This is a genomic window from Photobacterium satsumensis, assembly GCF_050336935.1.
Taxonomy (GTDB): Bacteria; Pseudomonadota; Gammaproteobacteria; order Enterobacterales; family Vibrionaceae; genus Photobacterium; species Photobacterium satsumensis.
Genome location: NZ_JAKJSK010000016.1, coordinates 57,672 through 115,342, shown reverse-complemented (window position 1 = coordinate 115,342; position 57,671 = coordinate 57,672). Strand labels below are relative to the sequence as shown.

Below are 57,671 nucleotides of genomic sequence, written 5' to 3'. Positions count from 1 at the left end.
TGCAGCAACGGTACTACTCGGTGCCGGTATCGGTACTCTGGGCTCAACCATCAACCCATTTGCAACCGTTATCGCCGCCAACGCTGCCGGCATCCCATTCACCGACGGCATCATGCTTCGTGTCGCGATGTTGGTAGTTGGCTGGTTGATCTGTGTGGCTTATGTCATGCGCTACGCCAAAATGGTTCGTGCCGACAAAACCAAATCAATTGTCTACGACAAGTACGAAGAGAACAAAGCTCACTTCTTGGGTAACCAGTCTGGCGAAATGCTGGAGTTCACCGCAACGCGTAAAGTTATCTTGGCTATCTTCGCCGCTTCATTCGGCATCATGATTTACGGCGTCGCCGTTGCAGGGTGGTGGATGGCTGAGATTTCAGGCATGTTCCTAGCTTCAACCATCATCATCGGCTTGATTGCCCGCATGAGCGAAGAAGAATTCACGTCAAGCTTTATCGACGGTGCTCGTGATCTACTGGGTGTTGCCCTTATCATCGGTATCGCCCGCGGTATCGTGGTGATTATGGACCGCGGTATGATCACAGATACTATCCTGAATGCTGCAGAGCACACAGTGACAGGCCTGTCTTCTATCGTATTCATCAACGTTATGTACTGGCTAGAGATCCTACTATCGTTCTTGGTGCCTTCATCTTCAGGCCTAGCGGTACTGACCATGCCTATCATGGCACCGTTGGCTGACTTTGCCGGTGTAAGCCGTGATCTAGTCGTAACAGCCTACCAATCAGCATCAGGTATTGTGAACCTAATGACACCAACCTCAGCAGTGGTTATGGGTGGCCTGGCCATCGCCCGCGTCCCTTATGTACGCTGGGTGAAGTGGGTAGCTCCGCTACTGGGTATTCTAACCGTTCTGATCATGGCGATGCTAAGTGTCGGCGCCATGCTGTAAATAACAATCCCCCTTTCGATCTTGCTTGTTTCGCCGCCCCCTAGGGGCGGCTTTTTTATCCCCCCCCCCCGCTAACCGAAACAGCGCGATAACCGGTAGTGCGTATAACAGCCAAGTGAACTCGAAATAGGCCGACAATGCTATTCGGTTACCCTCCTTAGACGGAACACATTGCTTATATTTCGCCCCTGCGACTTAAGATCATCTGGTAATACCAGCACTTAACATAGAACGTCACCGCACTCATATTCCAACCACCCTGAAATTTTATAAACCCAAATATAAACAAAGCACCAAAAAAACGTCATGCTTTATATTTACCTCTACTAACATCTTTAATTTGCCGATAAAAAAGCACGGATAAACCTGTGTATATAAATTACAAAAAAGCACTTACATCAAATAAAAGGAAAAATATTTGTTACCAACACAGTAACATTCCAATTGTTTTTATATAGACAAACACTTTTAATGCATAAGATTATACTTTTTACATTACCATAACGTGAATTTTTCTGAATAAGATTCCAGCCAACCTTACCACCAATTTAAAAAACAATTACTTAGCCAAAACGGAACCACTTAAAACCTAGTGAAAATACATAAATACCCATGCATGTAAGCCAGTGACAACTGCATTAAAAATGTTAACAAATCAAATATATAGCGTTACCACTTTAATAATAAAAGTGTGATAAACCTCTAAGACTGCAACCCCCTTAGGAGTAAAATGGACCCCAGATACGAAAGCAAAGAAATAAATAACTTCTTACTTTGCAATAAAATAAATACAGCCAAACAATTGGCAACAAATAAAGAGAGATACGATCATGAGTAAGTTCTACGTAGGTTCTGAAATAGGTCAATTACGCCGCGTTCTTATCCACCGCCCAGAGCGTGCGCTAACTCACCTAACTCCATCAAACTGTCACGATCTACTATTTGATGATGTATTAGCTGTTGAGCGCGCTGGCCAAGAACACGACGTATTTGCTAACACACTACGTGAGCAAGGTGTTGAAGTAATGCTTCTTGGTGATTTGCTAGCAGATACGCTAGAAGTGCCAGAAGCAAAAGATTGGCTTCTTCAAACGCAAATCTCTGACTACCGCCTAGGTATGGCATTCGCTAACGATGTACGTTGCTTCCTTGCAGACCTACCAAGCAAAGAATTATCTTCAATTCTTCTTGGCGGCCTTAGCTACGCTGAGCTACCAATTCAATCTTCATCAATGATGCAAGGTATGCACGAGCCAACTGACTTCATCATTGAACCACTACCAAACCACCTATTTACCCGTGATACATCTTGCTGGGTATACGGCGGAGTGTCTATCAACCCAATGGCGAAAGCGGCACGTCAGCGTGAAACAAACCACGTTCGTGCAATCTACCGTTGGCACCCAACTTTCGCTGGCCAAGACTTCATTAAGTACTTCGGCGACGAAGAGAAAATGTACGACAACTCGACTATCGAAGGCGGTGACGTACTGGTAATCGGCAAAGGCGCGGTACTTATCGGTATGTCTGAGCGCACAACGCCACAAGGTGTTGAGCAACTGGCATCAAGCCTATTCAAGCACGGTGAAGCGAAGCAAGTTATCGCAATGCAACTACCTAAGCACCGTTCTTGCATGCACCTAGATACTGTCATGACGCACATGCGTGAAGATACTTTCTCTGTTTACCCAGAAGTTGTACGTAAAGACGTTCAGTGCTGGAGCCTAACTGGCGACGAATCTGGCGCAGTCAACGTGAAAGAAGAAGGTTACTTCGTTACAGCTATCGAGAAAGCACTAGGCGTAGACAAGCTAAACCTAATCACGACTGGCGGCGACAGCTTCGAAGCAGAGCGTGAGCAGTGGAACGATGCAAACAACGTACTGACCGTGAAACCAGGTGTGGTTATTGGTTACGAGCGTAACACATACACCAACGAGAAGTACGACAAGGCCGGTATCACAGTTCTTCCTATCCCAGGTGATGAACTAGGCCGCGGCCGTGGTGGTGCTCGCTGCATGAGCTGCCCAATCGAGCGTGACGGTATCTAATACCAAGGCAATTGCCAAACCTGACGGCCGGTGCTTAGCACCGGCTACCAAACAGCAAGACCTCTCAGAATCTAGGCGAAAAGCCAAACAAAATACAATAACTGAGAGTAAACCAAGAGAGACGATCACATGACCAAGCAAACTGTTGTAGTAGCACTGGGCGGCAATGCCCTGCTTCGCCGCGGCGAGCCACTAGAAGCCGATATCCAACGTCAGAACATTGCCAAAGCGGCACAAACCATCGCGGAAATTGGTAAGGATTACAACGTTGTTCTCGTGCACGGCAATGGCCCTCAAGTTGGCCTGCTAGCGCTACAAGGGTTGGAATACAAAAAAGTTAGCCCATACCCATTGGACGTACTGGGTTCAGAAACCCAGGGCATGATTGGCTACATGCTGATGCAAGAGCTGAAAAATCTACTGCCGGAGCAAGATGTCTCCTGCATGCTAACCCAGATGACTGTAGACCCGAACGATCCGGCCTTTGCGGATCCAACCAAGCCTATCGGTCCGGTCTACGAAGAAGCTGAAGCCCGCGAAATGGCGGAGAAATACCACTGGACAGTCAAGCCTGACGGCCAGTACTTCCGTCGCGTGGTACCAAGCCCACTACCGACCGGTATTGTCGAGAGTGATGCAATCACGACCTTGATCAAACAAGAGCACCTCGTGATCTGCACAGGCGGCGGCGGTATACCGGTCAAGAAAGAAAATGGCAAATTGGTTGGTGTAGAAGCGGTGATCGACAAAGACATGTCTGCGGCATACCTTGCCCAGCAGCTTAATGCCGATGCGCTGCTTATCCTGACCGATGCCGATGCGGTTTACCTAGACTGGGGTAAACCAACCCAGAAAGCACTGCGCAGCACCACCCCACGTGAACTGGCTCAGTATGCCTTCGATGCTGGCTCTATGGGACCAAAAATCGATGCTTCCTGCGAGTTCATCAACAAAGGCGGCAAGCTTGTTGGGATCGGTGCACTTGCAGATGGCCTAGCCATCCTAAAAGGTGAAGCTGGCACAAATATTATTGCAGAATAAAAGAATATTTATTCACAAAACATAAATAATACGTTAAACAATACATAATAACTTCCGGTCGTGGGGCAGGCTCATATAATTCCTGCCTCCTCCGGCCTGAGAGATACAGATTCAGAGAGGATAACATCATGGCTTTTAACCTTCGCAACCGTAACTTCCTAAAACTACTAGACTTCACTCCTCGTGAAATTCAACACATGCTAGACCTATCTGCTGAGTTGAAAAAAGCGAAGTACAACGGTTACGAGCAACCTCGCCTAACAGGTAAGAACATCGCGCTAATCTTTGAAAAATCATCAACTCGTACTCGTTGTGCATTCGAAGTAGCGGCATTCGACCAAGGCGCTAAAGTGACTTACTTAGGCCCATCGGGTTCTCAAATCGGTCACAAAGAGTCAATGAAAGATACAGCACGCGTACTAGGTCGCATGTACGATGGTATCGAGTACCGCGGCTTTGGTCAGGAAATCGTTGAAGAACTAGGCGCTCACGCTGGTGTTCCTGTATGGAACGGCCTAACAGACGAATTCCACCCAACACAAATCCTAGCTGACTTCCTGACTATGATGGAGCACGGCCGCGGTAAGCAACTGCACGAAATCACTTTCGCTTACCTAGGCGATGCTCGCAACAACATGGGTAACTCACTAATGGTTGGCGCTGCGAAAATGGGCATGGACATCCGTCTAGTGGCACCAAAAGCGTTCTGGCCTGAAGAAGAACTCGTTGCACAATGTCGCGAAATCGCTGAAGAAACTGGCGCGAAAATCACCCTGACTGAAGACGTGCAAGAAGGCGTTCAGGGTTGTGACTTCCTATACACTGACGTATGGGTATCTATGGGTGAAGCGAAAGAAGCGTGGGCTGAGCGTATCAACCTAATGCTACCTTACCAAGTAAACATGGATATGCTTAAAGCAACTGGCAACCCACATGTGAAATTCATGCACTGCCTACCAGCCTTCCACGGTGAAGATACAACCGTTGGTAAAGAGCTTGCTCAAGAATACCCAATGCTGAAAGACGGCGTTGAAGTAACAGACGAAGTGGTTGAGTCTAAGCACTCTATCGTATTCGACGAAGCGGAAAACCGTATGCACACAATCAAAGCAATCATGGTTGCCACGCTAGGTCAGTAATCGACTCTCTTGAGTGTAATTACTCTCAAACCCATACCGGCCTTCGGGCCGGTATTTTTTATGCCCCCCTATCTACTCCCCACCCTCTAGATATGAAAGCAAGCCCTTATAGATCACTGGGTTAGCCCCCCTTTCCTAGCCCGTAAAATACCCAGCAGAACTGCATAAAGTTCCACCAAATGAATACTTTAGGCAAACGCTTGCGTTCGCTAAAAATGGGGGTATAATCCTTCGCAATTTGTCTAAAGAGAGATAAAAAATGCGCCTGTCTTTTCAGCTAAACCTGATGACCCTACACCGACTTTCGGTGCAGGTGCCGTTTTTTGTTTTTTCTGTTTTTTGTAAAAAGAGCCTCCTTTGATAAGGGGGCTTTTTTTTGCCTGCTGCCCACATCAGCTGGCACCTGTCGTTCATCATCGTAATTAAAAGGGAAGAGAAGCCATGGCGAATTCGCTGTTTCAAAAGCACATCATCTCCATTCCGGAATTGAGCCGTAGTGAGCTTGAGCTAGTAGTAGAGACTGCCGGTAAATTGAAAGCCGATCCGAACCCTGAACTTCTGAAGAACAAGGTCGTTGCAAGCTGTTTCTTCGAGCCATCCACCCGTACCCGCCTATCTTTTGAAACCGCTATCCAGCGACTGGGTGGTACCGTGATTGGCTTTGACAACGGCGGTAACACGTCGCTGGCGAAGAAAGGTGAAACCCTTGCTGACTCCGTCCAGGTCATCTCCTCGTATGTTGATGCCTTTGTCATGCGCCACCCACAAGAAGGTGCCGCTCGACTGGCCTCTGAATTCTCCAACGGTGTCCCAGTGATTAACGGCGGGGACGGTGCCAACCAACACCCAACCCAGACCCTGCTAGATCTATTCACCATCTACGAAACCCAAGGCACGCTGGATAACCTCAATGTCGCTTTCGTTGGTGACCTGAAATACGGACGTACTGTTCACTCCCTAACCCAAGCACTGGCTAAGTTCAACAACGTGAAGTTCTTCTTCATCGCACCGGAAATTCTGGCAATGCCGGATTACATCTGCGAAGAGCTGGACGAAGCCGGCATCAGCTACAGCGTACACAGCGCCATGGAAGAAGTGATTCCTGAACTGGATATCCTGTACATGACCCGCGTCCAGAAAGAGCGTTTTGACGAGTCAGAATACGCCCACATGAAAGCGGCTTATATCCTGACCGCACCAATGCTGTCCGATGCCCGCAGCAACTTGAAAGTACTGCACCCACTACCACGCATTGACGAAATCACCACTGATGTCGACAAGACAAAGCATGCTTACTTCTTCCAGCAAGCAGAAAACGGTGTATACGCACGTGAAGCCCTACTGGCACTGGTCCTAAACGAAGCAATCTAAGCAGGAGAGAGAACGATGACAAAGGAAACGCAACTACAGGTTGAAGCGATCAAGAACGGTACGGTTATCGACCATATTCCTGCAAACATTGGCTTCAAGGTACTGAAACTGTTCAAAATGCACAAGACTAACCAGCGCGTCACTGTAGGCCTTAACCTGCCTTCTTCAGCGCTGGGCGGCAAAGATCTGATCAAGATCGAAAACATCTTTATCAGTGAAGAACAGGCGAGCCAGCTGGCACTGTATGCTCCACAGGCAACGGTCAACCAAATCGAAAACTACGAAGTCGTGAAGAAGCTGACCCTGACCCTACCAGAGCGAATCAATGCGGTATTCAAATGCCCAAACACCAACTGTATCTCGCATGGTGAGCCCGTCGACAGCAGCTTCAAAGTCGTCATCAAAAAAGAAGATATCCAGCTTAAGTGTAAGTACTGCGAAAAAGTGTTCTCACGCGAAATCGTTACTGAAAACAGCTAAGCTAGTAGGCTGGAAACATCGCTAACCAGCTGAAAAAGCTGTCTCACTAGCGACATTTCCTGCCCAAGTAAAAAGAAAGCCTGCTCAAATTTGAGCAGGCTTTTTTATTCTCATTTCCGACCATCCCCCGCCTCTCTCTGCTCACTACCTTTATTATTCCGGCCCAGCAGGCCGGTACAAAAAAAACTATAAAAATAAGGCTAGTAAAATGAGAAAAACTGCGCACCTAATCAAAGCAGTCTGGTGCCTGCTTTCCCGTCCCTGTCATCTCTGCATTACCGCCGTCGCCCTGTCTGGCTGTGTAGCCAGCAATGGTCCAGTCCAGCAAACCTACCAGCACTCAGCCAACGAAATGGTGGTGATCGGGGTTCCCATGCTACTGGGCGGCTTTGGCTCCGCGGTTCCGATCAACAATGACTATATGATCACCGCCAAACATGTGGCCCAACTATCCTGGGATACCGGTGTCATCTACCATCCTGCCTGTGATTTGGCTTTGGTCCCTCGCTCCTCGAATGCCCAACCGACCTGGGGGTTAATTTACCCTGACCAGCCCGTTATCCACCATGGTCACTCTCTAGTCGGTACGGCCGTTAGCGGTGAAGGAAGATACATCCAGGATGTAGTCGATACCAGTACCGACTGCCTCTACTCGCTCAGTGATGCCCCCGTGATGTCGGGGATGAGCGGCGGCCCCGTATTCAACGCCGATGGAGAGATTGCCGGGATCACCGTGGCCATCGTCGACAATCCGGAAGAGTTGCAAAACCTGCAGCCTGCCATCCGCTACAGCCAGTTTGTCCCCTCGCCATTGATCTTTGACTGGCTGGACGCCCTAGGAATCGAGGTGCAGTCGGCCAGCGTCGAGCTCGCTGGGGTCAAAGTCTCGGACTATGTCGCCCAACTCAACCGTCCGGGCACAGAAGCACTCCAGATTGCCAGCAACCCCTCAGGTACGGCCTCAAACACCACCTCTTCCCCCTATACAGATAACCCGGCAGACGGCCCACAACGCCGCACTTTCCTGCCTACAACCCAAGGCAGTACCTACTCGACAAACAACCTGTCAGGGCTGAATTTCCCCGAGGAAAACGACGGCATGGCCGCTAACCATTCCCAGCAGGAGGTCAAGTTAAATCCTCGGACTCTACTGGATAGGTCGGGATATAATTCCTCATTCTAACCATGTGGATGGCGTTTTGTTTTGGTGATAGGGGTCAATAAAATAGGGTTGCATTGTTGATATGATGCCATTGCAAGATTATGCAACCAAGGCATTATATCTTGCCAACAAGCAGCCCATTGTTCGCATCGTAAAGAAGCACAGACTTCCCGAACAATAAGCCGATGCGAGGGCTGTCCACGAGATACGATCAAAGACCCAACAGAATAACAAGGAGTTGCCCGTGAGTGGATACAGTATGCACGGAGCGATAGACGCTTTCTGTCAAGAAGAAAGCATGACTTCCGCCTGTAAACGATTATTGCAGCAACAGAGCTTTTCAACCCAAGATGATATCCGCACGCAACTCATCGACATGGGTTTCGAAGATGTCAGCCAATCCACTGTGTCCCGTCTGCTATCAAGACTGGGCGTAGCGAAAGTGCCTAATGCCTACGGTAAGAAGGTCTACTGCCTGACGGTGGAAAGCGAGCCGGTACAAGTCAGCTCATCGATTGCTTCCCAGATTGAATTTATCACCCACAACCAGCTCGTCGTGGTGGTGAAAACCCACCCCGGCGGCGCCCAGCTCGTTGCTCGGCTGATCGACATCCAACCGCATGCCGAGATCCTCGGTACTGTGGGGGGGAATGACACCGTCATGGTCGCGCCGAAGGATATCTCCCGTATTGACGAGTGCGAGAAAGTGGTCAAGGCAAGGCTTGGGATCCCAGCCTAGAACCGGTTATCCCAGAGCCGGCATGTCACCTACCGCAAGGCATAAAAGCAGCCAGAGTTCAATCATGCTGCCTTTTTGCCCTGCTTACCTGAAACCCTTTGACGTCTTCGACGATGGGTTGCAAACTAGACCTCTAACGATGACCTAACATAATTTAAGTAAGGACAAGTAATGACTCAAGTACTTCACACAGAGCAGGCTCCAGCTGCTATCGGCCCTTATGTACAGGGTGTTGACCTAGGTAACATGGTTCTGACTTCAGGCCAGATCCCTGTGAACCCTCAAACCGGTGAAGTGTCTGACGATATCTCTGAGCAGGCTCGCCAGTCACTAGAAAACGTTAAGGCTGTTGTTGAGTCATCTGGCCTAAAAGTGGCTGATATTGTCAAGATGACGGTATTTGTGAAAGATCTTAACGACTTCGGTACCGTTAACGAGGTATACGGCAAGTTCTTCGACGAGCATAACGCCCCTTACCCTGCACGTTCTTGCGTTGAAGTCGCGCGTCTGCCAAAAGACGTAAAAATTGAAATTGAAGCGATTGCTGTTCGTAAATAATCGTTTCTTTGATTTGCTGTAATACATAAAAAAAGCTGCCTGAAGGCAGCTTTTTCGTTTCTATCACAACGTCTTGCCCTACGGCACTAGGCATTTGCCAAGGCCAATGCCAGCACCTGCGGGAACCATGCTGTAAACCGTTGAGGCTCTTGGTCTAGTGCTGCCTGCAGTTCGCTCTGCGTCCACCAGCGATAAGCCAACACTTCCTCTGGGTTCGGGTTGATCACGATGTCAGAGGCCGATGCCACCAAAACATGGTCCAGCTCGTGTTCAACCAAGCCATTATCCAGCTCGGCGCGGTAGACAAAGCTTGCCACATCAAACAACGTCCGAATGCCGACAATACCCATTTCTTCCCCCAGCCGGCGGATCCCTGCTTGTGCCATCGACTCGCCCTGGCGCGGGTGCGAACAGCAGGTATTGGTCCACAACCCGCCACTGTGGTATTTGTCCAATGCTCGTTGATGCATTAGGAACTCGCGTTCGTTGTCACCGTCCCGGTACAACAAGACCGAAAACGCCAGATGAAGGGCACCGTCCCGGTGAGCCTGCATTTTTTCCTGAACGCCAAGCTCCCTGCCTTGCGGATCGACCAATATTACCTGTTCTTCAATCATGGTGTTTTCATCTACATACAATACCAACCTAAATAAAGACTAGATCAGAGACTTATCTTGGTTGGTAAAAACAAAAAGGACACGCACAGGCATGTCCTTCATTCGTCACATTTTGGCTAACCGCCCAGTCGATTACTTTGTCGAACGGCGTGTCGCCTCAGCATTAAGCTCATCCAGTTTAGCCGCCATCATATCGCGGCATTGGTTCGATAGTGATCGGACATCTTCTTTGGTCATGCCGTCTACCGGTACGGGTGGTAGCATCTCGACGATCACCACACCGTTGTCCCACTTGTTCAGCTTAACATTTTCCGTGCTACTACACACAATCGGCACAACCGGCACACCGGCGGAGATAGCGGCATGGAAAGCACCTGTTTTGAACGGCAGCAAACCACGACCGCGGGAGCGGGTGCCTTCTGGGAACATCCAAATAGAGACATTGCGCTGTTTAATTTGCTCAACCACCTGGCCGATAGTACCAACCGCCTTACTGCGGTTAGCTCGGTCGATAAGAATATTACCGGTTAACCAATACAGCTGACCAAAAAAAGGCATCCACGAGATACTTTTCTTGCCCACAGTCACTGTTCTTGGTTGGATAGCACCAGACACGGTAAACAAATCGTAGTTATTCTGGTGATTCGCTAAATATACGCTTGGAACGGGCTGCTCGCCATCAGGGTAACGAAGTTCCAGCTTAATGCCGAAAATACGGGCCATCTTGCAGAAATGACGACCGACAATATAAACATTCTTAGGGTTACGAGGGCTTAGCAGACAATAGCCACAGCCGAATACAAACATGACAACAGTAAATACTGCTACAGCAATCATGCGCAATACAAATAACATCAGACTCTCCTCAGCGTACAAGCGTTCGCTAGTATACTTGGGCTGCGGGAAAAAACACCTTTTATGTGCAGAAATTAGACCACATCCTACCTCTTTCTGCTCCGAACTACCGGAAAATAGCCAACAAAAAACCCTCCGTCTGGAGGGCTTTAATCATGGTTCATTCACCTGGTTTATTCTTCTTCAGGTATATGTGGTGAGTCGATTTCAAAGCGAGTCACCCGCTGCAGGCCACGTGGCAGCATGCTACCCCGTCGGCCGCGCTCACCACGGAAGTTATCCAGATCAGCAGGCTTGAGCCCCAGCTTACGCTTACCCGCATACAATGTCAGATGACTGCCTTTGGGCAGCACAACTAATTGTGACAAAAATTCTTCGCGCGACTTCGAGCGGGCCGCTGGAATATTAATGATCTTATTCCCTTTACCCTTGCCTAGCTGAGGCAGCTCCTTGATCGGGAACAACAGCATCCGGCCTTCGTTGGTAATGGCGAGGATCTCGTCATTGTCCAAGTCTGCGATACACTGCGGCGGTACGACCTCGGCATTTTCCGGTACCGTCAGCAAGGCTTTACCGTTCTTGTTCTTCGACACCATGTCACTGCATTTACAGATGAAACCGTATCCTGCATCCGACCCCATCAACCATAGCTGATCATCATCAGACATCATGACCTGACGGATATGGCTTCCCGGTGTCAGGTTCAAGCGGCCAGTGACCGGTTCACCTTGGCTGCGAGCTGATGGTAGGCTATGGGATTCAAGCGCATAGCTGCGCCCATCCGACCCCAGTAAAACAGCAGGTTGGTTACTCTTGCCACGGGCATGGGCCAAATAGCCATCTCCCGATTTGTAGCTCAGGGATGTTGGGTCAACCTCATGCCCCTTGGCATGACGGACCCAGCCTTTCTCAGACAACACAACCGTGATAGCTTCAGACGGGATCAGCTCACGCTCGGTCAGCGCCTTAGCTTCTTCTCGCTCCACCAGTGGCGAGCGGCGGTCATCGCCATACTTCTCGGCATCAGCCAAGATTTCTTTCTTGATCAAAGTGTTCAGGCGACGCTCTGAGCCCAGTAGCTTCTCTAAGTAATCACGTTCTTTCGATAGCTCATCCTGTTCGCCGCGGATCTTAATTTCTTCCAGCTTAGCCAACTGACGAAGCTTGATTTCCAAGATCGCATCCGCTTGGATGGCTGACAGATCGAAACGAGACATCAACTCGGCTTTCGGATCATCCTCAGTACGGATGATTTCGATAACCTCATCAATGTTGAGGTAAGCCGCCAACAAACCCTCAAGGATATGCAAACGGGCAATTACCTTGTCCAAACGGTACTGTAAGCGGCGACGTACCGTGGTACGGCGGAATTCGATCCACTCAGAAACGATCTGCACCAACCCTTTAACCTGCGGACGGCCATCAAGGCCCAGCATGTTGAGGTTGACCCGGAAACTCTTTTCCAAGTCAGTAGAAGCAAACAGGTGGTTCATCAACTGCTCACTATCAACACGGTTCGAACGTGGCACAATCACAATACGGGTCGGGTTTTCATGATCCGACTCATCACGCAAGTCTTCGACCATCGGCAGCTTCTTGGCGCGCATCTGGCTGGCGATCTGCTCAAGCAGCTTCGAGCCCGATACTTGGTGTGGCAAAGCCGTGATCACGATATCACCGCTTTCCTTGTGCCATACCGCACGCATTCTGATACTGCCACGGCCAGTGCGGTAGACCTTTTTAAGATCGGTTTTCGAGGTAATGATTTCGGCTTCGGTCGGGTAATCCGGCCCTTGGACAAACTCCATAACCTCGTCAAGGTCTGCTTTCGGGTTCTCAATCAGATGCACAGCGGCATTGGCAACTTCACGGGCATTGTGCGGCGGGATATCCGTTGCCATCCCCACGGCAATGCCGGTAACGCCATTAAGCAAGATATGCGGCAGGCGGGCGGGCAGCATTTTCGGCTCTTTCATGGTGCCGTCAAAATTCAGCCCCCAGTCAACCGTGCCTTGGCCCAGCTCTGCGAGCAGGACTTCAGAAAAGCGCGACAGGCGAGATTCGGTATAACGCATCGCGGCGAAGGATTTCGGATCGTCCGGTGCACCCCAGTTACCCTGGCCGTCGACCAACGGGTAGCGGTAGGAGAAAGGCTGTGCCATCAATACCATGGCTTCATAACACGCCGAGTCGCCGTGCGGGTGGTACTTACCCAGTACATCACCGACGGTACGCGCCGACTTCTTGTATTTCGCGGTTGCCGACAGGCCCAGCTCGGACATCGCATAGATAATACGACGCTGAACGGGCTTGAGACCATCACCGATGAACGGCAAGGCACGATCCATGATCACGTACATGGAGTAATTGAGGTAGGCATCTTCGGTAAACTTCCGTAGCGGAAGCTGTTCTACGCCATCCATTGAGACATCAGTCATCGTTGGGTATTCCGTTTATGTTTCCAGACCGAGCGTATTACAACGCTCGGTCTATCAAATCATCAGGCAAGGCCTGCCGCGATACTGGATTGTACTGGCAGGCCCGGTCAATCACACTTCGGCCATATCGCCTTTGCTCTGCAGCCAGTGGCGGCGGTCTTCCGCACGCTTCTTGCCCAGCAACATATCCATCATCTCGTTGGTCTGCTCATCATCATCGATTGTCAGCTGAACCAGACGGCGGGTATTGGGATCCATGGTGGTTTCACGCAACTGCAGCGGGTTCATCTCACCCAGACCTTTGAAGCGCTGGACATTGACCTTGCCGCGCTTATTGCTAAGGCGATCAAGGATCCCGTCCTTCTCGGCATCATCCAAGGCATAGTAGACCTCTTTGCCAAGGTCGATGCGGTATAGTGGCGGCATCGCGATATACACATGGCCGGCACGGACCAGCGACTCAAAGTGGCGGACAAACAGGGCACATAGCAAGGTTGCAATGTGCAAACCATCCGAGTCGGCATCGGCAAGGACGCAGATTTTACCGTAGCGCAGGCCAGTGAGATCATCACTGTCCGGGTCGATGCCCAGTGCCACCGAAATATCATGAACTTCCTGCGAAGCCAGTACCTGATCGGCTGACACCTCCCAAGTATTCAAGATCTTACCACGCAACGGCATAATCGCCTGGAAAACGCGATCACGAGCTTGCTTAGCAGAACCACCCGCCGAGTCACCCTCGACCAAGAACAGTTCGGTGCGAGACAAGTCCTGCTGCGAACAGTCTGCCAACTTACCCGGCAAGGCTGGGCCCGAGGCGACCTTCTTACGCACCACTTTCTTGCTGGCACGCATCCGGCGATGGGCATTGGCAATACACACCTCAGCCAACTGCTCAGCAATCTGCGGCCGTTCGTTCAGCCATAGGCTAAAGGCATCTTTCACCACACCAGAGACAAATGCCGCACACTGGCGCGATGACAGGCGCTCTTTGGTCTGGCCGGCAAATTGTGGATCCTGCATTTTCACCGACAGTACATAGGCACAGCGGTCCCAGATGTCATCCGCCGTCAGCTTCACGCCGCGAGGCAACAGATTGCGGAATTCACAGAACTCACGCATCGCATCGAGCAACCCCTGACGCAAGCCGTTGACATGGGTACCACCTTGAGCCGTCGGGATCAGGTTTACGTAACTTTCGGTGATCAGTTCACCGCCTTCCGGCAGCCATAGCAACGCCCAGTCAGCCGCTTCGCTCTGGCCGCTGAATACACCGGTAAACGGCTCTTCCGGCAGCAGGGTATAACCCTTGACGCCTTCAGCCAAGTAATCCTTCAATCCGTCTTCGTAACACCAACGGATGGTTTCATCATTGGTTTTATCGGTAAAGACAATTTCCAGTCCCGGGCAAAGCACCGCTTTGGCCTTGAGGTTGCTTTTCAGGCGGGAGACAGAGAACTTCGGGCTGTCGAAATATTTAGGATTCGGCCAGAAATGGACACTGGTTCCCTTAGCACGGCGGCCGCAAGTACCAATCACTTCCAGCTCACTAACCTTGTCGCCGTTTTCAAAGGCGATCTGGTAAACCTGGCCATCACGTTTCACCGAGACTTCTACCCGGTTAGACAAGGCGTTAACCACCGAGATCCCAACCCCGTGCAGACCACCAGAGAACTGGTAGTTTTTGCCTGAGAATTTACCACCGGCGTGAAGCTTACATAGGATCAGTTCGACCCCAGACACCCCTTCCTCGGGGTGGATATCCACCGGCATCCCCCGTCCGTCATCAATCACTTCCAGCGACTGATCCGCATGAAGAATAACCTCTACCTTGCGGGCATGGCCAGCCAAGGCTTCATCGACACTGTTATCGATGACTTCCTGGCCAAGGTGGTTTGGCCGTACCGTGTCGGTATACATCCCCGGACGGCGGCGTACTGGCTCAAGGCCATTTAGAACCTCAATGGCTCCAGCGTTATAGCTTTGATCTGTCATAATTACGGAAAGTTACGGAATAATTTTTTGCCACAATAGTCAGTAACCCCAGCTCGGTTGTCAAGCTGGGGTCGAAAATGTGGCCCACAAATGTGAGTCGAATTTGATCCAAGTCGGGAGAAATTCCTCTCAAGCAACAGGTGCTAGGAAGGTATTACAGCCCCAAGAATTGAATGATTTGTTCAGGGTAACGATCGAATCCGACAAAACTGTGATCCCCTTCGGGCTCAACGGTTTGTCGGCAGGCCGAGTATTTCTCGACAGCCTGGCGATAATCCAGCACTTCGTCACCTTCTTGTTGCAGCAGCCACAGCTGCTCGGGGCGGCTAAGTTGGGCCACATCCATCTGGCGCAGTTCATCCATATGTTTGGGCTCAAGGAAATAACGTTCACCCGTATAAGGGTTTTCCTGCTCGCCTAAATAGTCCTGCAGCAGTTCATAAGGCTTAACTGCTGGGTTAACCAAGACTGCAGGCAACTGATATCGGTCATTGAGCCATGTGGAAAGGTAGCCTCCCAGCGAACTGCCGACCAAAGCTATCTGGTATTCATGACGCCATGATTGCACCAGCTCATCAATAAATGCCGCCGCCTCCAAAGGATAGCAAGGCATTTGCGGGATCTCGACCCGGATATCTGGCCGCTCACGCTGGCAGTATTCCGCCATCTGGGTTGCCTTGAGCGATTTCGGTGAGCTATTAAAACCATGGATATACAGTAGCAACGGCTTCATCTAGTAACCTGCAGATTCAAAATTAGGTGTAAAGTCATGGCCTTCCAAACGACAAACCTGGGTCTCTAGCTGCCCATCACTATGCAAAACAAGGTAGCGCCACCCCGGACTTTTCTGGTCCAAGGCAAAGTCATGGGAGTCAGGCTGGAACTGGATACAGGTCGACGGTGTCGCTAGCACCCTCACCCCTTGCTGGACGCGATCAAGCTCTTGGTGAATATGGCCACACAAAATCGTCTTCACCTGCGGGTAGCGCCCAATCACCTGCCAGAACGGTTCACTGTTATGCAGCTGGTGCTGATCCAACCAAGAGCTTCCGGCTGGTAGCGGGTGATGGTGCAGGAGAACCAGTGCATGGCGTTCCGGCTGGGCTGATAACGCCTGCTCCAGCATCTCAAGCTGAGTCTGGCTCAGCTCGCCATGGGGGACCCCCCGGACCTGGCTGTCGAGCAGGATCACCTGCCAATACTCGCCGGCCAGCACCTGATGGCAAGGCTTGATTTGCGCTGAAGGCAAAACCGCTTGCATGCTCGGCTGGTAGTCATGATTTCCCGGCAGCCAGAAACATGGCTGCGACCAGCGAGCAATACCATCGCAAAAGCGCTGGTAGGAATGTTCAGTATGATCTTGTGAAATGTCGCCCGTTGCCACGATGGCATCAAAAGGACGCGCAGCAACATCTACCGCATCTAGAACGGCATGAAAACTGTCTTTCGTCGCAACGCCCAACAAACTTCCGCCATCGTCGGCAAAAAGGTGGGTATCGGTAATTTGCAGGAGAACCACACTATCGCGGTTCGTCTGTGGCAGAGTAAAAGTCTGCAAAACGTCAAAAACCTTGTCTATCTGATTCTGTTAACAAACCGACTGTCTGCTGATCCCGTTTTTTAGGCAGTATGCCAACCAGTCTCCCAGAAAACGGTTAACCTGATGCTTTTCATCTTTCTGGTGCATCCGCATATTGGGGTAATCATACCTTGGCTTCAGACGCGAAGTCTGCTGAGCGGAACACACTTCTGCGACCCTGGCATCGTGGTATAACCTGATCGTCATTTTCGGGATCAGGTAATCCGGCAGCGATTCCTCTGCCTCAAGAAGCAGTTCAACTACCGTGGTATAGCGGGTCGACTCAATAATGGTCAGATGATATTCCTGTTCCGAAACACAATAAATGCATTGGTCGCCGACCTGATCGCTTTTTGGCAGCAATGGGAGCAGCTTCGCATAGTTGGTTTCGTAGAGTCGCATGATACCAGCAAAATCAACAGTGTATCTTCTATTCAATCGGCATCCTCAGTGGTCGTGGTCGGCTAAGGAGCAGCTTGCAACCGAGTGTAGTTCAATTGCAACCATTGCAGAGCAATGATCGAGGCTGCATTCTCAATTTTACCAGATTCTACCCAGTGGTAGGCATCTTCTCGAGAGACCACATGCACTTTGATGTCTTCACCCTCCTCTGCCAAACCGTGGATACCGCCGGCGAGGGTACTGTCAACCTCACCCACAAAGATATCCAACGTTTCGGAGCAACCACCGGAGCTTGACAGATAACGGGTAATTTTATGCAACGGTCCGACATCAAGACCGGCTTCTTCCTCGGCTTCTCGGCGTACTACCTCGGCAGGTTGCTCGCCGGGTTCGATTATGCCGGCTACAATCTCCAGCTGCCAAGGCGAACAGCCCTCGGCGGCAAAAGCGCCGACCCGGAACTGCTCAACCAGCACGACACGGTCGGTCGCGGGATCATACGGCAACATGGCGGCAGCATGGCCGCGCTCAAACAGTTCGCGGTCCATTGGCTCACTCCAGCCACCTGCAAACAAGCGGTGGCGGAAACGGTACTTCACCATGCTGAAAAAACCTTTGAACAATGACTCCTGCTCGATGACATCGACATCACTAGCAGAAAACTGTTCCGGGCCACTGTTCTTACTTGCTGTTTTTGCCATATTTTTATCCCTTTGGCCCTTGCTAACACGGCTTCCGGCCGGCGAAAGCGTATATGATTCCATCCCCGACAAGGAACGGCAATGATTTAATTCAACATTTATGACAATAATTATGATTTTTTTTAAGTCGTTTTTGCCAGCGAACAGATTAGAATCACAAATAATCCAGTAAAATATCGTAAAATAAAGTAAATTGTTCAATGATCAGTTTCACGCAAGGAAACATAGGTTAAACTGGAGCCTTGCTCTTATTTTTGTCAGGACCAGGATAGGCATTCATGAAAAAATTGCTTCCGCTTATTGTTAGCTTTGCGCTTGGCGGTCTTAGCCATACTGCACTGGCTGATGATCTCGCCGAAATCTACCAACAAGCAAAACAAAATGACCCTCAGCTGCTGCGCGCGGCTGCCGATAAAGATACTGCGTTCGAAGCGATTAACTCAACCCGAAGCGCACTGCTACCACAGATCAACCTAACAGCTGGCTATAACGTCTCCCGTATGGATGGCGATGCCGATGGTTTCAACGGCGGTCTAAGCCTAGACCAGTCGATCTACAACCGTGCCAGCTGGGTAAACCTAGATATCAGCGAGAAGGTTGCCCGCCAGAGCGATGCATTCTATGCAACCTCTCAGCAAGGCCTGATCCTGCGTGTTTCTGACGCCTACTTTGCCGTGCTTCGCGCAATGGACGACCTAGAATTCGTCCGTGCAGAGAAAGCCGCTGTTGGCCGCCAGCTAGAGCAAACCAAACAGCGCTTCGAGGTTGGCCTATCAGCTATCACCGACGTACACGATGCTCAAGCTCAGTACGATAGCGTGCTGGCTGATGAGATCTTGGCAGAAAATGCCCTGACCAACAGCTACGAAGGCCTACGTGAGATCACCGGTCAAGAGCACACCGACCTGAGCATTCTGGACACTCGTCGATTTAGTGCCAGTGCCCCTCAGTCTCGCGTGGAAAGCCTGCTTAAAGATGCCGAGACAGAAAACCTTAGCCTGTTGACCTCCCGCATCTCACAAGATATTGCCCGTGATGAAATCACCCTGGCAGAATCTGGCCACTTGCCAACCCTGTCTTTCAATGCAGGTTATAACTACGACGAAAAAGCTAACGCTGACGACGGTACACTGAACGCAGGGATCAACCTGGCGCTACCTGTCTACACCGGTGGCCGCGTGACTTCTGAAGTGAAGCAGGCTCAATTTGGTTATGTTGCTGCCAGTGAAGATCTGGAAGGCTCTTACCGCAGTGTCGTAAGAGACGTTCGCGCCTTCTACAACAACATCAACGCGTCAATTGGTGCCCTACGCGCTTACCAACAGTCTGTCGTTTCTGCCCAGTCGGCACTTGAAGCAACCGAAGCCGGTTTCGATGTTGGTACCCGTACGATTGTTGACGTACTGGATGCGACCCGCCGCCTCTATGATGCCAACCGCCAGCTGGCCAATGCCCGCTACGATTACATCATCAGCCAACTTCAGCTAAAACAAGCTGTGGGCTCACTGAGCGAGCAAGACGTCGTGGACGTGAACGCCGGTCTAGTGAAAGCGAAATAATCGCAACCTAGCATAAAAAGCCAGGCATAAAAAAGCGCTATCAGCAATGATGGCGCTTTTTTATTGTCTTGATAAGGTCTTAAGGCGACTAGCCTCGACCCCCTTTGATGGCCTCTATGATTTCAGTTGTCGAGCAACCATCTTCGAAGTTCAGTACCAATACCTGACCACCAGCAGCAATCACTTCCTGACCACCGGCAATCTCTTCCGGCTTGTAATCGCCCCCTTTCACCAGCAGAGTCGGTAAAATTTCACTGATCAAACGCTGCGGCGTTTCTTCACTGAATGGCACCACCCAGTCAACCGCGCCCAAGCCTGCCAATACCGCCATACGGCGATCTTCAGGGTTGACCGGACGGCCAGGGCCTTTGAGTGCCTGTACCGAACTGTCAGAGTTCACTGCGACAATCAGGCGGTCACCCAATTTTGCCGCCTCATTCAGGTACGCCACATGACCGGCATGCAAAATATCGAAGCAGCCATTGGTCATCACGACTTTCTCACCACGCGCACGGGCTGTTCTCACCGCCTGCTTGAGCTGGGCTTCGCTGATCACACCAAAGCCGCTGTCCTGGCTACCATGGATCGCTTCAGTTAGCTCAATGGTCGATAGAGTCGAGGTACCCAGCTTGCCAACCACAACACCTGCCGCGGCATTCGCCAGTTTGCATGAGTCCGACAGCGACTTACCCGCCGCCAGCGACGCTGCCAGTACCGAAATAACCGTATCACCGGCACCGGTCACGTCATACACTTCTTTGGCCTGCGTAGGCATATGCAGCGGCTCTTGGCCTCTTTGCAGCAACGTCATACCATGCTCACTGCGAGTCACCAGCAATGCATCGAACTCATAGCGCTCGATCAGCGCCAGACCTTTTTCGACCAAATCTTGTTCCGATAGGGTTTTACCCGCCACCGTTTCAAATTCCGACAGATTAGGAGTCAACAGGGTTGCACCACGATAGCGCTCGAAGTCCGCCCCTTTCGGGTCAACCATCACCGAGATACCAGACTTGCGCGCCAACTGGATCATCGCCTGCACATGCTCAAGGGCACCCTTGGCATAATCAGACAGCACCACCACCTTGCTTGAAGACAGTGCTTGCTCCATACGCGGCAAAATCATATCTGCGGGCACGTTATGGAAACCTTCTTCGAAATCCAAACGGATCATCTGCTGGCCACGGCTCATCACGCGCAACTTGGTAATTGTCGGGTAATCCGGCAAGGTCACGAAATCACAGCGCACATCCAGTGACGACAGTTTTTCAGACAGCGCACGGGCTGGCTCATCAATACCGGTCAAGCCAACCAATCGGGCGTGACCACCCAGTGCTGCAATATTCATCGCCACGTTCGCGGCGCCACCCGGACGCTCCTCAACCTGATCAACTTTCACCACAGGAACGGGGGCTTCAGGGGAAATACGGCCTGTCGGCCCATACCAGTAGCGATCCAGCATGACATCACCCACGACCAGCACGCCTGCTTGATCATAATCAGGAAGAGTCAGTTTCATTTTTTTCTCCGGGATTGTGTTAACCCCCAAATATTAACACAAAGCCAAATTAGCATGCATCTGCTCAGGGGATTTCAACGTTGATTCAATCACAAAGAGCGAGGCTATCGCTCACTCTTGCCTCTTATCTGTCACCCTTTTAGGCATCGGGTTCCAGCAATGCCTGCCAGATCTGCTGTACCGCTAGGCGTTCAGCCGAAAACCGGCCCTCTTCCACGTAGGCCGGTAAACCAAGCAGGCTCAGGCGATGAATTTCATCACGCATCACACAGTAAGCTTGCTTGAGCTGTATCGCTTGCTCCGGGGCCAAAATATCGTAGTCCGCCATGGTCTCGAACAAACGGACATTATCAGACCAACGGGTCAGGGCTTTTTCCTCTGCGGCATGCCGCAGCACCAAATACTGGGCCAAAAACTCAACATCGGTGATCCCACCTTCATCTTGCTTGAGACCGAACATGCCCGCCTTTTTGCTCCCCAGGTGTTCACGCATCTTATGGCGCATCGCCACCACATCCTTGCGCAAAGGGGCGGGCTCTCGAGGGGACATCAAAATCGTTTGCCTCACTGACGCGAACGCCTGCTTAAGCGGGGTATCGCCAAATATCATTCTGGCTCTTACCAAGGCCTGATGCTCCCAGGTCCATGCTTCTTTCTGTTGGTAGTCGGAAAATGCATCCATGGTGCTTACCAACAGCCCAGAGGCGCCGGATGGGCGTAGCCGCATATCGACTTCATACAGCACGCCCGAGGCAGTACGGGTGGAGAACAGGTGGACAATTCGCTGGGCCAGGCGCAGGTAGAACTGACGACCGTCGATTTCTTTGCGACCATTGGTATAGACGTTATCCGGGCAGTCATGCAGGAACACCAAATCCAAATCCGAACCATAGCCCAGCTCCCAGCCTCCGACCTTGCCATAGCCCAATACCGCAAACCCGCGTCCGCTTCGCTCGAGCAGGTGGGTCGGCTCGCCGTATTTTTCTGCCATCTGCAACCAGGCCTGATTAACCACCGCCGCGACAATCGCCTCGGACAGATAGGTAAGGTGATCACTCACCTTCATCAGTGGCAACGCCCCAGCGATATCAGCGGCCGCAATGCGCAGCAGTTGGGTCTGCTTGAACTGGCGGATCGCCTCCATCTGCTGCTCCATATCCTCTTCCGGGATCCGGGCGAGGAATTCACGCAGCTCATCGCCATAATGCTCCAACGGCGTGGGGTTATACAGGTGCTGAGGATCGAGTAGCTCATCGAGCAAGATCGGATACTGGGCCAGCTGGGTCGCCACCATAGGACTGGCCGCACACAAACGTACCAACTGCTCCAGAGCCGCCGGGTGCTCACTGAGCAACTCGAGGTAAGTCGTCCGGGTTGCTATCCGGACGATCAGCTTACACACCCGCTCCAGCACCGCCGGGGCATCATCTCGGGTGACAATCAACATTAATACCGTCGGCATTAACTTGGCCAAGACCTCACGACCCCTTGGCCCGAGGGTGCGCTTGGAAAGCTCGGCTTTCATATTAGTCAAAATAGCAAACTGGCTGTCTGCCTCAGGAGCGTTGATCTCGGCTAGGATCGCTGTCACGACATCGGCGTCTTTGATCATTGCCCACATTTCATGAAATTGGGCGGTGGCTTCGCTTTGTGGCTCTTCCTCATCGGCGCCGATGATGTCCTCGAACACCTCATGGATCGCAGCCATACGCTGGCTCACGGCCTGCTCCAGCCCGGACCAGTCCTCAAACCCCATCGCCAAGGCCAGCCTATATTGATCCAACGGTTTATCCGGTAGGGTCTGGGTCTGCATATCGTCGATTGCCTGTAGCAAATTTTCCAACCGGCGTAAAAAGGCATAGCCCTGATCCAAGTCATCGACCTGCTTCTCAGGCAGTAACCCTTGTGTTTTGATCGCCTGCAGGGTTTCGCGTAAACCACGGCCACGCAACTCAGGCGTCCGACCGCCGCGGATCAACTGGAATGACTGGGCGATAAACTCCACTTCGCGGATCCCACCCGGCCCGAGCTTGATATTATTGGTCAAGCCTCGGCGGCGAACTTCGCTGCTGATCATGGCCTTCATTCGTCGCAATGACTGAATAGCACTAAAGTCGATATAGCGGCGGAACACAAACGGCCTCAGCATCTGGCGCAGCTCCTGATACTGGGAGAAGCTTTCTTTGCCCATCACTCGGGCCTTGATCATGGCATAACGCTCCCAGTCACGTCCCTGCTCCTGGTAGTAATCTTCCAATGCAGCGTAGCTCATCACCAAGGGGCCACTATCACCAAACGGACGCAGCCGCATATCGACCCGGTAGCAAAACCCATCAAACGTTTGCTGATCGAGCGCCTTGATCAAGCGCTGTCCCAAGCGGGTAAAGAACTGGGCATTGGCTAGGCTTCGCCGTCCGCCCTGGGTCTCACCGTTTTCCGGGTAGGTGAAGATCAAATCGATATCAGACGAGAAGTTCAGCTCACCACCGCCTAGCTTGCCCATCCCAAGGATCAACATAGGCTGCGCTTCGCCATTACTGTTCATCGGAGTGCCCCACTCCCGGCAGCATTGGGCATAGAGCCAATTGTAGACTTCCATGATCATTGCCTCAGCCAGCATAGAGAGGTGGTTAAGGCTTAAATCCAATCTGTTGCGGCCGATAAAGTCACGCCATGCTATCCAGACCATTTCGCGGTGACGGAACTGACGCAAGACCCGCATCATGCCCGCTTCATCACTCACGGCTACCAACAGCTGAGCAAGCTCGGACCGGTAACTTTCTGCCCGCTCAGTATCATCCAAATGCAGGGCAAGCCAAGGTAACAAGGTAGCATCGCGAACGACCGACGCGGTCACAAAGTCACTGTAAGCCAAGACTTGCTTAAGCTCATTGAGCTTGCTCTGCGGCCAGTCTGCAATTGCATCAGGCTGGGCACTGTTAACCTTGTCCCACGCCTTTTCCATCGCGGTTTGGAAGTGATCCTGCACAGTCATAGGGGTTCCTTTTCAAATACTTGTCGTCTTATCTGCCCAGCAAGTGATAGCGAACAAAGCCTTACTCACAAGCTGGATATTAATTGTCCTTACGATAGCACAACGCCCACCATAGGCGGGCGTTGATTTGGCTGAAAACCAGTACGGTGCTAAGCCATTAATCTACACATGGAAGGCCTGGATTTTCTTTTCCAGTTCAGAGGCATGATCCTGCATGGCATCCGATGTTTCCGATAGCTCAGTGACCACCACAACCGATGCCTCCACCAGCTCACGGACGTTGGTCAGGTTCTGGTTCATCTCATCGGCTACGGTGCTCTGCTGCTCGGCTGCCGAGGCAATCTGGAAGTTCATGTCATTGATCAGGCTGACCTGCTCAACTATCTTATCCAGCTCCCCACCGGCACTGGTCACCAGATCAACCCCCTCAGCAGCTTCAACGACACTTTGCTCCATCAAGCCAACAGCCTGCTGGGCACTGGATTGCAACTGGGAAATCATCTCTTGGATCTCAACGGTGGCCGTCTGGGTACGCTGGGCAAGGTTGCGGACTTCATCGGCCACCACAGCAAAGCCCCGCCCGGCGTCGCCAGCACGGGCAGCTTCGATAGCCGCATTGAGCGCCAGCAAGTTGGTCTGCTCGGAAATGCTTTGGATCGTGACAATCACGCTGCCAATCTGCTCAACGCGCTCTTCCACTTGGTTAACAGCATTGGCTGATTGACTGATGTCCTGTGACAACTGGTTAATCGTGCCTATTGTCTGTGATACGAACTGCTGACCCTGTACGGCTTGGCCTGACGTCCCTTCGGTTGCACTTGATGCCTCGCGGGCGTGCTCGGCAACGGTTTGCACGGTCGAGGTCATTTCGCTCATTGCCGACGCCAACTGGTCGATTTCGTTGAATTCTTCCTGCGCCGACTCCTTAGTTTCCACCATGCTGATTGACATCACCTCGGCAAGACCGGCTAGCTCACCGGCGGCATCACGCTGGTTAGAAATCACCTCACGCAGCTGAAGACGGGTTTTCTCCAGCTCCCTGGCCAAATCGCCATATTCATCACGGCATTCCATGACAATTGGCTGAGTCAGATCACGGGCGGCCAGACGTTGGATGCTGTCAGCCAAGTACCGGGTCTGGCGCAGCATGACATGGGAGCCCCCCAGTAGGATCACCACAAAAGCAATGATCATCAATGCCGTTTGCCATGCCACCTGCATCAAATAGTGCTGATAGTAAGCATCTGCCTCTGAAGCTGGCTGGGAAGCCACAACTACCCAATTAAGGCGCGGTAATTCAACCGCATATTCAAACCGGGACTGATCGGAAAAGTTCAGGCTGGCCTGTCCCGCCAATTGCTGCAAGGCACGATTCAGACTCCCCAGACTGTCGACATTACCCTGCAATTCAGACAGGGCATTGACGGCTGGGTGGCCGATGACTTTATTGCTTCCCCGCTCCACCAGGTAGACATAAGCTTCACGATTCATCGCTGCTGCCTGGGCGGCAACCACACTTTCCACCAAAACAACATCCTGCTGGCTATCCGATGGCAAAGCCTGTATCACGGCCGCCGTTGCCAGCGCTTGCTCTTTCGCCCTGTCCTGCTGGATTTCCACTACCGATTGATAGAAGGTGCTGGCATCCCAAAGCTGCTTGCCAACCAGTAGGATGGTACTGAACACCATCAGCAATAACAGCTTGGGAACCAAGCGAATATTTGTCAGCCCTTTTTCCCATGGCTTGAAAACCATTTTGGTCATGTGGTATCTCCATATATTCTTATTACGCCCCAGAGCAAGAGTTACTTGGTCATCCAAATGACCTATAGTCATGCACGGGGAAGCGGGGAGTCGGTGCCTAGAAATCTATTTATTTTTCGCACCGAAACAATAAACCTCATTCTATCTATCGGCTGCGCAGTTAAAAAATTTAATGATGAAAAAGATCGACCACGTCAAATATGAACTCAATCCGATGAGCCTGATGTCACTGGTGCTGTCGTTTGTATCACTGACTATTGTCACCACCATGATTTTCCTGCCCAAGCAGAGTAACGGTTATTTGCTGCTACTTGGCATCGACACCTTTATCTGTCTGGTATTCTGGTGCCAGCTGCTGGCGGACTTTTTCCGCAGCAAGGAGAAACTACATTACCTCAAAACCCACTGGCTCGACTTTATTGCCAGCATTCCGATTATCGAGCAAATCCGTTTTGCTCGCTTGTTGCAAGTCTTCCGGGTGATCCGCCTGATCCGCTCCAGCCACCAAGTCCTCAACCAAATCCGCAGCAATCGCCGTGAAGCCACCGTCGCCAGTATATTCTTGCTGTTGACGGTGTTGGTCTCGGTCGGCTCAGCCCTGATGCTGATCCTTGAGGGTAATGTACCGGAGTCCAATATCAAGGACGCCAGCGACGCGCTATGGTGGGTTTTCGTGACGATTTCCACGGTGGGCTATGGCGACCACTACCCAGTAACCGTGATGGGGAAGGTACTGGCAGCCGTCATTATCATCTGTGGGGTCGGCTTGTTCGGTATGGTGGCTGGCTTGGTCAGCTCCATTATCTCCGATCCGGAGCAGAAGAAAGAAAAAGACGATGCTCGCCACGAACGAGAATGGCAGGCGATGCTGACAAACCAACAGCGGCTAATAGAGCGCCTCGAAGCGATAGAAAAGAAAATAGATAAGAAATAGCGGCTAAAAAAACACCCGGCGCATGGCCGGGTGTTGATAAGCAGTCGATGTAGCACTTACGGCCAGTATGGAACCAATTCAATCCCCATCTGGCGGGTCTGATCCATCGCGTGGATCAGTGATTCTTCCTTGCGCTGTAACCATTTCTCTAGCTGGCTACGATCCTCTTCATCATCCTGTTGGCCCAACCGCTGGCGAATAGGTTCAAGATGGCGCAGATCTTCAATGCCCTGCAACAAATCCAGCCAAGGCATCCGAAATACCAAGCGTTTGTCTTCTTCGTATAAAGAAGCAAAGCTCAGGCCACTCATCAGGTTGCGGACCAAGCGCGGTTGCTGATCAAGATAATCAACCCGGTTTAGCTGCCGCTCAGCCGGAAAGACATCCAGCAGCTCTTGCCACGAGCGAGCCAACATATTATCGGCAAAGCCTTTGACCGGTTCGGCCAGGCGAGCCCGAGACTTATCATCGAGGAACGGCTGCCAACCACGGCTTAAGAGCCAACGGCTCAGGTCCAGCAGCAGGCCACAATAGCGGGCCGAGCTCAGCAGCAACAACATTTCATTGTCATCAGGCAGATCCGCCTGAACCACTTCAAGCTGCTTAACCAGTTGCTTGCGCGCATTTAGCTTTTTCAGGGCGTGGCCCTTTTCCGCCAGCAAATAATCCAAACCGGCCGCTTCATCTAGCCAGTCCAGTTCGCCTTCCAGCCACTGCAATTCCTGACGCAGCAGGGCACTGGCCCGACGCGGGATCATGCCACCGAAAGTGACCAAGGTCTGACGGAGCAAGCCCAGTGCCTGCTGGATTTGCACCAGCGCTGCTGGCTCTTGGCGCTCGGCAAAGATTTGTTCATGGTAATGCCAATGCCCCAGCGCATGCTCGAGCGTTTTGACAAACACCGTTTCCACTGATTCGCTGCCATCGAGTTGGACCGAAGCCAGCTGAGCCACATCATCACCCTGATAGCCTGCCGCCAGGCGGTAGCCCCGCGCCGCTTTGCTCAGGTTGCCCAGCCGCATGCCGCCGTCGACGCACAATTCACGGGCCAAGGTAAACAAGGCATCGGTCTGGCCGGACTTCAGCTCGAGTTCGACTTCACAAATTGGCGAAGTTTGGCCGTTAGCACTGACTTCCCCCTGATCGAAGGCTAACTCTACCTGGCTGCCATCCGGCATGGCGACGAGCCATTGCTGGCGGACAAAATCAGTAGAGAATAATGGCTGCAGTTGCTGCTGGGTACGCTCGATATCAAACCCCTCCGGCCAGGCATCAGCAGGATGCAGGCAGAGAGCGGGAACGGTACTCTTGGTTTCGGCATTGTATTCCGGACGCTGGTGCAATCCGGCGACCACGCGGCCCGCGGTCTTCAATGTTTGGACAAATACATCATCAAAACGACGGATCCGAAGACCGATGTCGTGCTGGCGAAGAATTTGGTCTGGGGTGTCGAAGTAGACATTGCCTAACTCACGACGACTTTGCTGCAGAACTTTCGCTTCAGCGATTTTTTTTTGTAGCTGGCTCGAAAATTCTGGTGAGACGAAAAACTTCAGTTCTATCTCAGTTTCCATAGTTCTACCTATAAACAGTGGCAAAGCAAGGATATTGGCAATTGCACTCCGGGGCAAGCATGAAATATCAACAAAACCTTGATCGAAATTAGTTCCCCTATACTTACTTATGCGTTACCATGCGCGCCTTAATGACCATCGCTCAAGAATTAGCCACTTAAGGCACTTTCTAGGTTATTCGGCTATGCCAGTAAATACTATTATGGGGCTATTTGCTAAGTCCCCAATCAAACCATTGCAACGTCACGTTACTCGTGTAAATGATTGTTGTGAACTACTTGTCCCTTTCTTCGAAGCCTGTAAGGCGGGTGATTGGGAGCAAGCGGCTGTCCTGCGCGAGCAAATTTCCCAGCTTGAAAAAGATGCGGATGTGCTCAAGCGTGAAATCCGTTTGAAACTTCCTCGTGGTCTGTTCATGCCAGTCGATCGTACTGACATGTTAGGCCTGCTGACCCAACAAGATAAGCTTGCTAACCTGTCGAAAGACATTGCAGGTCGCGTCTTAGGTCGCCAGCTTCAGATTCCTTCCGAAATGTATCCTGACTTTATTGCCTACGTTCAACGTTGTCTTGACGCCGCCAATCAGGCGAACCGAGTGATCAACGAACTGGACGAGCTTCTTGAAACAGGCTTTAAAGGTAGGGAAGTGACGCTTGTGGCAGAGATGATCAACCAGCTTGATGTTATCGAAGACGATACTGACAGCATGCAGATCTTGCTTCGCCAACAGCTCATGTCCATCGAAGACCAATACAGTCCGGTGGATATCATGTTCCTTTACAAGATTCTCGAGTGGGTTGGTGCTATTGCTGATCAGGCACAGCGTGTCGGCTCTCGTCTTGAAATCATGCTATCGCGCTCATAAGCGAAAGAATGTAACAAAAACAAGGTTTTACAATGGAAATCCTGGCTAACTACGGCACCATTCTTATTTTGGTGGCGGCTTTTTTTGGTCTATTGATGGCTATTGGTATTGGCGCAAACGATGTTGCTAATGCCATGGGTACCTCGGTTGGTTCGAAAGCACTAACCGTGAAACAAGCAATCATCATTGCGATGATCTTCGAGTTTGCGGGTGCCTACCTAGCAGGTGGTGAAGTAACAGATACCATCCGTAAAGGGGTAATCGAAACCTCTCTCTATGCTGCCAATCCTGAAGTATTGGTGTACGGCATGATGTCGGCCCTATTGGCTGCGGGTACTTGGCTACTGGTTGCATCCTATATGGGTTGGCCGGTGTCTACGACTCACTCCATTATTGGTGCCATCATCGGTTTTGCCTGTGTTTCAGCGGGAACAGAAGCTGTTGACTGGAGCTCGGTACAGGGCATCGTCGGTAGCTGGCTTATCACTCCGTTGATCTCGGGGCTGTTTGCTTATGCCATTTTCATTAGCGCCCAGCGCCTGATTTTCGATACCGATAATCCAATTGTAAATGCGAAGCGCTTTGTGCCTGTCTACATGTTCATGACCACGATTGTCATCGCTCTTGTGACTATCAAGAAGGGTCTGAAACATGTTGGTCTTCACCTTTCTAGCGGTGAAGCATGGGTTGCCGCTGTTGCAGTGTCACTCATTGTAATGGTGTTTGGTTACATTTATATTAATCGCAAGTACACAGATGACGGTACGTCAGTAGATAGTAACGGTTACGCTGGTGTTGAGCGTATTTTCAGCCTGCTGATGGTGGTTACAGCTTGTGCGATGGCCTTTGCCCACGGCTCTAACGACGTAGCCAATGCTATCGGTCCTCTTTCTGCCGTTGTCTCTACTGTTCAGAATATGGGTGAAATCACGGCCAAGAGCCAAATCGCTTGGTGGATCTTGCCATTAGGTGGTATAGGTATCGTTGTCGGCCTGGCAACCATGGGCCACAAGGTTATGGCGACCGTTGGTACCGGTATTACCGAACTAACACCGAGCCGTGGCTTTGCTGCACAGCTAGCGACCGCATCAACCGTTGTACTTGCTTCTGGTACAGGTCTTCCTATTTCAACCACCCAGACCCTAGTCGGTGGTGTCATTGGTGTTGCCTTTGCCCGCGGTATCGCAGCATTGAACCTTGGTGTGGTACGTAATATCGTTGCCTCTTGGGTTGTTACCCTGCCTGCTGGCGCCCTGCTTGCAGTCATTTTCTTCTACGCAATGCAAGCAGTGTTTGGTTAAACACCGTCAAAGCGGGCTCAAGATCAAAAGAGGGAGGCGATGCCTCCCTCTTTTCTTGCACCCAACGCACAAAATTCTTAGACTTTGCCTCTTAGAGAAAAACAGGCTCTCCCCCAAGGAATCAAATTGTGAAGCAGCTAATCAGCTTACTATTATTCGCTTGTGCAATGGCGACCATGCCTGCACAGGCCCAAACTCGGTATATCTCCGACAATCTATTTACCTATATGCACAATGGGCCAAGCACCCAATACCGCATTATGGGCAGTGTGAACGCCGGTACCAAGGTAGACCTACTGGAAACCAACCGCGAGACGGGGTTTAGTAAAGTCCGGGATAACCGCGGTCGTACCGGCTGGGTTAACTCTGATTTTGTTTCACCGCAAGTTGGCCTGAAAGTGCGTTTTCCCGCCCTAGAGAAAGAGCTGACAGAAGTCAAAGCCCAACTTGAAGAAGCCCTTGAGTCAGGCGATGAGAAAACGGCTGGCCTGCAGAGCTCGCTCAAACTTCGTAACGAACAGATTTCTGATCTGGAAACCCAGAACGGTCAGCTGAACGAACAGCTGATGACATCACAAGCAGAGATCCGCGAGCTACGTGCCCGCCTGGATACACAAAAAGATGACTTGCTGATGCGCTGGTTCACCTACGGCGGTATGGTTGCCGGTGGCGGTTTGCTATTCGGTCTGGTTTTGCCTCACCTTATCCCTCGTCGCCGCAAGCGCAACAACGGTTGGGCATAATCTGGCTAACACCACAGATTCAAAAAAGGCAGCTTAGCTGCCTTTTTTATTGTCTCTTTTTCGATGGTTTAAATGCGCTTTATGGCTACCACTCCGACAGCGCCGGCATCGAAATCAGATAAGATTCAAAATCGAACACCACCTCGCGCGGATCAATGCGCCGTAATGTTACCCCGGGCGCAATCTCATCCCCTTCATAGGCTTCACTGCCGTTGACCTTCACCCACCGGCTGTTGGGCGCAGAAGAATAGATATGGGTCTGGAAATTCAGTGCCGGGATCCTATCTTGAACAGATGCAGGCAAATTACCAATGGATACCGCTGCCATCGGCTCCTGTGGCTTAGGCAATGATGGCAAGCGCTGTTCCTGCAGCAGTTGAGGTAGGGTTTCCCCGTCTCCGGTTGCAGCGATAGCAGAGCGTAGCTGACTGGCCAGCTCTGGGGATAGCTCGGAATAATCGAGCGCCTCAAGATCCCAGCTATCATCCACTGGCCGTTCTACCGACCTCCCCACTGGCATTGGTTCGCTTTCCCAACCACTAGGCTCATTGACGGCCTGCCCAACAGGCAATGAAGAGGAGGGCATCTGCGTGTAGCGGGCTCGCTGGGGCACTCTTGTCTGGCTCGGCAAAGGCTCGGTATACAGCTGAGGGTAATCAAGCGGTTCAATACCTTGTGGATAGGCGTGTGCTACCGGGGCAACGTCAACCACCGGCGGCAATATAGTGTCTGGTACAGAAACAGGTACGGCAATTGGCTGGACGGCCTCCGGCATCGCCACGCTAGCTGCGACAACCTGTCGCGCCGGTTTGACATCGACCTGCGGTGATGACAAAGACAAGTACCCCAAAATGCCGAGCACCGGCAGGGCAAATCCCAATCCCGGTAGCAACCATGGATTTGCTTGCTTGGGAGCAGGGCCTGTGCGGTAAGCCGCCCGTGACGAAACCGTTGCCGAGGCGCGCTGGGCATCTGACTGGGCCAGAGCTGAGAGTAACTTCGACATTAACTTTTCTCCGGTTGCAGGGTCGGCCCCGGCAAATTCAGTGCGGAATCAATCACCATCAGGGTACGAGGCCCGGCAATGCCATCCACCGATAAATCTTGTGCCCGCTGGAAACGGCGTAGTTTATTGAGCAGTGCCTGCTCAAAGGTATCCTGGTTCTCCGGCATGACCCCGAGTAACTGGCTCAGCTGGCGATCGAGCCACTGTACCCGGGGACCTTGCTGACCGTAGCGTATTGCCGTCTTCTCTCCCAGTGGCGGACGCCACAGCAAGGTATACTGGCCATCCCAGCGCCGTGACAGCCATTGCGCACTCACCGCAAAACGCTGACCAGCCAACAACAATTCAACCCTATCCTTACCGATGGCATAGATGGTGGCAAAAAATGCCTCTCCACTAGGCTCGTTAAGCGCCACGATGGCAGGGCGGTTGATCAGGGCCAGCTGCTCCAATGACCCATTGCCGTTAAAGCAACTAAGCTGAACACGGCTTCCCGACTCGCAATTGGCCTGGTTGAGCTGAGTACTGTAACCCCATAGGCTGTAGAGGGTTTGCATCGCGAGACGCTCGGATCCCGCTTGCTTGACGACCGCCAGCCACTGCGCCTGAGGGGACAGTGGCTGCGAGAAGGATGATGCCGAAGGTACTGGTGTAGGTGCCAGTACCGGCTTGGCAGGCTGGGCCGTCGCGGCAGGGACTACCGCCTTGACCACTTCAGCCTTAACTGCAGCGGCTTCCGTTGCAACCACTTGCCCAGTTGCTGCCGGTTCTACCGGCAAGGCTGAACTTACGGGGAAAGACAGCAGTCCCGCCCCATATCCCACACCAACCGCGGTGATGATCCCAGCGGCCACGGCCACCAGCAAGGGTTTGCGTGAAGCCGAAGGGGCATCAAGCTGGCCCAGCGCGGTATATTGCGGTAGCTGCCAGCTCAGCACGTCACTGCAGGCTTGCTCTACCAGCTCTTTGTTCAGCAGAAGGGTCGATTGTTGGTGGGCCAGCTGCATCGACTTGTCACACACCAAGTTGATCAGCCTTGGGATCCCCCCTGTCGCCTTCGCAATCTGCTTGGTCTGGGCCGGAGGGAACACCTCATGCAGGCAGTCCACCGCCTGCAAACGGTAATGGATATATTCCCGCACTTCCTCTTCTGTCAGTGGCAACAAGTGATAACGGGAGGTGATACGCTGGGCTAGCTGGCGTAACCTGTCTTGCTGCAATAGCTGTTGCAGCTCTGGCTGACCGACCAGGACCACCTTGAGTAGCTTGACACTATCTGTTTCAAGGTTGGTCAATAGACGCAGTTGCTCCAACACTTCCGGCAGCAGGTGCTGGGCTTCGTCGATGAGCAGCAGGGTCTGGCGTCCTTCACGATGGTTGGCCAGCAAGTGCTGGTAGATCCCATCAGTCAGGATTTTGATCGTCGCTTCATCGTTATATTCAATGCCGAGTTCATCGCAGAGGCTGGCGAGTAATTCCCGGGTCGAGAGCGACGGGTTCATGATGATCGCCACCTGGGTTTCCTGGGGCAGGCGCGATACCAGTGCCCGCAGAACAGTTGTCTTGCCAGTGCCGACCTCGCCGGTCAATAAACCGAAGCCGCCCCCTCCATTGAGGCTGGACAACATATGGGTCAGTGCTTCGCGGTGGCGCTCACTGAGGTACAGAAAGCGTGCGCTGGGCACAATTGAAAATGGTGACTCGGTGATCCCAAAAAAGTCCTTGTACATGCCATTTGATCTCTTATTGTTGGCCTGGAAGGGGAAGCCCCTACGTTACCTGTCCCTTTACTGAATGTATAGCCCTTCAGCTCAAGCCTGACAAGCGTTTAGCCTTTAAACCGCGGCCTATAGCAAGCCATTCGTGAGAGCCTTTGAGGTTTGGTATACTCGACAGATAACAGTCTGCAGTCAGAACGAAAAAGGATAAAACAGTGCAAACGTATTTAGTTGGCGGGGCTGTCCGTGATGCCCTGCTTGAATTGCCAGTGAAAGACAAAGACTGGGTTGTTGTGGGGACCACCCCGGAGCAAATGCTGAAGCAAGGTTACAACCAAGTAGGCAGCGACTTCCCGGTATTCCTGCACCCAAAAACCAAGCAAGAGTATGCCCTTGCCCGCACCGAGCGTAAGTCCGGCCAAGGATATACCGGCTTTATCTGCTATTCAGCACCGGATGTCACTCTGGAGCAGGATTTAATGCGCCGTGATTTGACCATCAATGCCATTGCCCAAGCGCAAGACGGTTCCCTGATTGATCCCTATCATGGCCAGCAAGATCTCGCATTGCGCCAACTTCGCCATGTCTCGCCCGCCTTTGTCGAAGATCCATTAAGGGTTCTGCGCGTTGCTCGCTTTGCCGCCCGTTTTGCCCATCTTGGCTTTACCGTCGCCCCCGAAACCATGTCGCTGATGCAGGATATGGTTGTTGCCGGCGAGCTGTCCGCGCTAACACCAGAGCGGGTCTGGATCGAGTGGGAAAAGTCACTGCAGTCAGACAATCCGGAGATCTTCCTCAAAGTCCTGCGCCAGTGTGGTGCCCTTGCGGTGATCATGCCTGAAATCAACGCCTTATTTGGTGTTCCCCAGCCAGAGAAATGGCACCCGGAAATCGACTGCGGTATCCACACCCTGCTGGTCGCTGAGCAAGCCGCGGGCCTCAGCACTTCCAAGGTGATCCGCTTTGCCGCCCAGGTTCATGATCTTGGTAAGGCCCTAACCCCAAAAGAAGAGCTACCGAGCCACAAAATGCACTGCCACACCGGACTCGTTGCGATACGCGAGCTATGTCAACGCTTACGGGTACCCAATGAGTACCGCGATATTGCCTTGATGGTCTGTGCCCAGCATACCAAATTGCATTTTGCTGCCGAGCTACGCCCAGCAACCTTCATCAACATTTTCGATCAAATCGATGCCTGGCGTAAGCCTGAGCGGGTGGCACAATTGGCGACCTGCTGTCGAGCGGATGTGCGTGGACGTACCGGTTTTGAAAATGATCCCTACCCACAGGCCGATATCTTCGAGGGTGCCTTTGCCGCAGCCCAATCTGTCGAAGTAAAGCCCATCGTCGCAGCTGGATACAAAGGCAAGGAAATCAAAGAGCAACTGGCATTGAGACGCGCGGATGCGGTGACTGCGGCACTGGCCACTTTACGCTAGCGCATACGCCAAACTACTAGCCAAAAAGAAAAAGCCCGGCAAGATCATTGCCGGGCTTTCTATATCAATCGCTGACTGCGGGTTACTGAGTGACCAAAAACGCAATCAAGCCCACACCAAGCAGCAGACGGTAAACCACAAACGGGAACATGCCCAAGCGGGTCACCAGTTTGAGGAACGCATGGATACAGGCGTATGCACTGACAAAAGACACCGCGATACCAATCATCAAAGCATCAATCTGAATCGGCGCGCCACTCGCCACCAACTTCATACCTAGGTAACCACCCGCCAGCAAGATGATAGGAATAGACATCAGGAACGAGAAACGTGCTGCGGCTTCACGGGTGAAGCCCAAGTAAAGCGCCGCCGTCATAGTGGCACCAGAGCGTGAAGTCCCTGGGATCATCGCCGCGGCCTGTGCCAGACCGATAAACAGTGAACGTTTCCAATCAGCTTGGTACTCATCGTCTTTTTGCGGGGCACGAACATCCACCCACCACAGCAACAAACCAAAAAAGATGGTAGTGCAGGCAATCACCCACGCCGAGCGCAAATAGATCTCGATGATATCTTTCATGAACAGGCCAAAGAGACAGGCCGGGATCGTCGCCAGTACAATCATCCACGCCAGCTTGGACTCGGCACTGTGCTCCTTTTTGAAAATAGAGCTGATCCACGCCGACAGCAGGGCAACCACTTCCTTGCGGAAGTACCAGATCACTGCGGCCAGGGTACCAACATGGACCGCTACATCAAACGCCAAGCCTTGATCATCCCAACCCAGAATGGCAGAAGGCAAAATCAAGTGAGCCGAGCTCGAAATCGGCAAAAATTCAGTCAATCCCTGGATCAGGGCCAGCACAAAGGCTTCAAAATAACTCATCACAATCCCTAAACAACAAAATGATGCTCTACAGGCCAAAGGGCCTGTTCAAAACGAGAAGCATGCCAAAGCTCGGTGACCGTACGGCCATCACCCGGGATCACCCGGTGTGGGCACAGCTCCATCAAAGGCTGCAGCACGAAGGCGAACTTATAAATATCACTACGAGGGAGAACCGGGTAAGCGTCCTGCACGGTGTCACCGTATAGGAGGATATCCAGATCCAAGGTACGACTTTGATTTTTGACCGCATCGGGTGAGCGGCCATGTTTCAACTCTAGCTGCTTCAACGCGTGCAGCAGTGTATCCAATGACAAAGACGTTTCGATGACAGCGACACAATTAAAAAAGTTCGGCCCGCTAAACCCTACCGGCTCCGCTTCATAGATGGTCGACACCTTCATCCCCGCACCAAGCTGGCTCAAGCCAGCCAAACCGGCCTGCAGGTAGTGTTCGCGATCAATGTTTGAGCCAAGGCTGATATAGACCGAGGTCACTTGCTTCCTCGCTCGATCACAACCCCCACACCACGGGCATTGGCCACCGCACCGGGCTTGGTCACCCGAACTTTGATCCATGGTACCGAGAACTGGGTCATGATCAGGTTAGCGATCTCCTCGGCCACCCGCTCAACCAACAAAAAACGGCCATTTTGAATATGCTGTGTCACAGCATCGCTCACCGCTGCGTAATCCAAGGCATAGGCGACATCATCACTTTGTGCAGCAGGACGATTATCGTGCGCCATTTCCAAATCAAGCACCAATTTCTGCTTGATTTCCTGTTCCCAGTCATACACACCAATGGTGGCGATGACTTCTAGATGTTCGATAAATACTGAATCCATGTTCAATCGCTAATTTAGTTAGAGGTCGGATACCTAATTTGAGCAAAAACGCGTATTATCAGGTCGTAATCGTCAATATACTATGATCTTGATTTATATGATCATCGTGTTGCCTATCGGCGTTGGCTGAGCACTATACCATATGCCGGCCCACGCATCATGGCAGACGAGAGATAAAATCGGCGGCTTAAGGCCACTAGCGACAGGACCTTACATGACACCACTTGTACTCATGATCATTATCGGCGCCTACCTGCTGGGTTCAATATCCAGTGCCGTCCTGATCTGCCGCCTGTACGGCCTGCCGGATCCGCGAGAAAACGGCTCGGGTAACCCCGGGGCGACCAATGTCTTGCGTCTGGGTGGACGCGGAGCAGCCGCTAGCGTGCTGGTGTGCGACATCCTCAAGGGGATGCTGCCGGTATGGCTTAGCTACTTTATCGGAGTCAACCCGTTCATGCTGGGGTTCATCGGGATCGCCGCGTGTCTCGGTCATATCTATCCGATCTTCTTTCATTTCCGAGGCGGAAAGGGGGTAGCCACCGCTCTAGGCTCACTGGCTCCCATCGGCTGGGATTTAAGCGGCTTGCTGATCAGCACCTGGGTACTGACCGTGCTGGTAACCGGTTATTCTTCGCTAGGCTCCATGGTCACGGCCCTTGCCGCACCGCTGTTTACTTGGTGGGTCAAACCCGAATACACCATGCCTGTGGCCATGCTGTCATGCCTTATCGTCTTACGCCATCACGACAACGTACGTCGCCTGCTGGAAGGTGAGGAAAGTAAAATTTGGCATAAATTCCAACGCAAAAACAAAACAACCCCGCCACAAGACTGAGTCACAGCTTGCCGCAGGGTTGCTTATCTAGCCCATCTTTTTAAACCGCTTTATTCGCCTTGAATAGGTTTAAGCTGATCAATAGGCCAACGTGGGAAGGCTTTCACTCCCAAATCCATTGTCTCTTGGTTTTTCAGGCGCTGCATACCGGCAAAGGCGATCATCGCCCCATTATCTGTACAGAATTCGGTACGCGGATAGAATACTTCACCGCCCATCTTCACCATCATGGCTTCCAGCTGCTCACGCAGGTGCTTGTTAGCACTCACACCACCGGCAATCACCAAGCGCTTGAATCCCGTCTGCTTAAGAGCACGCTTACATTTAATCGCCAAGGTATCGACCACGGCTTCCTGGAATGCGTAAGCAATATCGGCGCGGGTCTGCTCGTCATCGTCATTGGCACGGATAGTATTGGCCGCAAATGTCTTCAGGCCAGAAAAGCTGAAATCCAATCCCGGACGATCAGTCATCGGGCGCGGGAACTTAAAGCGGCCTGCTGTGCCTTTGTCTGCCAGGCGCGACAGCAACGGGCCGCCTGGGTAGTCCAGCCCCATCAGCTTGGCCGTTTTATCAAATGCTTCACCGGCAGCATCATCGATCGACTCACCCAAAATCTGGTACTCGCCAATGCCTTTGACTTCCACCATCATGGTGTGGCCCCCCGACACCAGCAGTGCCACAAATGGGAACTGGGGCGGGTTATCTTCCAGCATCGGGGCCAGCAGGTGGCCTTCCATATGGTGTACAGCGACAGCAGGTAAGTCCCAGGCATACGCCAGGCTTCGGCCTATCGTTGCCCCAACAAGCAGTGCGCCTACCAAGCCAGGGCCAGCAGTGTAAGCCACACCGTCTAAATCTGCAGGCGTCAAACCGGCATTGTTAAGCGCTTCCTTGATGAGCGGAATCGTCTTCTTGACATGGTCACGGGAAGCCAACTCAGGAACAACACCACCGTAATCGGCGTGCAGTTTTACCTGGCTGTAAAGCTCGTGTGCCAATAGGCCTTTTTCATCATCGAAAATAGCCACACCTGTTTCGTCACAGGAGGTTTCGATGCCCAGTATACGCATAACAACCTCTATACTTATGGTAATTGGGGGCCATACTACCGCCCTTGACAGAAATTAACCAGTTCAGGGTTGCAGAATGCTTTACAAATGCCCCCAGATCAGATTAGAATTTCGCACCATTTTTAATCAGCTGATACTTTAATGAACATCAGCATTAACCGAATCACTCTGAGGTGAGTATTACATGCCAGTAATCAAAGTACGTGAAAACGAACCGTTTGACGTAGCACTACGTCGTTTCAAGCGCTCTTGCGAAAAAGCAGGTATCCTTTCTGAAGTACGTCGTCGTGAACACTTCGAAAAGCCTACTACTGTACGTAAGCGTGCGAAAGCAGCGGCAGTTAAGCGTCACCTGAAGAAATTGGCTCGCGAAAACGCGCGTCGCGTTCGTCTGTACTAATCTGTCTGATTAACAGAAGGAACGTGTTATGACTCTGATTGAACGTCTAAAAGACGAACAAAAAACAGCGATGAAAGCCAAAGACAAACCTCGTCTTGGCACGATTCGTTTGGTAATGGCTGCCATTAAACAGCGCGAAGTCGACGAGAAGATCACTCTTGGCGAAGACGACGTGCTGGCAGTATTGACCAAAATGGTAAAACAGCGCCGTGATTCTGTTGCTCAATACGAAGCAGCCAATCGCCAAGATCTTGCTGATGTTGAGCTTGCTGAAATCACAGTACTGGAAGAGTTCATGCCGCAGCCGCTGACCGACGACGAAGTCGCCGCTCTGCTGGATGAGGCAATTGCGACAACCGGTGCTGCCAGCATGCAAGACATGGGCAAACTGATGGGCGTGTTGAAGCCACAAGTTCAGGGTCGTGCCGATATGGGTAAAGTTAGCCAGTTGGTGAAAGCCAAGCTAGGTTAATCCCTACCCTATTTCTGCAACAAGCCGTGCTATCCGGTTCCGGACTGCGCGGCTTGTTCGTATTCAGCATCCCGTCAATTATATTTCAACGATGCCAAATCAAAGTGCTATCATCAGCGATAACACTTTGATTTGGCACCCCCACACACAGCAGGTAACACCACGCTATGGCAGGAAAAATCCCACGTACATTTATCGATGATCTCATCTCGCGGCATGACATCGTGGATATTGTGGATGCCAGAGTTAAGCTCAAGAAACAGGGCAAGAACTTTGGTGCCTGCTGTCCGTTCCACAACGAAAAGACACCTTCATTCTCTGTCAGCCAGGAAAAGCAGTTCTACCACTGTTTTGGTTGCGGAGCCCACGGCAATGTCCTCGACTTCGTCATGGAGTTCGACCGCCTGGAGTTTGTCGAAGCTATCGATGAGCTAGCCTCACAACTTGGTCTCGAAGTGCCGCGCGAGCAAGGTAGCGGTGGCGGTCAGCCCGCCACCCGCAGCAAAGAAAAGCTCGGCTTGTACGACATGATGGGACAGATCTCCCAGTTCTACCAAAGCCAGTTACGCACCCAGGAAGGTCAGGTTGCAATCGACTACCTCAAAGAGCGCGGGCTATCCGGTGAGGTCGTCAAGAAGTTTGGTATCGGCTTTGTACCGGATCAGTGGGATCAGGTCCGTAACCGTTTTGGCCGCGATATGCAGGCCCAGCAGGCGCTGGTCAGTGCCGGCATGCTGATCGAAAACGACAACGGCCGCCGCTATGACCGATTCCGTGGCCGGGTCATGTTCCCGATCCACGACCGCCGTGGCCGGGTGATCGGCTTTGGTGGCCGGGTACTGGGGGACGGTACGCCGAAATACCTCAACTCACCAGAAACCCCGATTTTCCACAAGGGGCGCGAGCTCTATGGCCTGTACGAAGTCCTGCAAGCCCACCGCGAACCGGAAAAGCTACTGGTAGTAGAAGGCTATATGGATGTTGTTGCCCTGGCCCAATTCGGGGTCGACTATGCCGTTGCCTCACTGGGTACCTCGACCACCGGTGATCACATCCAGATGATGTTCCGCCAAACCGGTACCGTGGTGTGTTGCTACGATGGCGACCGAGCCGGCCGTGATGCCGCATGGCGTGCCATGGAACAAGCCCTGCCGTACCTTAACGACGGCCGCCAGCTCAAGTTTATGTTCCTGCCCGACGGCGAGGATCCCGATACTTATATCCGTCAGTACGGCCAGGAAGGGTTCGAGCAACAAGTCAACCAGGCGATGAACCTGTCGGACTTCATGTTCACCACCTTGCTCCAGCAAGTCGATACCAGCAGCAACGAAGGCAAAGCCAAGCTCAGTACGTTGGCGGTTCCGCTGATCGACAAGGTGCCGGGCGGCACCCTGCGCCTCTATTTGCGTGAGATGCTGGGAAGAAAACTGGGATTACCCGACGAAAGCCAGCTGCAGCAGCTAATCTCTAAACAGGGGGCCGACGCCCCAAAGAAAGTTGGCCAGCCTGATATTAAGCGCACCCCGATGCGGGAAGTGATAGCGTTGCTCATCCAGAACCCAGGATTTGTCAATAGCCTAGAATTTGATATGGCGGCATTTGAAGGAATCGATGTCGCTGGACTAAATTTATTAATAACAATAGTTGAAAAGTGTCGGGCGAACCCCAATGTTAGAACTGGACAACTTCTAGAGGGTTGGCGCGGAAGCAAAAGCGAAGGGATGCTGGCTCGTCTGGCGGCCTGGCAGCTACCTCTCGCCAAGGAAGAGGACAACACTCTAGATGTTTTTCTTGACGCAATGGACAAAGTCATTGACCAGTGCGTTAAACAACAAATCGAAAAGTTGCAGGCTAAATCGAGAACCGTCGGCTTATCAGTCGAAGAGAAGCGGGAATTGCAGTTGCTTATACTCAACCGTCCCGGCTAGTAAGTAGTCATCAATTAAGAAATTTGTTATAATTATTGGTTTGCATCTCTGCATACTACTATTCTCAATCAGACCCTAAGTTGGATATCGTCTATGGAGCAAAATCCGCAGTCACAGCTAAAGTTACTTGTTGCTAAAGGCAAGGAACAAGGCTATCTGACCTACGCCGAAGTAAATGACCACCTACCAGAAGACATCGTTGATTCTGATCAGGTGGAAGACATCATTCAGATGATTAATGACATGGGTATTAAGGTGGTTGAAACTGCCCCTGATGCCGATGATCTGATGATGACAGAAGACAATGCGGACGAAGACGCGATTGAAGCCGCGGCCCAGGCCCTATCAAGTGTAGAAAGCGAAATTGGCCGCACTACTGACCCAGTACGTATGTACATGCGTGAAATGGGTACAGTTGAACTCCTTACCCGCGAAGGCGAGATTGATATCGCGAAGCGCATTGAAGACGGTATTAACCAGGTTCAGTGCTCTGTTGCCGAATACCCTAGCGCCATCGCATACCTGCTTGAGCAGTTTGACAAGGTTGAAGCCGAGGAGCTTCGCCTGACAGATATCATTTCTGGTTTTGTTGACCCGAATGAAGAAGCAACCGCAGCACCAACTGCCACGCACATCGGCTCTGAGTTAAGCGATGCAGATCTTGAAGACGAAGACAAAGATCTGGAAGAAGACGAAGACGAGGATGACGAAGAAGAAGATACGGGTATTGACCCGGAACTTGCGCGTGAAAAGTTCAACGAACTGCGAATCGCCTATGACAATATGGCATTGGCGATTGATACCCACGGCCGTCAGGATCCAAAAACTGCCGTAGCCGTTGATGTTCTTTCTGATATCTTCAAGCAATTCCGCCTGATCCCTAAGCAGTTCGATAAGCTGATTAGCTCACTGCGTGAGTCGATGGATAAGGTACGCACCAACGAGCGCCTGATCATGCGCATGTGTGTCGACAACAGCAAGATGCCAAAGAAAACCTTTGTCAGCTTTTTTGCCGGCAACGAATCCTCTTCTGAGTGGATTGACGAAGCGCTGAACTCTGGTAAGCCTTACGCTGAACGCCTGAAGAACTACGAAGAAGATCTTCGTCGTGCGACAACCAAACTGCGTATTCTAGAGCAAGACACCGGCCTGTCTATCGAGCGCATCAAAGACATCAGCCGCCGCATGTCGATCGGTGAAGCGAAAGCTCGCCGTGCGAAGAAAGAAATGGTTGAGGCTAACCTGCGTCTGGTTATTTCGATTGCCAAGAAGTACACCAACCGTGGCCTTCAATTCTTGGATCTTATCCAGGAAGGTAACATCGGCCTGATGAAGGCGGTCGACAAGTTCGAATACCGTCGTGGTTACAAATTCTCGACTTACGCGACATGGTGGATCCGTCAGGCAATCACCCGTTCGATTGCCGACCAGGCACGTACTATCCGTATCCCGGTTCACATGATTGAGACTATCAACAAGTTGAACCGTATCTCTCGCCAGATGCTACAGGAAATGGGCCGTGAACCATTGCCGGAAGAGCTGGCTGAGCGTATGCAGATGCCGGAAGACAAGATCCGTAAAGTACTGAAGATTGCCAAAGAGCCAATCTCGATGGAAACCCCTATCGGTGATGATGAAGATTCGCACCTAGGTGATTTCATTGAAGATACCACGCTTCAGCTGCCTATGGATGCCGCTACGGCAACCAACCTGCGTATGGCGACCAACGACGTACTGGCTGGCCTGACACCGCGTGAGGCGAAAGTACTGCGTATGCGTTTCGGTATCGACATGAACACAGACCACACCCTAGAGGAAGTGGGCAAGCAGTTCGACGTTACCCGTGAGCGTATCCGTCAGATCGAAGCCAAGGCACTGCGTAAGCTACGCCACCCAAGCCGCTCAGATGTTCTGCGCAGCTTCCTGGATGAATAACCACGCATCCTGATACGATTGATATAGACGGGCCCTCGGGCCCGTTTTTTTATACCCTTTGTTTCTACCATCAAGTACTTATCTTCCGCAGCCCGCAATAACAAGCGAACATCGTTAACTGCCTAAAAAGCAAGCAAAACAAACACTTTATTCGCTAGACAAGCCCACGACCTTCCCATATAATTTCACCCAATCGGCCCCTTAGCTCAGTGGTTAGAGCAGGCGACTCATAATCGCTTGGTCCCCAGTTCAAGTCTGGGAGGGGCCACCAGATTCTGATAAGGCGCATAGAGAAATCTATGCGCCTTTTCTTTTGCCTGCCATCCTCACGCCCTCCTCTGCCAGCTGGCTATAGCCATCTCTGCCCAAAGCACAACTCCGCCCCCCAGCTGAAACCTTAACCTACGAACCGCCTTATGATTTATTTTTCCCTCCGAAATAAACCATCACTTGATAAAAAACAAAAAAAATCTGTGAAATATGTAGATAATCTCAGCTTCTCTTTGAGTAGGCGTTAAAAATTTGCGCGCTATCACAAGGTGATTAAACAGATTGACTATGCTAATATACGCCCCTTGTTTGACCTGTCGATTTATGTCAGGCAGACATACAAGCGTCATCTAGCTACGGTATACTGATGACACCTTGCCAATAACCCTCTCGGTGTTAACGGCTGCTTTAGCTCACAAGAGATGCCTTACAAAAGCAACCCAACTGCTTTTGTAAGGCAATATTTTTGAAAAATTTGTATTGTCACAGACATCAACTGATCTAACGTTTCATTTGTTTGACGCTCGCCACACTTTGTAGGCGTATTTCAACATCAATGGCACGTTTTTTCAGGTATAACTCTGTGAATCAAATTTCCCTTGGGTAAAAGTTCGTCCGGAGACCATTCTCAATGAAAAAGACCAAGATCGTATGTACGATTGGACCTAAAACAGAATCTGTAGAAATGCTTACTAAGCTAGTTGACGCTGGCATGAACGTAATGCGCCTTAACTTCTCTCACGGTAACTTCGAAGAGCATGCTGCACGCATCACTAACTTCCGTGAAGTAATGGCCAACACTGGTAAGCAACTTGCGATTCTTCTAGACACTAAAGGTCCAGAAATTCGTACTATCAAGCTTGAAGGCGGTCAAGACTTTTCTCTTGTTGCTGGTCAGGAGTTCACGTTCACAACTGACACTTCTGTAATCGGTAACCAAGACCGCGTGGCGGTAACTTACCCTGGCTTCGCTAAAGACCTGGCAAAAGGCAACACTATCCTTGTTGACGACGGCCTGATCGAAATGGAAGTACTAGAAACCACAGAAACTGAAGTTAAGTGTAAAGTACTTAACAACGGTGACCTGGGTGAAAACAAAGGTGTTAACCTACCTGGCGTTTCTGTAAACCTTCCTGCACTATCTGAAAAAGATAAAGCTGACCTAGTATTCGGTTGTGAGCAAGGCGTTGACTTCGTTGCGGCTTCTTTCATCCGTAAAGCGTCTGACGTTAAGGAAATCCGTGAGATCCTGACGGCAAACGGCGGCGAAAACATCCACATCATCTCCAAGATCGAGAACCAGGAAGGCGTTGACAACTTCGACGAAATCCTTGAGCTATCTGACGGTATCATGGTTGCTCGTGGTGACCTAGGTGTTGAGATCCCAGCTGAAGAAGTTATCTTCGCTCAGAAGATGATGATCGAGAAGTGTAACCGTGCTCGTAAGATGGTTATCACTGCAACTCAGATGCTTGATTCTATGATCAACAACCCACGTCCAACTCGCGCAGAAGCGGGTGACGTAGCGAACGCCGTAATGGATGGTACTGATGCAGTAATGCTATCTGGTGAAACCGCTAAGGGTAAATACCCAGTTGAGTCTGTTTCTATCATGGCTCAAATCTGTTCACGTACTGATGGCGCGCTAAAAGCTGAGCTAGGTTCTCGCCTAGACAGCCCACGCCTACGTATCACTGAAGCGGTATGTAAAGGTGCGGTAGACACAGCAGAGAAGCTAGCCGCTCCTCTAATCGTTGTCGCAACTGAAGCCGGTAAGTCTGCACGTTCAGTACGTAAGTACTTCCCAACGGCAAACATCATCGCAGTAACAACTAACACTAAGACTGCTGCACAGCTAGTTCTGACTAAAGGTGTTACTCCAGTTGTTGTTGAATCTATCGACAACACTGACGCGTTCTACGCTTGCGGTAAAGACATTGCCCTGAAAACAGGCCTAGGCGTGAAAGGCGATATCGTTGTTATGGTATCTGGCGCTCTAGTTGCTTCAGGTACAACTAACACAGCTTCTGTACACGTACTATAAGTGTCATTGCGCTGATTGTTAAAACGGGAGCTTCGGCTCCCGTTTTTTATTCCGTTCACTCAGCATCCCCTGCTGGTTTCCTAACCAATCGCATAAGCGTTCTGTGATGACCTCTCACAATTATGAAACTTAGCAATCGCCCTCCACTTTTTTCCTCGATATACTTCACCATGCAGTATTCCCCTCGAGCATATACCTTATGGATTTAACTTAGCGGGTAACACTGTTCACTTTGCGCTGAAACCACACAATGAGGAAGAACGTGTCCAGCCCTACCCTTGCCGATACAGTCATGGAGATGATCCGCCAGGATATATTGACAGGTGAACTACTCCCCGGCCAAAAACTGGTTGTTGCCGACCTGAAGCAGCGATACAACGTCGGAGCTTCCCCGATACGTGAGGCCCTTGTCCAACTGGCTTGGCGCAAATACGTGCATTTCGCCCCACAAAAGGGCTGTTGGGTTGCCAACGTCTCGGCAGCTGAGCTGGAAGATTTATTCAATACCAATCAAGAGCTATCGAAGATCCTGCTAAAACGGGCCATTGAACACGGGGATGAGGCGTGGGAAATCAATATCCTAACCAGCTTTCACAAACTGAGCCGGTTGAACCCGGCACAAGCCAACACCGACTTTTCCGAGTGGGAGCAACGGCACAGCGACTTCCACCATGCCCTGCTGGCAGGCAGCCAGTCACCGACGATGCTGGCACTATACCGTCAGGTCTATGAGCAAATCGAACGTTATCGCCATATCTGGGTAAGCCGTCACCGCCAGTATGAAGAGCGTTACCACGACAATGGTGAGCATGAAGCGATGATGAAGGCGGTACTTGACCGTAATAGTGAGCAGGCGCTCGCGATTATGGCGACGCATTCAGAGCGAGCCCTGGAAATGATCAAAGGTGATCTCAAGTAGCCGGCACTACCAGAAGATCTCCTTGTGGTGAGTGTTGAGCACCAATACCGCCAGCAAGAAATACAACGCGCTGACATTGAAACCGAGCAACAACAGGCCAAGCACCGTCAGCCTTGCCAAGAATTTATGATTCATCGCTTCCCCCTAGTGCCATACTACCTAGTTGGCACCTAGCCTTATTAGACTTTAGTCTAATAAGGCTAGACTTTCAGGGAGGTAAAAAAACAAACACCCGGTGAAAGCACCGGGTGTTTTATAACTGAGACATTCTCTGACTCTGGAATTAAGCCTTAAGCGCCCGCTCCCCTCTGGCGATACCCACCACGCCACTGCGAGCCACCTCGATAATCTCGGTGGCTTCTCCGACAGCCGCAATAAAGGCATCGAGTTTTTCACTGGTTCCGGCCAGCTGAACGGTATAGATCTGGCTCGTCACATCGACAATTTGGCCACGGAAGATATCGGCAGTCCGCTTTACTTCCGCACGGGAAAAACCGCTCGCTTTGACTTTAACCAGCATTAGCTCACGCTCAAGATGCTCACTTTCAGTCACGTTGCTGACCTTGAGAATATCGATGAGCTTATGCAGCTGTTTCTCAATTTGCTCCAGTGCAGCATCATCATCAACATGGGTCGTGATATTCAAACGGGAGAGCGTGGAATCATCGGTCGGTGCTACCGTCAAAGACTCAATGTTATAGCCGCGCTGGGAAAACAGCCCCACTACCCGTGACAATGCGCCCGGCTCATTTTCAAGAAGTACTGATACAATCCTGCGCATATTATGTTCTCTCCGTTTTACTCAGCCACATTTCGCTCATTGACCCACCACGGATCAACATTGGGTAGACATGCTCGGTCTCATCGACACTGATATCAATAAATACCAGCCGGTCTTTAAGCGCCAGCGCCTTCTCCAACTCTTCTTCCAGCTTATTCGGGTCGGAAATTCTTACTCCAACATGGCCATAGGCCTCAGCAATGGCGGCAAAGTCCGGCACCGAATCCATGTAAGAATGCGAATGGCGGCCTTGATAAATCATATCCTGCCACTGTTTGACCATCCCGAGGAACCGGTTGTTCAGGTTGATGATCTTGACCGGGATATCGTACTGCAATGCAGTGGAGAGCTCCTGAATATTCATCTGGATACTACCATCTCCCGTTACACACACGACCTCGGCATCCGGCAAGGCAAATTTCACCCCCATTGCAGCGGGAAGGCCAAAGCCCATGGTGCCAAGACCACCGGAATTGATCCAACGGCGTGGTTTATCAAACGGGTAGTACAAGGCGGCAAACATCTGATGTTGGCCGACATCCGAAGCGACATAGGCATCACCATCGGTCAGCCTGTGAAGTACTTCAATCACTTCTTGCGGCTTGATGCGCTCATTATCCTTTTTATAGCTCAGGCACTGGCGGCCACGCCAAGACTCGATTTCGCTCCACCAGCCATCAATGGCAGCGTCGTCATTGTGGGCATTTTGCTCGTCGAGCATTTTCAGCATGCAATTCAGCACGGTATCGGCCGAGCCGACAATCGGAATATCAACCGCAATCGTCTTGGAAATGGACGACGGGTCGACATCAATGTGCATGATGGTGGCATTTGGGCAGTACTTCTCGACATTATTGGTGGTACGGTCGTCAAAACGCACGCCGATACCGAAAATTAAATCCGAGTTGTGCATCGCCATATTGGCTTCATAGGTACCGTGCATCCCCAGCATACCCAAATTATTCTTGTGAGTACCAGGGAAAGCCCCCAGCCCCATCAGGGTATTAACCACCGGGATATTCAAGCTTTCAGCCAGCTGTATAAGCTGCGGACTACAATCTGCCATGATCGCACCACCACCAACGTACAACACGGGTTTCTTGGCGCCTAGCAAGGCTTTGAGACCACGCTTGATCTGTCCCTTGTGACCCTGAGTCGTCGGATTGTACGAGCGCATCGCAATCGACTCAGGGTACTTGTACGGGTAGCTTTCAGCGGGATTGAGCATGTCTTTGGGAATATCAATGACAACCGGGCCAGGACGGCCGCTTGCGGCAATATAAAAGGCTTTCTTAATGATCTCTGGGATATCTTCTGGCTTTTTAACCAGAAAGCTGTGTTTGACGACAGGACGGGAGATCCCCACCATGTCACATTCCTGGAAGGCATCGTTACCAATGAGGTTACTCATGACCTGGCCGGAGAACACAACCATTGGAATGGAATCCATATACGCCGTTGCAATACCGGTAATTGCATTGGTCGCCCCCGGGCCAGAAGTCACCAGCACCACGCCGACATCACCAGTAGCACGGGCATAACCATCAGCCATGTGCACTGCTGCTTGCTCATGACGCACCAGTACGTGCTCAATATCACTTTTCTCATGCAGCGCATCATAGATGTCGAGTACTGAACCGCCAGGGTATCCGAAGATATGTTTCACGCCTTGATCGATCATCGAACGAACGATCATATCGGCGCCGGACAACATTTCCATATTTCTGCCTCCAGGTCGCGTATACCACCCTGCATAGCTAATTCATTCCTTGTCGTTGGCTAGCGGCCTGATACCGACTGTCTGACTGGAGGGACAAACAGAAGGAGATCAGCACGGGTTGCGCTAGCCTGCAACCGGAAATACAGCAGCCAACTATTTCTGACCACCTCAATTAGCTATACAGGCTGATATAACATAGTTAGGGCTTATTTTTAGCCTAATAAAATGAAATCATGCTTTCACGCTATGTCATCTGCTCAGAGTCATAACCCAAGCAGTAATCCGCAACAACTGTAACGTTTTTTTAGCAATCAAGTCTATTGCTCAAAAGCAGTTAACAAGTTTTCTCTGAAATGAGCAAATATCCATCAAGATAATCGCTAAAAGCCCCACACATGGCAGGATATATTCTCGCTATCGCAATCACATTCGGGATGTTTAACTGATCAAACCAGAGAGCAAGGCCAATTGGCAGATAAAAAAAAGGAGAGCCGAAGCTCTCCTATTCCAACCCGGTTGGCGCTGAGTATTACTTACTCGCCGCCTTGTGGCTTTCTTCGTACATACGTTCGATCTGCTGGTGATAGCGATCATGGATCACTTTGCGACGCAACTTCTGAGTCGGCGTCAGCTCACCTTTATCCATTGAGAAGGCACTCGGTAGCAGGGTAAATTTCTTCACCTGCTCAAAACGAGCCAAGTCTTTTTGCAATTCAACCACCCGCTTTTCAATCAGCTCGATGATCTGGCTATGTTTGACCAACTCCATCCGATCTTGATACTTGATGTTCAGTTCACGGGCATGCTCTTCAAGTGTTTCAAAGCAAGGTACAATGAGGGCAGATACAAACTTGCGTGTATCGGCAATCACCGCGATCTGCTCGATAAAGTGATCTTTACCAATGGTGCCTTCGATCACCTGCGGGGCAATATACTTACCGCCAGAGGTCTTCATCAGCTCCTTGATACGGTCGGTAATAAACACATTACCTTCCCCATCAATATGACCCGCATCGCCGGTTTTGAGGAAGCCGTCCTCGGTGAAGTTCTTGGCGGTTTCTTCTGGCATGTTGTAATAACCGCGCATCACCATCGGGCCACGCACCAAGATCTCGTTGTTATCGCCAATCTTCACTTCGGCGCCCGGCATCGACATACCGATTGAATCTGGGTTGAAGCACTTGTCATCCCAACACGATACGGTTGCCGTGGTTTCCGTCATGCCGTAGCCCAGTTTGACGTTGATGCCGATAGCATGGAAGAAACGGCCGATGCTCTCATCCAACTTGGCGCCACCGCATGGCATAAACTTGATGTTGCCGCCAAGAATAGCGCGTAGCTTCGACAATACCAGCTTGTCCGCCAGAGCATGGCTCTTTTTCAGCATCCAAGATGGCTCACGGCATTCTTGGCGTGCCAGGGCCATACGCGCCCCCATATTGACAGCCCAGGTAAAGATCACCTTGCGCTGGAAAGGGGCACGGGCAACCTTGTCGTGGACGGTAGAGAAAATCTTCTCGTAAACCCTTGGCACAGCCGCCATCACATTCGGCTTCACCTCAGCCAAGGCTTCTTTAAGCAAGTTGGTATCAGACAGGTAGCAGTTCACCCCGCCACGGTGCAATACATAGAAGGTCCATGCACGCTCAAAAACGTGCGACAGAGGCAGGAAACACAGCGACACATCGCCCTCTTCCAGTGCCAGTTTCTGGTCATGGCCTTCAAGTTGTGAACCGATATTGGCGTAATCAAGCATCACCCCTTTCGGCGTGCCCGTGGTGCCAGAGGTGTAAATCAGGGTCAGCAGATCATCCATTGCCGCGTTATCCAAACGCTGGACCAAGGTGTCTTCCGCCGCCGTCTCGGCTGCCGCCATAAAGTCCTCAAAACGGCTCACCAACGGGTGTTCGGTCAGGTTCTCTACCTCACCCATCACCACGATATGCTCAAGCTCGGGGCAGTCACCAGCCACTGAAACAGCAGCATCAAGTTGAGCTTGCTCACCAACAAACAGGATACGGATCCCGGCATCATTGATGATGTATGCGGCTTGCTGCGGGGTGTTGGTTGGATAAATAGGAACAGTTACAGCTCGGTTATACAGTGTTGCAAAGTCAGCCACTGTCCATCGTGGCATGTTATTGGAGAAAATACCGACTTTATCTTGGACATTCAGGCCCTGTCCAACCATAGCGAGTGCGAGCTGTTGGATCTGCTCACCAAACTCACTCCAGCGGATATCCTGCCATTGACCTGCCACTTGGTGGCGTAATGCAACCTGATCACCTAAACGTTCAACTTGGGAACGAATGCGGTTGACGATATGAAATTCACGTTTAGCCATAACTACTCTGCCGTTCTGGCTTACACCTGTAAGCCTATTCCGCTGGAAGTCTACCCGTGACGTAGGGAAAAAGGCAACTCTGTGACCTCACAAAATCCCTATTTCCCTGGTACGACCAGAGCTGGAAAGCCAGATATTACAAAGGCTCTACCTTTCCCTAATAGCACCGCTACAAAGTGTAAGGAAATACGTCTAACTTACCGCCAACTAATAGTATAACGGCATAATTTGACTCAGTATGAAAAACAGAAGCCAGCAATTGCTGGCTTCTGTTCGAAAAAGATATGAAAACCGATTAGATCGAGCTGTCACCACACACGGCAAGCAGCTGGTCACGCATCCAGATATGCCCCTTGTCCTTCTGCGAAGACTCGTGCCAGCTGAGATACCCTGAAATCTTGGCCGATTCCACCGGTAGTGGCAAAATCTTCAACTGCTGGCTAGCAGCAGTCACGTTGGCCAGCCAACGTGGCACCACGGCAATCAGCTCAGATTGGCTGACAACATACATAATGTTGCTCAAGCTCGCCCCTTGGTAGGATTCCTGGTAGGTAGCATGGCTGTTGTAGATATGATCGGCAAACATCTTCACCCCAGGGATCGACTTCATAACCGCATGCTGCTCTTGGGTGAATTCTGCTTCAGTAATGCTGTCGCCAATACGCGGATGGTTACCGGCAGCCACCACGACCAGCTCATCGCTGAACAACTCGGTGCTGCAGAAACCCGGCTCATCGAAGCGCACATAATCAATCACGAAGTCGATATCTTGATAGCGCATCTTCTGGGTCAGTCCAGCATCCAGCTCGGCTTCAACCTGTACACGGACGTAAGGCGCCTGCTCAGCCACATTGCTCAAGATACGAGGAGCAAAACGCATATCAGACGGACTGCAAACAGCCAGTTTAAAGGTGCGGGTCGACGTCTCCGGCGAAAAGATAGAAGATGGTAATTCGTTTTTCACCAGCTGCAACGCCTGGCGAAGCGGACCAAATAGCTGCTTGGCACGCTGGGTAGGCTGGATCCCACGACCATGGCGGATAAACAGCTCATCGTTGAACATCACTTTCAATCGAGCGACGGCATTACTCACTGCCGGCTGGGACATACCCAGGTTGTGCGCTGCGCGGGTAATATTTTGCTCCTGCATAACCGCATCGAATACAGTCAGTAGGTTTAGATCAACGCTACGTAAATTGGATTCCATTTTATACCCATCAGCAGGGTGAATAAGTGAACTTCTGCGTGCCATTATTTGCCTCTATAAATTACCGTTATGGGGCAAAATCCATTATGCCGCCGGTGAATAGCTGGGCATTCCAATGCCTCTGAAAACTGACTCCCCCTCTTGGGGTGCTGCCAGTATGTTTCAAATAGATTGACGAAATAAATAGGCCAGCATCAGCAAATTGATGCAGTTATATGTAAAAAACTGAATTCAGAATACAAATCCTTACAAATCAATACGCTAAGCGGGATATAAAAAAACCTAAAATATCTATAATTAAAGTAAAGCTTCGATTATAAGCAAAATTAAAGGGTTAGGAGAAAGCAAGAAGGACCTAAAGCGGCCCTTTGTGAAACAGAAAAGCGGAAAGTGTTATACCGTCGTTATCGACGATTTGTAACTATTTGGGTCATGATTGGTATACCACTCAATCATTGCCTCTTCGACTACTTCAGGGTACTCCACTCGGTCCCAAAGCTGCTGCCATAATTCATCACATTTATGCCAATCTCCCGATAACACCCAGTTTGCTATGGCCGTCGCGACATCGGGTATTTTCACCCGACCGGCAGAATCACTGTCCAACCAGTTTCTCACCGCCGCGGGATCAAGATAGCTCATCGAACTGGCCAGCCCCATCATCTCCAGAGTCATTACATTGCTCATTTGCTCATACTGGCCATGCAACGGCTTAAGCAGCAGTCTCTTGCCCAAATTCATCGCCTCAGAAGGTAACTCGAAACCACCGTTGGCAATCACTCCACGGCAACAGTGCAGTCGATGATGGAAAGTTTCCCGGTTGAGCTGGCGGATACTGACATTGTCATACTCGCTATCACCGCTGGCCTCGGGGTGATAACAGTAAAAATGGACTTGAGTAAATCGGGTCAGCAAATCAAGTACCGCCTGCAAATTCTCGAATGGCAGATAAACCAACACCGACTGATCGCTGTCTACCGGTACTTCACTCACCGGTACGATCGGCGGTAGGATCATCTGATCGAAATGAAACCAATGGACACCCAACTGCTGGGCTGTCGGGGCAAAGCCGCGGAGCACCAAACCGTCAAACCAGGTTTGTCCTTGAGTTGGGATATCGTGTAAAAAGGCATTCTGGTGACTGATGCCGATGCTGTGGACTTGCTGTTTTTTCGCCGCCCAGGCCGATACCGGCTCGAAGTCATTGAGCACCACATCATAGCCGGACACATCGAGCTTGCGGACATCGCGTAAAAAACGGGCTAAGTGATTACTCGTCAGGGTTTTCCACCGGTTCACTTCACCGTTTTCAGTGACAAAGGTGAGCCCGTGCCGAGTTTCGAATTGGCCGAAACACTCCATATCAAAATATCGGTTGTCCGGACGACCAGAAAACAGGAAGTCGACATCGGCTCCCAAAGCCGAAAACGCCCTGGCCATTTCGCGAGCCCGTGAAATATGGCCATTGCCCGTGCCTTGGACACCATAAAGGATCTTCATCTATTGACCACTCCTCAGAAGCTTACCAACTGAAAGCACAATATGCCCAGCAAGGCCCCTGCAACCACATCAGTAATGTAGTGCACCCCAAGCAGTACACGGGAAAACCCTATCGCTGTTGCCCACGGCCAGATAAACCAAGCGGTATCCGGATAAAACGCCGTGATCAGCGGGGCCATGACAAAAGCGGCCGCAGTATGGCCCGATGGCAAGCTGTATTTGTCCGACGGCGTGATAAAGCTCGGTAGGGCCGCTGGGCGATTGCGCTTCAAGCTATTTTTCAAAATGAGGTAAACCGGAAGTTCGAGGGCAAACGCAAGTAACCCTGTTTTCACCACGTCTGCTCCCTGCCGAGGATCAGTGACCCAAACCAACGCTGCAAAAATCACATACAGGTGGCCATCCCCGGTGTGGGACACCGCGCGACTCAGGCGCGCAACTTGTAAGTTGAAGCGGTGGCAAAGGCAAAGCGCTGAAAATGCATAGTCCAATCGCTGTAACGGTGTCAGTAAGGTCATCACCCGCTCCTGATCTGATTAATTAAGGATCAGATTAGGAAAGAGATATGACATCGCAGTGACGCTTTAAAGGAGGGATAATGACAATCCTTGCGCAAAGGGTGCGGAAGGATTGCCATAGGGTAGCGACAATTATACAGAGGCTAAATTTTCGTGCCGGTGTACCAGCTTGAAGTCTGACAAGATCACGTATGCTGCCGGGATCATAAACAACACCAACAGAGTCGAGGTGAAAATACCGAATACAATCGAGATCACCAGCGGCTTGATGACCTGTGCCTGCAAGCTGGTTTCCAGCATCAACGGCAACAAACCGGCAGCGGTCGTCAGCGATGTGAGGAAAACAGCCCTGAAACGTTCGCGGCTCGCCTGTACCACCGCTTTTTCGATGTCATCACCATCATCGAGGTGATGACGGATATACTGCACCAGCAAGATGGAATCATTGACCACCACCCCGGCCAGCGACACAAAGCCCATCATACTCGGCATGCTCAGCGGGTGCCCCAGCAGCAAGTGGCCCCAGAACACTCCGATCAAAGCTAGTGGTATCGCCAACAGGACAACGAAGGGTTCGAGGTAACTGCGGAACTGGAAGCTTAGGATCACAAATACCCCGAATATCCCCAGCATAAATCCTATCGCCATCGACTGGCCGGTTTCCGCGGTATCCTTGGCCGCCCCTTCGAAATCAAAACGAAGCCCCGGATACTGCTGCTGCAACTTAGGCATCAGCTGGGTTCTGAACTGGTTCAACACCTCGCCGGAGCTGATCACACTCTCCTGCAGGTCGCCATAGACGCTGAGCGTTCGCAAGCCGTTAATGCGCTGAATACGCACATAATTACGCTGATGCTCGAGGATGGCCACCGATGCCAAAGGGATCTGGCTACCATCGGACAAAATGATCGGGAAACTTGAGAGGGTCTGTAGATCCGCCGCCCGCTCTTTGTTGAACATCACCTCGATTTCAATGTTCTCGGGCCCGATCTGAATTTCATCGGCAGTCTGGCCGAAATACGCCGACCGAAGCTGTGAGGCAATCAGCTGGCCATCGACCCCGAAAGATTCGGCGCCCGGACGAAGACGGATCAACACTTCCGGCTTACCCATCCGCATATCATCCAGCACACCCGATACCCCGGCAAATTCATTGAAGAACTGCTGAGTCTCGATAGAGGCCGCTTTAAGCATCGCCAAGTCATCATGCTGCATCCGCACTTCAATCGCTCGCCCACCCGGCCCCATCATTGGCTGCTTGTAAACTAGAGCCACCGGGGCGGCCAGTTCACCAACATCTTCACGCCAGGCATCGATAAACTCATCGATCAGGCTATTGCGGATCTCGGCACTGAGCAAATCAAGCCTAACCGTTGCCACATGCGGGCCGCTCTCGTCGGCATCGGCATTGAAGTTGAACTGCTCGGTAATGTTTTTGACCAGCGAGACACCGCCTTCGTTGCGCTCACTCCACAGTTCATTAAGGCGCTTTGCCGAGGCAACGATTTCATCGACGACGGCTTCGGTCTGGCCCAACGTCGATCCCGGCGGCAAAATGATCCGCGCTTCGGCAATGTCACCATCCAGTTCAGGAAAGCCAACAAACTTCAGGCCACCACCTGCCAGCAAGGCAAAGGACGCAAACAACAAGCCTATCACCCCGCCGACAAACAGGTAACGCCACTGCACTACCAGAGCCACCATTTTGACAAGACGCTCGTTACGGAAACGCTCAAAGCTGGCCAAGAAGCTCTGCTTCCATTTCGGTGGCAGCTTCTCCTGCTTTTGCCGGTGCAGTGAATGGCTGAGGTGGCTTGGCAAAATCAGGAAAGCCTCGATCAAACTGATCGTCAGTACCAAGATCAGTACCTGCGGAACCACCCGCAATACCGCACCCATTTCCCCCTCAAGAAAGATCAAGCTACCGAAAATACAGATTGTAGTGAGAAATGATGAGACGACCCCCGGCAGCACTTTCCTCACCCCGTTGTACACCGCATCTTGGATCTTCTGTCCGCGATCAAGGTGGGAGGCTATCGACTCGGAGATCACTATCGCATCATCCATCATGATCCCGATCGCCATCAACAGGCCAACCAGCGACATAATGTTGATGGACAAGGAGAAAGTGGCCATCAAATACATACTGCCAAGAAAAGCGACCGGTAAGCCGGCGGCGATCCAGAATGAATAGCGGAAAGAGAAGAACAACCACATCACCGCAAAGACCAGCACGACCCCCTGCCAACCATTTTTGACCATCATGGTCAGGCGATCCCACAATAGCGACGAGAGATCGTTAGTCAGCGTCAGGGTCACACCTGTTGGCGCCCGCAGATTTTCCGCCTCGACAAACGCCGCAACCCGCTCTTTGATCCGCAACGCATCATCAGCCTTGTTCTTGCTGATCCGCAGCATTGCCGACGGCACACCGTCAAACAACACCTTCTGCTCGTCAAGGGCGAAGCGGTCGGTAATGGTTGCGACATCTCCCAAGCGCAAGACGGCACCAAGGCTATCCGCCCCGA

Annotated in this window: 48 protein-coding genes and 1 tRNA gene (2 of these 49 cut by a window edge); 23 read left to right on the top strand and 26 right to left on the bottom strand. The window is 51.5% G+C overall.

Annotated features, from left to right (window positions below; all coding sequences use genetic code 11):
• From L4D79_RS25905 to L4D79_RS25865, 9 genes are all read left to right on the top strand, one after another.
• On the top strand, nt 1–913 hold the 3' portion of the coding sequence (locus L4D79_RS25905) for a YfcC family protein (protein WP_428655907.1). The gene continues 533 nt to the left of window position 1, outside the view; the window shows 913 of its 1,446 coding nt (coding positions 534–1,446); the start codon falls outside the window, past its left edge; its stop codon occupies nt 911–913.
• Nucleotides 914–1,743: 830 nt separating this feature from the next.
• Nucleotides 1,744–2,964 (top strand): arginine deiminase, encoded by a 1,221-nt coding sequence (arcA, locus tag L4D79_RS25900; protein WP_428655905.1) that lies wholly within the window; start codon nt 1,744–1,746, stop codon nt 2,962–2,964.
• A gap of 129 nt (nt 2,965–3,093) precedes the next feature.
• On the top strand, nt 3,094–4,005 hold the full coding sequence (gene arcC / locus L4D79_RS25895) for a carbamate kinase (RefSeq protein ID WP_428655903.1): 912 nt from the start codon (nt 3,094–3,096) through the stop codon (nt 4,003–4,005).
• Between the two features lie 128 nt (nt 4,006–4,133).
• On the top strand, nt 4,134–5,144 hold the full coding sequence (locus tag L4D79_RS25890; protein ID WP_428655901.1) for an ornithine carbamoyltransferase: 1,011 nt from the start codon (nt 4,134–4,136) through the stop codon (nt 5,142–5,144).
• Nucleotides 5,145–5,585: 441 nt separating this feature from the next.
• A complete protein-coding gene (gene pyrB, locus L4D79_RS25885; RefSeq protein ID WP_107351169.1) occupies nt 5,586–6,515 on the top strand; it encodes an aspartate carbamoyltransferase in 930 nt (309 codons plus the stop codon).
• Nucleotides 6,516–6,530: 15 nt separating this feature from the next.
• Nucleotides 6,531–6,995 (top strand): aspartate carbamoyltransferase regulatory subunit, encoded by a 465-nt coding sequence (gene pyrI, locus L4D79_RS25880; protein WP_428655898.1) that lies wholly within the window; start codon nt 6,531–6,533, stop codon nt 6,993–6,995.
• A gap of 208 nt (nt 6,996–7,203) precedes the next feature.
• Complete coding sequence (locus L4D79_RS25875; RefSeq protein WP_428655896.1) at nt 7,204–8,178, top strand: S1 family peptidase; 975 nt, start codon at nt 7,204–7,206, stop codon at nt 8,176–8,178.
• Between the two features lie 238 nt (nt 8,179–8,416).
• Nucleotides 8,417–8,896, top strand: coding sequence for an arginine repressor (locus tag L4D79_RS25870; RefSeq protein WP_428655942.1), 480 nt, complete (start codon nt 8,417–8,419; stop codon nt 8,894–8,896).
• Between the two features lie 171 nt (nt 8,897–9,067).
• Nucleotides 9,068–9,454 carry a RidA family protein gene (locus L4D79_RS25865; protein WP_428655894.1) on the top strand — a complete coding sequence of 129 codons (387 nt, stop codon included), beginning with the start codon at nt 9,068–9,070 and terminating at the stop codon, nt 9,452–9,454.
• Between the two features lie 86 nt (nt 9,455–9,540).
• On the opposite strand, the gene idi is transcribed toward L4D79_RS25865, so the two are convergent.
• The 8 genes from idi to nudF all read right to left on the bottom strand — a co-directional run bounded on the left by idi (nt 9,541) and on the right by nudF (nt 18,041).
• Entirely contained in the window at nt 9,541–10,071 is a 531-nt protein-coding gene (gene idi / locus L4D79_RS25860; protein ID WP_428655892.1) for an isopentenyl-diphosphate Delta-isomerase, read from the bottom strand.
• 132 nt (nt 10,072–10,203) lie between these two features.
• Nucleotides 10,204–10,926, bottom strand: coding sequence for a 1-acylglycerol-3-phosphate O-acyltransferase (locus tag L4D79_RS25855; RefSeq protein WP_428655890.1), 723 nt, complete (start codon nt 10,924–10,926; stop codon nt 10,204–10,206).
• 173 nt (nt 10,927–11,099) lie between these two features.
• Nucleotides 11,100–13,364 carry a DNA topoisomerase IV subunit A gene (parC, locus tag L4D79_RS25850; RefSeq protein WP_428655888.1) on the bottom strand — a complete coding sequence of 755 codons (2,265 nt, stop codon included), beginning with the start codon at nt 13,362–13,364 and terminating at the stop codon, nt 11,100–11,102.
• A 111-nt stretch (nt 13,365–13,475) separates the two neighbouring features.
• Nucleotides 13,476–15,359, bottom strand: a complete 1,884-nt coding sequence (parE, locus tag L4D79_RS25845) for a DNA topoisomerase IV subunit B (RefSeq protein ID WP_428655886.1) — start codon at nt 15,357–15,359, stop codon at nt 13,476–13,478.
• A gap of 154 nt (nt 15,360–15,513) precedes the next feature.
• A complete protein-coding gene (yqiA, locus tag L4D79_RS25840; protein WP_428655884.1) occupies nt 15,514–16,092 on the bottom strand; it encodes an esterase YqiA in 579 nt (192 codons plus the stop codon).
• Entirely contained in the window at nt 16,093–16,917 is an 825-nt protein-coding gene (gene cpdA, locus L4D79_RS25835; RefSeq protein WP_428655882.1) for a 3',5'-cyclic-AMP phosphodiesterase, read from the bottom strand.
• Nucleotides 16,918–16,947: 30 nt separating this feature from the next.
• Nucleotides 16,948–17,376: a DUF1249 family protein gene (locus tag L4D79_RS25830; RefSeq protein ID WP_428655879.1), complete on the bottom strand. Its 429-nt coding sequence runs from the start codon at nt 17,374–17,376 to the stop codon at nt 16,948–16,950.
• 26 nt (nt 17,377–17,402) lie between these two features.
• Nucleotides 17,403–18,041, bottom strand: coding sequence for an ADP-ribose diphosphatase (gene nudF, locus L4D79_RS25825; protein ID WP_428655877.1), 639 nt, complete (start codon nt 18,039–18,041; stop codon nt 17,403–17,405).
• Nucleotides 18,042–18,319: 278 nt separating this feature from the next.
• Between nudF and tolC the strand changes: the two genes are divergently transcribed.
• A complete protein-coding gene (gene tolC / locus L4D79_RS25820) occupies nt 18,320–19,600 on the top strand; it encodes an outer membrane channel protein TolC (protein WP_428655874.1) in 1,281 nt (426 codons plus the stop codon).
• An 88-nt stretch (nt 19,601–19,688) separates the two neighbouring features.
• On the opposite strand, the gene hldE is transcribed toward tolC, so the two are convergent.
• The 3 genes from hldE to L4D79_RS25805 form a co-directional block, all read right to left on the bottom strand.
• Entirely contained in the window at nt 19,689–21,119 is a 1,431-nt protein-coding gene (gene hldE, locus L4D79_RS25815) for a bifunctional D-glycero-beta-D-manno-heptose-7-phosphate kinase/D-glycero-beta-D-manno-heptose 1-phosphate adenylyltransferase HldE (protein ID WP_428655872.1), read from the bottom strand.
• Nucleotides 21,120–21,258: 139 nt separating this feature from the next.
• Entirely contained in the window at nt 21,259–24,114 is a 2,856-nt protein-coding gene (glnE, locus tag L4D79_RS25810) for a bifunctional [glutamate--ammonia ligase]-adenylyl-L-tyrosine phosphorylase/[glutamate--ammonia-ligase] adenylyltransferase (protein WP_428655870.1), read from the bottom strand.
• 162 nt (nt 24,115–24,276) lie between these two features.
• Entirely contained in the window at nt 24,277–25,878 is a 1,602-nt protein-coding gene (locus L4D79_RS25805) for a methyl-accepting chemotaxis protein (protein WP_428655868.1), read from the bottom strand.
• A 175-nt stretch (nt 25,879–26,053) separates the two neighbouring features.
• On the opposite strand from L4D79_RS25805, the gene L4D79_RS25800 reads away from it, so the two are divergent.
• Nucleotides 26,054–26,812 (top strand): potassium channel family protein, encoded by a 759-nt coding sequence (locus L4D79_RS25800; RefSeq protein ID WP_428655866.1) that lies wholly within the window; start codon nt 26,054–26,056, stop codon nt 26,810–26,812.
• 56 nt (nt 26,813–26,868) lie between these two features.
• On the opposite strand, the gene L4D79_RS25795 is transcribed toward L4D79_RS25800, so the two are convergent.
• Entirely contained in the window at nt 26,869–28,386 is a 1,518-nt protein-coding gene (locus L4D79_RS25795; protein WP_428655864.1) for a CYTH and CHAD domain-containing protein, read from the bottom strand.
• A gap of 184 nt (nt 28,387–28,570) precedes the next feature.
• Between L4D79_RS25795 and L4D79_RS25790 the strand changes: the two genes are divergently transcribed.
• The 3 genes from L4D79_RS25790 to L4D79_RS25780 all read left to right on the top strand — a co-directional run bounded on the left by L4D79_RS25790 (nt 28,571) and on the right by L4D79_RS25780 (nt 31,295).
• Nucleotides 28,571–29,251 carry a TIGR00153 family protein gene (locus L4D79_RS25790; protein WP_428655859.1) on the top strand — a complete coding sequence of 227 codons (681 nt, stop codon included), beginning with the start codon at nt 28,571–28,573 and terminating at the stop codon, nt 29,249–29,251.
• A 32-nt stretch (nt 29,252–29,283) separates the two neighbouring features.
• The gene (locus L4D79_RS25785; RefSeq protein ID WP_428655857.1) at nt 29,284–30,552 is read left to right on the top strand and encodes an inorganic phosphate transporter; all 1,269 of its coding nucleotides are present in this window, start codon (nt 29,284–29,286) and stop codon (nt 30,550–30,552) included.
• 128 nt (nt 30,553–30,680) lie between these two features.
• On the top strand, nt 30,681–31,295 hold the full coding sequence (locus L4D79_RS25780; RefSeq protein WP_428655855.1) for a TIGR04211 family SH3 domain-containing protein: 615 nt from the start codon (nt 30,681–30,683) through the stop codon (nt 31,293–31,295).
• An 85-nt stretch (nt 31,296–31,380) separates the two neighbouring features.
• Here L4D79_RS25780 and L4D79_RS25775 read toward each other — a convergent pair whose 3' ends face one another.
• Together L4D79_RS25775 and L4D79_RS25770 are read right to left on the bottom strand one after the other, a co-directional pair.
• Nucleotides 31,381–32,301 carry a general secretion pathway protein GspB gene (locus tag L4D79_RS25775; protein WP_428655852.1) on the bottom strand — a complete coding sequence of 307 codons (921 nt, stop codon included), beginning with the start codon at nt 32,299–32,301 and terminating at the stop codon, nt 31,381–31,383.
• A complete protein-coding gene (locus L4D79_RS25770; protein WP_428655849.1) occupies nt 32,301–34,031 on the bottom strand; it encodes an ExeA family protein in 1,731 nt (576 codons plus the stop codon). Before L4D79_RS25770 ends, L4D79_RS25775 begins: the two co-directional genes overlap by 1 nt.
• Nucleotides 34,032–34,234: 203 nt before the next feature.
• Here L4D79_RS25770 and L4D79_RS25765 point away from each other — a divergent pair, with 203 nt between their 5' ends.
• On the top strand, nt 34,235–35,461 hold the full coding sequence (locus L4D79_RS25765; RefSeq protein WP_428655847.1) for a multifunctional CCA addition/repair protein: 1,227 nt from the start codon (nt 34,235–34,237) through the stop codon (nt 35,459–35,461).
• An 82-nt stretch (nt 35,462–35,543) separates the two neighbouring features.
• On the opposite strand, the gene L4D79_RS25760 is transcribed toward L4D79_RS25765, so the two are convergent.
• Genes L4D79_RS25760 through folB form a run of 3 tightly spaced genes read right to left on the bottom strand, consistent with a single transcriptional unit; the run spans nt 35,544 to nt 37,194 of the window.
• On the bottom strand, nt 35,544–36,347 hold the full coding sequence (locus L4D79_RS25760) for an undecaprenyl-diphosphate phosphatase (RefSeq protein ID WP_428655844.1): 804 nt from the start codon (nt 36,345–36,347) through the stop codon (nt 35,544–35,546).
• A gap of 8 nt (nt 36,348–36,355) precedes the next feature.
• Nucleotides 36,356–36,844 carry a 2-amino-4-hydroxy-6-hydroxymethyldihydropteridine diphosphokinase gene (gene folK, locus L4D79_RS25755; protein WP_428655842.1) on the bottom strand — a complete coding sequence of 163 codons (489 nt, stop codon included), beginning with the start codon at nt 36,842–36,844 and terminating at the stop codon, nt 36,356–36,358.
• The gene (gene folB, locus L4D79_RS25750; protein ID WP_107299591.1) at nt 36,841–37,194 is read right to left on the bottom strand and encodes a dihydroneopterin aldolase; all 354 of its coding nucleotides are present in this window, start codon (nt 37,192–37,194) and stop codon (nt 36,841–36,843) included. The genes folK and folB overlap by 4 nt, the downstream gene beginning before the upstream one ends.
• A 214-nt stretch (nt 37,195–37,408) precedes the next feature.
• On the opposite strand from folB, the gene plsY reads away from it, so the two are divergent.
• Nucleotides 37,409–38,032, top strand: coding sequence for a glycerol-3-phosphate 1-O-acyltransferase PlsY (gene plsY / locus L4D79_RS25745; protein WP_428655840.1), 624 nt, complete (start codon nt 37,409–37,411; stop codon nt 38,030–38,032).
• Between the two features lie 50 nt (nt 38,033–38,082).
• Here plsY and tsaD read toward each other — a convergent pair whose 3' ends face one another.
• On the bottom strand, nt 38,083–39,105 hold the full coding sequence (gene tsaD / locus L4D79_RS25740) for a tRNA (adenosine(37)-N6)-threonylcarbamoyltransferase complex transferase subunit TsaD (RefSeq protein WP_428655838.1): 1,023 nt from the start codon (nt 39,103–39,105) through the stop codon (nt 38,083–38,085).
• A gap of 184 nt (nt 39,106–39,289) precedes the next feature.
• Here tsaD and rpsU point away from each other — a divergent pair, with 184 nt between their 5' ends.
• The 7 genes from rpsU to L4D79_RS25705 all read left to right on the top strand — a co-directional run bounded on the left by rpsU (nt 39,290) and on the right by L4D79_RS25705 (nt 47,073).
• Nucleotides 39,290–39,505: a 30S ribosomal protein S21 gene (rpsU, locus tag L4D79_RS25735; RefSeq protein ID WP_005301411.1), complete on the top strand. Its 216-nt coding sequence runs from the start codon at nt 39,290–39,292 to the stop codon at nt 39,503–39,505.
• Between the two features lie 28 nt (nt 39,506–39,533).
• Nucleotides 39,534–39,977 (top strand): GatB/YqeY domain-containing protein, encoded by a 444-nt coding sequence (locus L4D79_RS25730; RefSeq protein WP_428655836.1) that lies wholly within the window; start codon nt 39,534–39,536, stop codon nt 39,975–39,977.
• A 167-nt stretch (nt 39,978–40,144) separates the two neighbouring features.
• The gene (gene dnaG, locus L4D79_RS25725) at nt 40,145–41,905 is read left to right on the top strand and encodes a DNA primase (RefSeq protein WP_428655834.1); all 1,761 of its coding nucleotides are present in this window, start codon (nt 40,145–40,147) and stop codon (nt 41,903–41,905) included.
• Nucleotides 41,906–41,998: 93 nt separating this feature from the next.
• The gene (gene rpoD, locus L4D79_RS25720) at nt 41,999–43,840 is read left to right on the top strand and encodes an RNA polymerase sigma factor RpoD (protein ID WP_428655832.1); all 1,842 of its coding nucleotides are present in this window, start codon (nt 41,999–42,001) and stop codon (nt 43,838–43,840) included.
• 195 nt (nt 43,841–44,035) lie between these two features.
• Nucleotides 44,036–44,111 (top strand) — tRNA-Ile (locus tag L4D79_RS25715).
• Nucleotides 44,112–44,741: 630 nt separating this feature from the next.
• Nucleotides 44,742–46,154, top strand: coding sequence for a pyruvate kinase PykF (gene pykF / locus L4D79_RS25710; protein WP_428655830.1), 1,413 nt, complete (start codon nt 44,742–44,744; stop codon nt 46,152–46,154).
• 250 nt (nt 46,155–46,404) lie between these two features.
• Nucleotides 46,405–47,073: a GntR family transcriptional regulator gene (locus L4D79_RS25705; protein WP_428655828.1), complete on the top strand. Its 669-nt coding sequence runs from the start codon at nt 46,405–46,407 to the stop codon at nt 47,071–47,073.
• 6 nt (nt 47,074–47,079) lie between these two features.
• On the opposite strand, the gene L4D79_RS25700 is transcribed toward L4D79_RS25705, so the two are convergent.
• The 8 genes from L4D79_RS25700 to L4D79_RS25665 form a co-directional block, all read right to left on the bottom strand.
• On the bottom strand, nt 47,080–47,208 hold the full coding sequence (locus tag L4D79_RS25700) for a hypothetical protein (RefSeq protein ID WP_275937938.1): 129 nt from the start codon (nt 47,206–47,208) through the stop codon (nt 47,080–47,082).
• A 148-nt stretch (nt 47,209–47,356) separates the two neighbouring features.
• The gene (gene ilvN, locus L4D79_RS25695) at nt 47,357–47,854 is read right to left on the bottom strand and encodes an acetolactate synthase small subunit (RefSeq protein ID WP_428655825.1); all 498 of its coding nucleotides are present in this window, start codon (nt 47,852–47,854) and stop codon (nt 47,357–47,359) included.
• 1 nt (nt 47,855) lies between these two features.
• Nucleotides 47,856–49,574: an acetolactate synthase 3 large subunit gene (locus tag L4D79_RS25690; protein WP_428655823.1), complete on the bottom strand. Its 1,719-nt coding sequence runs from the start codon at nt 49,572–49,574 to the stop codon at nt 47,856–47,858.
• Nucleotides 49,575–50,103: 529 nt separating this feature from the next.
• Complete coding sequence (locus tag L4D79_RS25685; RefSeq protein ID WP_428655821.1) at nt 50,104–51,918, bottom strand: AMP-dependent synthetase/ligase; 1,815 nt, start codon at nt 51,916–51,918, stop codon at nt 50,104–50,106.
• 295 nt (nt 51,919–52,213) lie between these two features.
• Complete coding sequence (leuO, locus tag L4D79_RS25680; protein WP_428655819.1) at nt 52,214–53,170, bottom strand: transcriptional regulator LeuO; 957 nt, start codon at nt 53,168–53,170, stop codon at nt 52,214–52,216.
• A gap of 348 nt (nt 53,171–53,518) precedes the next feature.
• Nucleotides 53,519–54,625, bottom strand: coding sequence for an MJ1255/VC2487 family glycosyltransferase (locus L4D79_RS25675; protein ID WP_428655816.1), 1,107 nt, complete (start codon nt 54,623–54,625; stop codon nt 53,519–53,521).
• 14 nt (nt 54,626–54,639) lie between these two features.
• Nucleotides 54,640–55,143 carry a phosphatase PAP2 family protein gene (locus L4D79_RS25670; RefSeq protein WP_428655814.1) on the bottom strand — a complete coding sequence of 168 codons (504 nt, stop codon included), beginning with the start codon at nt 55,141–55,143 and terminating at the stop codon, nt 54,640–54,642.
• Nucleotides 55,144–55,275: 132 nt separating this feature from the next.
• Nucleotides 55,276–57,671 carry the 3' portion of an efflux RND transporter permease subunit gene (locus L4D79_RS25665; protein ID WP_428655812.1) on the bottom strand. It continues 715 nt past the right edge of the window, so only the last 2,396 of its 3,111 coding nucleotides appear in the window; the start codon falls outside the window, past its right edge; its stop codon occupies nt 55,276–55,278.

Coding starts and splice junctions, on each gene's coding strand:
- arcA (WP_428655905.1), top strand. CDS start 1,744: ATGAGTAAGTTCTACGTAGGTTCTGAAATAGGTCAATTACGCCGCGTT.
- arcC (WP_428655903.1), top strand. CDS start 3,094: ATGACCAAGCAAACTGTTGTAGTAGCACTGGGCGGCAATGCCCTGCTT.
- L4D79_RS25890 (WP_428655901.1), top strand. CDS start 4,134: ATGGCTTTTAACCTTCGCAACCGTAACTTCCTAAAACTACTAGACTTC.
- pyrB (WP_107351169.1), top strand. CDS start 5,586: ATGGCGAATTCGCTGTTTCAAAAGCACATCATCTCCATTCCGGAATTG.
- pyrI (WP_428655898.1), top strand. CDS start 6,531: ATGACAAAGGAAACGCAACTACAGGTTGAAGCGATCAAGAACGGTACG.
- L4D79_RS25875 (WP_428655896.1), top strand. CDS start 7,204: ATGAGAAAAACTGCGCACCTAATCAAAGCAGTCTGGTGCCTGCTTTCC.
- L4D79_RS25870 (WP_428655942.1), top strand. CDS start 8,417: ATGCACGGAGCGATAGACGCTTTCTGTCAAGAAGAAAGCATGACTTCC.
- L4D79_RS25865 (WP_428655894.1), top strand. CDS start 9,068: ATGACTCAAGTACTTCACACAGAGCAGGCTCCAGCTGCTATCGGCCCT.
- idi (WP_428655892.1), bottom strand. CDS start 10,071: ATGATTGAAGAACAGGTAATATTGGTCGATCCGCAAGGCAGGGAGCTT.
- L4D79_RS25855 (WP_428655890.1), bottom strand. CDS start 10,926: ATGTTATTTGTATTGCGCATGATTGCTGTAGCAGTATTTACTGTTGTC.
- parC (WP_428655888.1), bottom strand. CDS start 13,364: ATGACTGATGTCTCAATGGATGGCGTAGAACAGCTTCCGCTACGGAAG.
- parE (WP_428655886.1), bottom strand. CDS start 15,359: ATGACAGATCAAAGCTATAACGCTGGAGCCATTGAGGTTCTAAATGGC.
- yqiA (WP_428655884.1), bottom strand. CDS start 16,092: ATGAAGCCGTTGCTACTGTATATCCATGGTTTTAATAGCTCACCGAAA.
- nudF (WP_428655877.1), bottom strand. CDS start 18,041: ATGGCAAAAACAGCAAGTAAGAACAGTGGCCCGGAACAGTTTTCTGCT.
- tolC (WP_428655874.1), top strand. CDS start 18,320: ATGAAAAAATTGCTTCCGCTTATTGTTAGCTTTGCGCTTGGCGGTCTT.
- hldE (WP_428655872.1), bottom strand. CDS start 21,119: ATGAAACTGACTCTTCCTGATTATGATCAAGCAGGCGTGCTGGTCGTG.
- glnE (WP_428655870.1), bottom strand. CDS start 24,114: ATGACTGTGCAGGATCACTTCCAAACCGCGATGGAAAAGGCGTGGGAC.
- L4D79_RS25805 (WP_428655868.1), bottom strand. CDS start 25,878: ATGACCAAAATGGTTTTCAAGCCATGGGAAAAAGGGCTGACAAATATT.
- L4D79_RS25800 (WP_428655866.1), top strand. CDS start 26,054: ATGAAAAAGATCGACCACGTCAAATATGAACTCAATCCGATGAGCCTG.
- L4D79_RS25795 (WP_428655864.1), bottom strand. CDS start 28,386: ATGGAAACTGAGATAGAACTGAAGTTTTTCGTCTCACCAGAATTTTCG.
- L4D79_RS25790 (WP_428655859.1), top strand. CDS start 28,571: ATGCCAGTAAATACTATTATGGGGCTATTTGCTAAGTCCCCAATCAAA.
- L4D79_RS25785 (WP_428655857.1), top strand. CDS start 29,284: ATGGAAATCCTGGCTAACTACGGCACCATTCTTATTTTGGTGGCGGCT.
- L4D79_RS25775 (WP_428655852.1), bottom strand. CDS start 32,301: ATGTCGAAGTTACTCTCAGCTCTGGCCCAGTCAGATGCCCAGCGCGCC.
- L4D79_RS25770 (WP_428655849.1), bottom strand. CDS start 34,031: ATGTACAAGGACTTTTTTGGGATCACCGAGTCACCATTTTCAATTGTG.
- L4D79_RS25760 (WP_428655844.1), bottom strand. CDS start 36,347: ATGAGTTATTTTGAAGCCTTTGTGCTGGCCCTGATCCAGGGATTGACT.
- folB (WP_107299591.1), bottom strand. CDS start 37,194: ATGGATTCAGTATTTATCGAACATCTAGAAGTCATCGCCACCATTGGT.
- plsY (WP_428655840.1), top strand. CDS start 37,409: ATGACACCACTTGTACTCATGATCATTATCGGCGCCTACCTGCTGGGT.
- tsaD (WP_428655838.1), bottom strand. CDS start 39,105: ATGCGTATACTGGGCATCGAAACCTCCTGTGACGAAACAGGTGTGGCT.
- rpsU (WP_005301411.1), top strand. CDS start 39,290: ATGCCAGTAATCAAAGTACGTGAAAACGAACCGTTTGACGTAGCACTA.
- L4D79_RS25730 (WP_428655836.1), top strand. CDS start 39,534: ATGACTCTGATTGAACGTCTAAAAGACGAACAAAAAACAGCGATGAAA.
- dnaG (WP_428655834.1), top strand. CDS start 40,145: ATGGCAGGAAAAATCCCACGTACATTTATCGATGATCTCATCTCGCGG.
- rpoD (WP_428655832.1), top strand. CDS start 41,999: ATGGAGCAAAATCCGCAGTCACAGCTAAAGTTACTTGTTGCTAAAGGC.
- pykF (WP_428655830.1), top strand. CDS start 44,742: ATGAAAAAGACCAAGATCGTATGTACGATTGGACCTAAAACAGAATCT.
- L4D79_RS25705 (WP_428655828.1), top strand. CDS start 46,405: ATGAGGAAGAACGTGTCCAGCCCTACCCTTGCCGATACAGTCATGGAG.
- L4D79_RS25700 (WP_275937938.1), bottom strand. CDS start 47,208: ATGAATCATAAATTCTTGGCAAGGCTGACGGTGCTTGGCCTGTTGTTG.
- ilvN (WP_428655825.1), bottom strand. CDS start 47,854: ATGCGCAGGATTGTATCAGTACTTCTTGAAAATGAGCCGGGCGCATTG.
- L4D79_RS25690 (WP_428655823.1), bottom strand. CDS start 49,574: ATGGAAATGTTGTCCGGCGCCGATATGATCGTTCGTTCGATGATCGAT.
- L4D79_RS25685 (WP_428655821.1), bottom strand. CDS start 51,918: ATGGCTAAACGTGAATTTCATATCGTCAACCGCATTCGTTCCCAAGTT.
- leuO (WP_428655819.1), bottom strand. CDS start 53,170: ATGGCACGCAGAAGTTCACTTATTCACCCTGCTGATGGGTATAAAATG.
- L4D79_RS25675 (WP_428655816.1), bottom strand. CDS start 54,625: ATGAAGATCCTTTATGGTGTCCAAGGCACGGGCAATGGCCATATTTCA.
- L4D79_RS25670 (WP_428655814.1), bottom strand. CDS start 55,143: ATGACCTTACTGACACCGTTACAGCGATTGGACTATGCATTTTCAGCG.